Genomic DNA, 56251 nt, shown 5'->3' on the forward strand with positions numbered 1-56251 from the left:
GCAAAAAATCATTGCCCAAATCGCCGCAGAACTGAATGTCAAGCCGCAGCAGGTGGGTGCCGCGGTCGAATTGCTTGATGGCGGAGCCACGGTTCCGTTCGTCGCGCGCTACCGCAAGGAAGTCACGGGCGGACTGGACGACGCCCAGCTGCGCCAGCTCGACGAACGTCTGGGCTACCTGCGCGAGCTGGAGGACCGCCGGGGCGCGGTGCTCAAGGCCATCGACGAGCAGGGCAAGCTGACCGACGCGCTGCGCCTGGCCATTGCCAATGCGCCCACCAAGCAGGAGCTGGAGGACATCTACCTGCCCTTCAAGCAAAAGCGCCGCACCAAGGGACAGATCGCCAAGGAATTCGGCATCGAGCCGCTGGCCGACAAGCTGTTTGCCGACCCCACGCTGGACCCGCACAAGGAGGCCGAGGCCTTCTGCAAGCCGGCCACCACCCTGGACGACGGCAAGCCGGGCCCTGATTTCTCGACCACGTTGGCCGTGCTCGATGGTGTGCGCGACATCCTGTCGGAGCGCTGGGCCGAAGACCCGGCCCTGGTGCAGAAGCTGCGCGAATGGCTGTGGGAAGACGGCCTGCTGCGCTCCAAGAAGGTCGAATCCAAGAACGAGAACGACCCCGAGGTCGCCAAGTTCCGCGACTATTTCGAATACGACGAGCCCATCGGCCGCGTGCCTTCGCACCGCGCGCTGGCGGTGTTCCGCGGCCGCGCGCTGGAAATCCTCGAGGCCAAGCTGGTCCAGCCCGTGGAGCCCGAGCCCGGCCAGCCCAGCCTGGCCGAAGGCAAGATTGCCCTGCACCTGGGCTGGAGCCACGCCAAGCGCGCCAGCGACGACCTGATCCGCAAGTGCGTGGCCTGGACCTGGCGCGTCAAGCTCAGCCTGTCCACCGAGCGCGACCTGTTCTCGCGCCTGCGCGAAGACGCCGAGAAGGTGGCCATCAAGGTCTTTGGCGACAACCTGCGCGACCTGCTGCTGGCCGCCCCTGCGGGGCAGCGCGCCGTCATCGGCCTGGACCCGGGCATCCGCACGGGCGTCAAGGTGGCCGTGGTGGACAGCACGGGCAAGCTGGTGGACACCACCACCATCTACCCGCACGAGCCGCGCCGCGACTGGGACGGCTCGCTGGCCGTGCTGGCCCGCCTGGTCGAAAAGCACCAGATCAACCTGATCGCCATCGGCAACGGCACTGCCAGCCGCGAAACCGACAAGCTGGCCGCCGACCTGATCAAGATCGCCAGCAAGGCCGACCGCCAGATCGAGAAGGTCGTGGTCAGCGAGGCTGGCGCTTCTGTGTATTCCGCCAGCGAGTTCGCCTCGCAGGAAATGCCCGACGTGGACGTGAGCCTGCGCGGCGCCGCCAGCATTGCGCGCCGCCTGCAGGACCCGCTGGCCGAGCTGGTCAAGATCGACCCCAAGAGCATCGGCGTGGGCCAGTACCAGCACGACGTGAACCAGAGCGAGCTGGCGCGCCAGCTCGACGCCGTGGTCGAGGACTGCGTGAACTCCGTGGGCGTGGACCTGAACACGGCCTCGGCGCCGCTGCTGTCGCGCGTCTCGGGCCTGTCGGGCAGCGTGGCCAAGTCCGTGGTGCGCTGGCGCGATGCCAACGGCTCCTTCAGGAGCCGCAAGCAGCTGATGGACGTGGCCGGCCTGGGCGCCAAGACCTTCGAGCAGGCGGCGGGCTTTCTGCGCATCCGCGGCGGCGACAATCCGCTGGACATGACGGGCGTGCACCCGGAAACCTACCCGGTGGTCGAACGCATCATTGCCACCACGGGCAAGAGCGTGGACCAGCTCATGGGCCGCTCCGAAGTGCTCAAGGGCCTGAAGGCCGAGCAGTTCGTGAGCGAGCAGTTCGGTGCCATCACCGTCAAGGACATCCTGGGCGAGCTGGAAAAGCCCGGCCGCGATCCGCGTCCGGACTTCGTCGTGGCCCGTTTCAATGACGGGGTGGAGGACATCAAGGACCTCAAGGAAGGCATGACGCTGGAGGGCACGGTCAGCAACGTGGCCCAGTTCGGCGCCTTCGTGGACCTGGGCGTGCACCAGGACGGCCTGGTCCACGTCAGCCAGATGAGCCACAAGTTCGTCGAGGACGCGCGCGAGGTGGTCAAGACCGGCCAGATCGTCAAGGTCAAGGTGCTGGAGGTCGATGTGGCGCGCAAGCGCATCAGCCTGACCATGAAGCTGGATGCGGCACCGGCGCGGCGCGACGGCCCCCGTGACAACCGCTTCGAGAGCGCAGGCCGCGGCAGCCAGGGCGGGCAGCGCCGTGCGCCCGAGCCGGTGCAGCAATCGGCCATGGCCTCGGCCTTCGCCAAGCTGCAGACCCGCAAGTAGTCCCGCGCACGGCAAGGCAGGAAACGCGATGGCTGCGCATGCACTGGACCTGCAGACGCTGTTGGCACAGGCCCTGGCCCTGCCGGCGCAGCCGCGCATCGTGGCCTTGCTGCTGCGCGAGCTGGTGCCCGAGCAGCCCAGCCTGCGCCGGCTGAGCCAGCTCTTCGCAGCCGATCCTGCGCTGGCCGCCGGGCTGCTGGCCCAGGCCAACGGCCCGGTGTTCGGCATGGCGGGACGTGTCACCGGCATTCCCGAGGCGCTGGCCCTGCTGGCGCCCGCGCAGCTGCGCCAGATCGTGCGGGGCATACCGCTGGGCGTGGGCGCCCATGCCGTGCCGGGCATGGCCATGCCGGCCTTCTGGCGCTACAGCGTGGAAGCCGCCCGCGTGGCGCGCGCGCTGGCCGGCACCGTGCAGGCCAGCCCCACGGCGGCCTATGCCGCAGGGCTGATGCACGGCCTGGGGGAGCTGGCCATGCACATGATCGACCCTGGCCGCGCCGCCACCATCACCGAACTGGTCGGCCCGCTGGACCCGCGTCGCGCCGAGCTGGAAATGCGGCTGTGCGGCTACACATACAGCCATGTCAGTGCGGGCCTGGCCCGCCGCTGGAACCTTCCGCCGCTGCTGGCCGATGCGCTGCAGCACCTGTACGCGCCGCTGGCCCAGCCGGGCTTCGATCCGCTGGCCTGCGTGCTGCACATCGCTGCCTGGCGCGCCCGCTCGCGCGAGGCGCAGTGGGACGAGCGTGCCCTGGCCGTGAGCTTTCCCGGCGAAGTGGGCGTGGCCCTGGGCCTGGACATCGACATGGTCCTGCGCCAGGACCCGGTGGACTGGATGGCCGACACCGGCCTGGACGTGGTGCTGTAGCGCCTCGCTCCTGCCTCAGTGCCTGTGCCAGGGCGCCGGCACCATGTCGAACAGCGGCGTGGGATCGCGCCGGTAGGGCGCGGGGCTGACGGGCGCCATGGGCTGCATGGTCATGGGGTCTATGCGCGCCAGCTGCTGCATCCATCCGATGTCCACGCCGCCGCCCGGTGCGGGGCGCGAGTAGATCAGCTCCAGCATGCGACGCGATGCCACATGGCCGTGGGATGCGGCCTGCTGGTACAGGCGCAGCGCCTCGGTGTAGTTGGCCGGCACGCCGTCGCCGCGATGGTAGCGCTGCGCCTGCTCCCATTGCTGCTGGGCCGTGACGGGCTGGCGCACCTGGATGTCCTGCTCGCTGGGCGCTCCACTCAGCTGCGGCGTGCGCTGCATGGCCTGCGGCCCCTGCGCTGCAGGCGTGGAGCTGCCCTGCGCCGACACCAGCTGGCCTGCGGGCCGCAGGCGCTCGCCCAGCATCTGTGCATTGGTCGCGGCGCTGGATGAGCGCGCCGCTGCCGCGCGGAACTGGCGCAGCGCTGCCTCGGGCTCGTCCTGCGCGAGCAGGGCCAGGCCCCATTCCAATTGGGCGCCGGGGCTGCCGGAGCGCGCTGCGCGCTGCAGCAGTTCCTGGTCGGGCGTGCCTGCCACGGCCAAGGCCTCGCCCACGGGTTCGGCCGTGGACAGCGGTGCCAGGCGCCGCGCCAGCAGCCATTCCAGGTACTGGGCGCGGGCCGGGTCGGTCTTGGCCAGCTGGGCGATCCAGGGTCTTGCGGCCGGTGGGTCGGGCGGCTGGCCGCAGCCGTCCATGGCGCACCAGGCCAGTCCCGCACTGGCCAGTGGATGGCCGGCGCGCTGCGCGCGCTCGAACCATTGCCTGGCCTGCGGCCCGTCCTGCGCCATGGCAATGCCATGCAGTGCCAGCAGGCCCATCACCCATTGCGCCTCGCGCTGCGTGGCCAGGCTCACGCCCTTGCCTTCGGCGCGGCTGCGCAGCTGGGACAGGGCCCGTTGCTGGGCGGTGTCGGAGGTGGATGAGATATTGCTGGTGCCGGGCTGTGCGCTGAACAGGCCGGTGGTTGCCACCCGGATGGGGGCCACCGGCGTGAAGCGTGCGGCAGCCTGCACATGCGCCGGCATGGCGGGCGTCACGCCGGGCGGCAGGACCAGCAGGCCCGCCAGCACGAGCCTGACGGACAACCGCAGCGCAGTTGCGAGCCGCTGCGCACGGGCGGCGCACAGCGGTTCGTGGGCGTGGGACGGCATGGCGTGTGCCTCCGGTGGGTTCGTGGACGGGGCGGTTGTCAGGCGCATCAGCGCTTGGCCTGGGCCGGAACCACTTGCCAGAAGCGGGCCATGCCTGTGTACTGGTCGGCGCCCAGTCCGCTAGCCATGGCCTGGTTGACATCCTCCAGTGTGCGCATGCCCGGGATGGCGATGAAGGCCTTGTTCTGCAGCAGTTGGGGCAGCTTGTCGCTCATGTTCTGCTCGGTGGCAAAGCAGGCCACGCCTTCCTTGCCTGCCGGGCCGGCATTGATCACATAGCCGGGGTTGGGGCTCATCCAGTCGGGCAGGCGCACGGACTGGGCGGCCGTGATCCAGCCCGAGCGGTTCACATCGTTGGGCAAGAGCCTTACCACCTCGCCGTCGGCACCCGCCATGAAGCACGACAGATAAGAGGCGCGCGACACGGTGGCGGACAGGAACAGTTGCTCACCCGTCTCGAAGGAGGTGCGCGTGGGCGTGATGTTCTCCAGCCACAGGTCCAGCTTGCGGTCGGGCGCGGGGGCGCCGTAGCGGTAGTCGCCCGTGGCCACGGCCACGTTCTCGGCGGCGGTGGTGACCGGTGCCGCGCTCTTGGTGTTCCAGCCGATGCGCGTCATGTGTCCATCGGCGCTGACTGCCACGAAGTCTCGCAGTGCGCGCTCGTAGGTGCTGAAGTCCACCACGCCATTGACCACCATGCCGCTGTCGGCCTGGAAGCGCCCTATGGCCTCGCGCCACTGCGGGTTGCCTGCGGTGAAGGCCGGTGCGTCGGGAGGCAGATAGCCCTTGCTGATCAGCGACTGGCGCACCAGCTCCTGGTGGATGCCGGCCCCGCCCTCCTCATACCAATCGCGCAGCTGGCGCTGGAAGTCGGGATGGGTCTGGTCCAGCGTCAGGCACTGCCAGTAGGGCAGGCGTGACCATTTGCCCAGCAGTTCGATCATGCCCAGCTCGACCAGCGTGCGCACGGCCGGGCCCGAGCCCTGGGCATAGTCGCGGCCCACGCTGAACTGCACGCCGTAGGAGCCGATGCGGCCGGCCAGATCCAGACCCTGGCTGCCGTTGCCGATGACGACTTCGTTGGCCGAATCCAGGCCCGGAATGATGGTGCGCGTGCGGAAGTCACCCAGGTGCAGCTCCATGCCCAGCACGGCGCCGCTGCGGTTGGCGCTGTAGCCGGTTTCCAGGCGCGAGGCGCTGGTGCCTATGTCCACGTTGTTGCGCAGCACGTTCTGGTCCATGAAGGACACGGCGCCCGACACATACAGGGCCGGGCGCTGCAGCTGGATCTGGTTGTTGTTGAGCAAGATGGTGGTGAGGTTCTGCACCGTGTCCTGGCGGGCGATGTCCACCTCATAGTCCACGTAGCGGAAGGCGCTGCTGACGCGCGACATCTGGGACAGGGCGGTGACCACCATCTCCTTGGCGGCCACGGCCACGCGGCCCGTGTAGTCGGGCAACTGCTTGCTGGTGATCAGCACCGTGGGCATGTGGCTGTTGCGGAACATCCTGTCCATGCACATCAGCGAATCGGAGAAGCTCGATATGGAGCGCACCGGCCGCACCACCGGGCGGTCGGCCGCATAGACTTTTTCCAGGTATTTGGAATCCTTGCGCGCATCCAGCGGCGCGCAACCCGACAGCAGCACGATGGAGGCTGAAACGGCGCTGGCGACAACCCGCATGCAGCCCTGTCTGCCAGACCATCGCTGGCGCCAAGCCCCTCGGTAGTCCGCGTGGCCGCTGTCTGCCGGCCGGGGCGCGGCATCGTGGCGGGGAAGTCCTGGCGATGGGAGGCTGTTGCGCATGATGGACCTCTGCTGGAAAACGGCGAGCCAGGGCACAGGCGCGCACAGGCGCCGGCGCCGGAAATATGGGACGAGAGTGGCGGGGCGGCCCAGAGCCCGATGGCTGGCCGCCGGCCGCGCTATCGGCAGACGTTGACCAGATCACCCTTGAGAACCACGATCTGGTCCTTGGTGGTCTGTGGCCCGTAGCGATTGAATGCGCTTGCGTTGGTATTGCTGGCAATGTCCTGCGTGCAGGTGCGCTTCATGCCGGCACTGCTCATCGTGGTGGTGGTCACCACGTCGGCATCTGTGGCGACGCCCGGAGCATTGTTCATCGACATGGCTTCATAGCGCGCTATCTTGGCCTTGATGTTGATGGGTATGTCGGTCACGGTTTCCAGCCCCGTCGATGTCGTGGGCTTGGCCGTCGGCAGCCTCAGATAGTCCACGGGCTTGTTCAGTACCACCGGGTCTTCGCCCGGAGCGGCTGCGTGGATGGAGGACGCTCCGAGGGCGAGCCAGGCCAACAGGGCAGCCGAGCAGAGAATGGCGGCGTTATGCATGGTGGGCTCTCCTGGTGCGGAGGGCTGGGTCGGTGCCGGGAAGGCTATGCCGGTTGGCCGGGGGCCGTCCGGCAGTTGCCTTCACCCGGCAGCCAGGCTCAGCGATTGTTGTAGCAGGTCACGCAGCCGTTGTTGCTGGAGATGTTCTGCACTGCGGTGGAGCCGTTGCCGGCATAGTTGACGATGCCAGAGTTCTTGGCCGCCACGACCTGAATCGACAGGTCATTCACGTCGACTTCGCCGTAGTTGGAGGCGAGGTTGTTGACGGCCACGGCGCCCCAGCCATTGGCGACGTTCATGATGCCGGTTCCCGAGGCTGCCACGATCTGCAGAGAGCTGCCGCCGTTGTCGATGGACACATTGCCCGCATTGCTGGCCAGATTCTGGGAGGCCTTGCCGCCACCCGTTGCCATGTTCAGCACCCCGCTTCTGTTCAGCACCGTGACCTGGACGCTGGGTCCGTCGATTTCGATCTTGGAGCTGCTGCTGTAGCGGTTGTCTTGATCTGCCATGGCGGCGGTTGCGATCAGGCACAGGGAAAGAATTGCAAGCGATTTCATGATGGCTCCTTGGAAGGATCGGACTATCAGGAAGAGGTGTGTAAGCACCCGTTTTTCAGACACTTTGCGGAGGTTTCCGGCCTTGTCTCCCTGGACCCCAGCTCGTTGTCTGGACTCCAATGTGCTTGGGGTGCCCCTGCCGTTCCATCTCTTGTACGGGGTAGCCGTGAGCGCTGAGCCACGTGGCGGGTACTTACCCCTCCAAACCTTTGGCTGGCGGGCTGCATCGCGTTAAAGCAGCGGCATTGGGAGGTGAATGAAGTTGGGTAGTTTCAAGGTGTAACGACAGAAAATTTGCAGTTGCAGCTTCGCTTCAGGCCGTTGATCCGGCGGGCATGGGGCCATCCAGACAACCTGGTGTATCGAATTGCATACGCTTGGTTCAGGCGCCGGAGGAAGGCGTTGGACCGGCGGCTGTCATGGGGCCGGATCCAGGGGAGGATGGCGGGCATCGGCAAGGGCATGGCCTGCCAGGCCCGACAGGCCTGCCGGTCAGGTGATCAAGAAAGTACGGACCCGGCTTCTCACACAAATGTGTTAATTTGCAAGCTACGCAATCTTTCACAAACTTCGTCAAAGATTGTGGATATCGGTGGCGATTTCTCTTAATGTGAAAGGCGCGTATGTGATCGGTTGCGTCATATACATGACGTGACATTTGAGGAGAACAGCATGAATCCATCCGACGTTCCCGCCGATGCCCGTCCCCTGATCGCCGATTCCTCGCGCGCCCAGGCCATGCTGGGCACGGGTCTGAGTTCCGCCATGTGGCCAGACTATCTGGCCGGCCAGCCCGACAAGCCCGTGCGCGTGCTGCTGGTCGATGACGATGCCCACATCCGCATGGTCATTGCCCAGGAAATCATGAACGACCCGCGCACCCTGGTCGTGGCCCAGGCCGGAAGTGTCCGAGAGGGTCGCAAGGCCATTCGCCAGCACGAGTTCGACGTAATGCTGGTCGACCTGAACCTGGGCGACGGCGAGGGCTTCGAGCTGCTGGACATGATGAAGACCGTGCGGCCCACGGCCGAGGCCGTCATCATCTCCGTGATGGAAAACGACGAGCAGGTGCTGCGCGCCTTCGAGCTGGGTGCCACGGGCTACCTCGTCAAGAACTCCTGGTTCGGCAACTACCCCCAGGCCGTGCTGCAGGTGGCCAATGGCGGCGCATCCGTCACTCCCAGCCTGGCGCGCAGGTTGCTGCAGCGCTTCGACAAGACCCAGGGCGCCGAGCCCAAGCGCCGCTCGCCCGACGAGGCAGACCGCCTGTCCACCCGCGAGCGCGAGGTGCTGCGCATGGTGGCCAGCGGCTACACCAGCGCCGAGATCGGCTCGCGCCTGATGATCAGCGCCATGACGGTCAACACGCACATCAAGAACATCTACCGCAAGCTGCAGGTGCGCACACGCGCCCAGGCGGTGCGCTTTGCATCGCTGCGCGGCCTGTTCTGATTGGCTGGCGCCGCAGGGGCCCGTGCGGCCCGCCCCGCCGCCGCTTCCCACCGCATGGCCATGAAGGACTCCCTTCGCGCATTGGCAGTCTGCCTGGCACTGGGCCTGCTGCAGATGCTGGCGCTTTGCGCCTGGCTTTGGCAGCAGGGCGACCAGGCTCCGCTGTGGCTTCGCCTGTGCAGCCTGTCCCTGCTGGTCTTGACGGCCTTGCTGTGTGCGATGGGCGCCTCGCGCCTGCGCAGGCTGCTGCTGTGGCGGCGCAGGCGCAGCCCCCGGCCCTCGCGTGAGGTGCAGGCCGAGCGCCGGCGCATTGCCGCCGATCTGCACGACGGCGTGGGCGGCCTTCTGGTGAATGCCATGGCCTTGCTGGAGCCGAGCGAAACCCGGCAGCGCCAGGCGCAGGAGTTGCTGGAGCAGGCCTTGCTGGACCTGCGCCTGCTGGTGGACGCCATGGACGCCGTGGAGGACGCCTTGCCCGTGCGCCTGGCGCGCCTGCGCCACCGGCTGCAGCCCGTGCTGGACCGCCGTGGCATGCAGATCCGCTGGAGCGTGGCCGATCCGCAGTCCGAGCCGGGCCTGCCCGATCTGCCCGATCTTCCTCGAGGCCAGTCGTCCCAGCACCTGCTTGCCATCACCCAGGAGGCCGTGAGCAATGTGCTGCAGCACGCACAGGCCAGCACGCTGTGGCTGGTGCTGCAGCCCCTGGAGCCGGGTATTGCGCGGGCGAACGGCGCCCATCCCGGCGCGCGCCGCGAGCTGCGCTGGGAGTTGCGCGTGGAAGACGACGGCCGCGGCCTGCCGCCGCGTACACCCGATGAGGCGCAGGGCATGGGCCTGGCAGGCATGCACCGCCGTGCCCACGCCATAGGGGCTACGCTGGACCTGGCGCCGCGTGCTGGCGGCGGCACGGTGGTGCGTGTGCGCTGGTGAGCTGGCGCGCTGTGGCAGCGACGGCGGCGGAGTTCCAGCGATTGCGGTGCCCGCTGACAGGGCCGGCCCGCATCGCGCTGTGCAATCCCACGATGGGCGCAAGTGCGGCAGCATCCACGCACGTATCCAAGCCCTGATGCCTGTCCCCCCATGAATCCACATCCCGACCTCACACCAGCGCCTTCCAGAAAACCAGGCGCTGAGAATGCCGCAGCCGATGCGGCCGGCAACGCGGCCGCTGCCGACGCGGCTTTCGCACGCAGCGTGCGTTCGGCCCTGCCGGGCCTGGCACAGCTGGCCGACATGGTGCCTGCGCTGCGCCTGCTCACCGGCCTGCTGGTGGCCAGCATCATCATCGCGGGTCTGTATTTCGGGCAGGGACTGCTGATTCCGCTGGCCCTGGCGCTGCTGTTCGGCTTTTTGCTCGATCCTGCGGTCTCCCGGCTCAGGCGCTGGGGCCTGCCGCGCATGGCGGCGACGCTGCTGGTGGTGGTCATGGCGCTGGCAACGCTGGCCGGAATGGGTACCTATCTGGGCAGCCAGGTGCAGCAGCTCAGCGCCGACCTGCCCACTTACCAGAGCACCATCCGCGACAAGCTGCGCAGCCTGCGCAGGAATGCCAACATGCCCAGCGCCTGGGACGGCGCCCTGCGCACCTATGACACGGTGGAGCGTGAGATCTCCCGCGGCGCCACCACGCCCCGCGTGCAGAAGGTGGAGATCCAGTCGCCCGAGCAAAAGCCCACGGCGCGCATGCTGCAGTGGCTGGGCCGAGTGGCCGAGCCCGTGACCACGGCCGGCATCGTGCTGCTGTTCGTGATCCTCATCCTGCTGGACCGCGATGACCTGCGCGACCGGCTGCTGCGCCTGATGGGCGGCAACCTGCATGTGGCCACCGACGCGCTGGACGAGGCCTCGCAGCGCATAGGCAAGTACCTGCGCATGCAGTTCGTGGTCAACATCACCTATGGACTGCCCATGGCGGCGGGGCTGTGGTTCATCGGCGTGCCGGGCGCCATTCTCTGGGGGGTGCTGGCGGCCATCATGCGGTTCGTTCCCTATGTGGGCGCCATGATCTCTGCCGCCTTCCCGCTGGCGCTGGCCTTTGCGGTGGATCCGGGCTGGCAGATGCTGCTGATGACGCTGGGGCTGATCATGGCGCTGGAGCTGATCAGCAACAACCTCATCGAGCCCTGGCTGTATGGCAGCAGCACGGGCCTGTCCACGCTGTCCATCATTGCGGCCGCGACCTTCTGGACGGCGCTGTGGGGGCCGATAGGGCTGATCCTGTCCACGCCGCTCACGGTCTGCCTGCTGGTGCTGGGCCGCTACATACCGGCGCTGCAGTTCATGGAGGTGCTGCTGGGCAGCTCCCCCGTGCTGGGTCCGGCCCAGCGGCTGTACCAGCGCCTGCTGGCCGACGATGTGGAAGATGCTGTCACGCTGGCGCATGAACTGGTGGACGCAAGGCTGCCGGCGCGGGCCTCGGCGGACGAACGCTCGGCCGCAGTGGCCGGCTTCTATGACGAGGTGGCGATCCCCGCGCTGCGCCTGGCCACCCAGCAGCACCTGGAGTCGGCCACGGCCGAGCACCGGCTGCGCCTGTCCAGCGGCATGGATGCCTTGGTCGAGGAGCTGCGGGAAAGCCATCCCGCGCCCGCAGACCTGTCCTCGCGGGCCCTGCGCATCCATTGCGTGGGCGCGCGCTGGGAGGTCGATGCCCTGGCAGCGGCCATGGTGGCGCACAGCGAGGCGCTGCGCGGCCACGTGGTCAGCTGCTCGGACTGGGCGCTGGCGGCCGATCCGCAATGGCGCCAGCTGGGGCAGGGCGAGGGCGGCGGCCTGCCGCAGGGCCATGCAGGCGCACAGGCCCTTGCCGAGGCGCAATTGCTGGTGCTCTCGGTCTTCAGCGCCCAGCCCCAGACCGTGGCGCGCCAGATCATGCGGCGGGTGCGCCGCCACTGGCCGCATCTGCGCGTGGTGCTGGCGCTGTGGAATGCGCCGGCCGTGGTGTCCGACCCCGAGTTCGCGCGCCGCTGCGGCGCCGCCGCCTGCGTGTCCAGCCTGCGCGAGCTGCAGTTGTGGGTGGACGCCTTGCGCCTGCCCGACGCGGCAGGCCAGGGCCTGGCCGCGCCCATTCCCGATGACGATGAGCAGCGCGTGCGCCAGCTGCGCGACAGCGGCGTGCTCGGGCCCGGCCTGCCGCCGCTGTACCACGAGGCAGCCCAGCAGGCCGCCAATGCCTTCGACGTGAAATGGGCCCAGGTCTCATGGGTCGATGCCGACCGCGTGCACACGCCCGGCAGCCTGCTGGTGGCGGACCAGGGCGACCCCGCATCGGCCGGGATGCCGCGCGGGCAGTCCATCTGCTCGTATGTGGTGCACGGCGGCGAGCCCCTGGTGGTGCACGACGCAGCGCGCGACCCCCGGTTTGCCGGCAACCCCGCACTGCAGGCCATGCGGCTGCGCTTTTACGCAGGCGTGCCGCTCAGGAACCGCCACGGCGCGGTGCTGGGCAGCTTCTGCATCATGGACGACGCACCGCGCGAGGTCTCGCCGGCAGATCTGGAGCTGCTGGCCGTCATGGCCGAGCAGCTGATGCAGACCGTGGAAGTGCGCCGCATGATGGAAAGCGGCGCAGTGCCGGCGCCGGCTCCCGCTCCCGCTCCCGCGTCTGTACCGGCGCCGCCACCCGCCCAGTCACCGGAGCAGTCACCGCCCGGCCACTGAGCCCGCTCACAGCGGCTACGGCGGCTCACAGCGAGGTGGCCAGCATCTGCTCGTAGTCGTCGGCGCTGGCCAGGCGCGGGTTGGTGCCGTGGCAATGGTCCTTGAGCGCCCCGCCGATCACGGCCGCGAACTGGGCGCGCTCCACGCCCATGGCGGCCAGGCCCGTGGGCAGGCCCAGGCGGGCGTTCATGTCGCGTATGGCTTCGGGAATGTCGCTGCCCGAGGCCAGGCCCATGGCGTGGGCCATTCGCTGCAGGCGCTGTTCGGCGCGCACGCTCTCGGCCTCGGCATTGAAGCGCACCACGGCGGGCAGGAACATGGCGTTGAGCGTGCCGTGGTGCAGGCGCGGGTTCACGCCGCCCAGGCTGTGGCTGAGGCTGTGCACGCAGCCCAGGCCCTTCTGGAAGGCCATGGCGCCCTGCATGCTGGCGCTCATCAGCTGGCGGCGTGCCTCGGCGTCCTGGCCATTGCGGGTGGCGCGTTCTATGTGTGCCCAGCCGCGCGTGAGGCCGTCCAGCGCAATGCCGTCGGCAGGCGGATTGAAGGCGGCTGCCATGAAGGTTTCCATGCAGTGGGCGATGGCGTCCATGCCCGTGGCGGCCGTCAGCATGGCGGGCAGGCCGTAGGTCAGTTCCGGATCGCAGATGGCGGCGCGCGGCACCAGGTGCCAGCTGTGAAAGCCCAGCTTGCGGTGGTCGTCCACGATGATGATGGCGCCGCGCGCCACCTCGCTGCCCGTGCCGCTGGTGGTGGGCACGGCAATCAGCGGTGCCACGCGCTCGGTGATGCGCGGCGAGCCGCCCTCGATGGTGGCGTAGTGCGACAGCGGCCCTTCGTGCGTGGCCGCAATCGCCACGCCCTTGGCGCAGTCGATGGCGCTGCCGCCGCCCACGGCGATCAGGCCGTCGCAGCGCTGCTCCTGGTAGATTGCCGCGGCCGCACGCACGGCGGCCTCGGTGGGGTTGGAGGGCGTCTGGTCGAACACTGCGTGCGGCATGTCGCCCAGCCCATCCAGCGCCTTTTGCAGCACGCCGGCCGCCTTGACGCCCTGGTCGGTGACGATCAGCGGCCGCGTGATGCCCACGCGCTCGCACTCCTGGCGCAACAGGCGCACGGCGCCGAAGTCAAACTGGATCTGGGTGACGTAGTTGATGAAAGCCATGGTCGGTGACTCGTTGCGGGCCGCTGCGGCCCGTGGTGGGGATCAGGGGGAGTGCGCCGAATCTAGACCGCGCGTGCTGCACTGCAAACAAAGCAAACCCTGAGAGGGCGCCTGCGCGGTCACGAGGGCGACAGCACGGGCGTGCACTGCCATCGCATGGCTGCCAGGGCCTTGTGCTCGCGGCACAATGCCTGCTGCGCGGCGCCTGCCGTGCCTTGCCGGCCGCGCCGCATTGCCTTGCCAGATGGCTCCGATCGAACCTGTCCCTGAACTTGCTCCTGAACGTGCCCCAGCCCGAATCCCGCCCCCACGCCACGCCGCTGCCGGCGTCCCTGACCCACCAGATGCGCGATGTGCTGCGCCGCATGGAGCGCGCCGCGCGCACGCCCCTGCACCAGCTGGGCGCCGAGGGTGCGCGCGCCGCCTATGAGGCGGGCGCCGGCGTGCTCGAAATTCCCAAGCCCGTCCTGCCGCGTGTCGAGGACCTGCAGATTCCCGCGCGCGATGGCGCCTTGCTGCCCGCTCGGCTCTATGCGCCTGAGGAGCGTGCCCAGGCACCGGCCTCTGGCCTGCCCGTGCTGCTGTACCTGCATGGCGGCGGCTTCACCGTGGGCAGCGTGGCCACGCACGACGTGCTGTGCCGCCAGTTGGCCCACCTCTCGGGCGCCATGGTGGTCTCGCTGGACTACCGGCGCGCGCCCGAGCACAAATTCCCCACGGCCCACAACGACGCCTGGGATGCGCTGCAATGGCTGGCTTCGCAGGGCGCCTTGCTGGGCGCCGACCCTGCACGCCTGGCCGTGGGCGGCGACAGCGCGGGCGGCACGTTGGCCGCAGCCTGCGCCATCCATGCGCGCGATGCAGGCCTGAAGCTGGCCCTGCAACTGCTGATCTACCCGGGCACGACGGCCCACCAGGACACTGACTCGCACCGCCGTTTCGCCCACGGGCTGGTCATTGACGAGCCGGCCATCACCTGGTTCTTTGCCCAGTACCTCAACAGCCCTGCCGACCGCGAGGACTGGCGCTTCGCCCCGCTGCTGGCGCCTGACGTGGACGGCGTGGCCCCGGCCTGGATAGGCCTGGCCGAATGCGACCCGCTGGTGGACGAGGGCGTGGAATACGCCGACAAGCTGCGCATGTCGGGCGTGCCCGTGGATCTGGAGATCTACCGGGGCGTGACCCATGAATTCGTCAAGATGGGCCGCGCCATTGCCGAAGCGCGCCGTGCACATGCCGACATGGCGCGCGCCTTGGCCGACGCCTTCGCGGCCTGAGAGCCAGGGCACCCAAGACACCCAAGACAACAGGAGAGAAAAACCCATGCAACGCCAAGATTTCCGCACGCTGCAACGCATCGAAGTGCGCTGGTCCGAAGTGGACGCCCAGAAGATCGTCTTCAACGCCCACTACCTGATGTACGCCGACGTGGCCGTCACCGACTACTGGCGCCAGCTGGGCATGCCCTATGAGTCATCCTTCGCGGCCCTGGGCGGCGAGCTGTTCGTCAAGAAGGCCACCACCACCTACCACGCATCGGCCACGCTGGGCGACGTGCTGCATGTGGGCATACGCTGTGCCAGGCAGGGCAATACCTCGCTGTTGTTCGAGGCCGGCATCTTCCGGGGCATGGAACTGCTCAACACCGTGGAACTGGTCTATGTGTTCGCCGATGCCACCACGCGCCAGCCGCTGCCCGTGCCGCAGCAGCTGCGCGACGTGCTCACCGCCTATGAGGCAGGCCAGAGCGTGGTGCGCGTGGCATCGGGCAGCTGGAACGACCTGGGCCGCGACGCCGAGCGCCTGCGCCTGGCCGTGTTCGTGCACGAGCAGGGCGTGCCGCGCGAGATCGAGATCGACGAGTTCGACCCCGTGGCCCGCCACGCCGTGGTCTACAACGGCCTGGGCCAGCCCATTGCCACCGGCCGCCTGGTCAGCGACAGCCCCGGCGCGGGCAGGATCGGCCGCATGGCCGTGGACCGCAGCGTGCGCGGCGGCCGCTGGGGCCGCATCGTGCTGGACAGCCTGGTGGAGGCCTCCCGCCAGCGCGGCGACCGCGAAGTCGTGCTGCACGCGCAGCGCCATGCCGAGTCGTTCTACCTGCGCGCGGGCTTCACGCCCGAGGGCGAGCCCTATGAAGAGGCCGGCATTCCTCACATCACCATGAGGAAAGTGCTCACCGCCTGAGCTGCAGGCAGCTCAGGCGGTGCAAGGCCCAAATCTCAAATGTCCTCGCGCAGCGCGTAGGGCAGGGGCTTGAGCTGCAGCGCCACGGCCTGCGCGGCATCGGCGCGCTGGCCCTCGCCCAGGGCGGCGTGGGCCAGCAGGCGCTGCTCAGCCGAGCTGATCTGCATGGAGACAATGGCGTCCCAGCCCCCGCCGGGCGCCGGGGCGGCCTGGACCACGGTGCCGGTGGCCTGCTCCAGATCCTCGGGCGTGAAGACTTCCATGCCGGCTGCCAGCGGCTGCTGGGCATGGGCGATGTAGGCGCGGCGCTTGAGCGTGCCCCGGAACTGGCTGCGGGCCACCACCTCCTGGCCCGGGTAGCAGCCCTTCTTGAAATTCACGCCTTCCACCGATTCGTAGTTGAGCATCTGCGGCACGAAGGCATCGACCACGGGTGCCGACAGCGTGGCGATGCCGCTGGCGACTTCGCTCCAGAGCCAATCGGCCTCACTGAGTGCGGGGCCTTCGGGCAGGGGCGCACCGACAGGGGCCACGCGCAGGGCGCGCGGCTGGCTGGCGGCCGGGTACAGGGCGATCAGGCTGGCGTCGCCGTCATCGGTCTTGGTCCAGGGCACGGCTGCCGGGCCCAGGGCCTGTACGGCGGCATCGCCAGCCAGCCCGTGGAGCGTGAATTCGGCCGTGGCGTCGCTGAGCTTGCACTTGGCGCGCAGCACGAACATGGACAGGCGCTTGAGCGTGGGTGCCAGCAGGCTGCGGTCGCACAGCAGCAGGATCTCGTCCTTGCTGCGCTTGAAGCCGATGAAGCTGGCCAGCATGCGGCCCTTGGCCGTGCAGAACGCCGCCAGACGCGCATGCTGCAGATCCAGCAGCGCGAAATCGTTGGTCAGCTGGCCATGCAGGAATGGGGCGGCGTCTTCGCCGAGGGCGCGTATCACGCCGAGATGGGAAACGGGGGCGATGCCGTTCAGTAAAGGCTGGGTCATGGCTGAATTATGATCAGCCGCTCTATTGCTTGCTTGGACCGAGGTTGTGCGCTTTATCTTTCGCGCTTTGATGATGCTGCTGGTGCTGGCAGCCGTGCTGGCCGGTGCCGGCTGGTGGTGGCTGAACCAGCCCCTGCCGCTGTCCCAGCCCACGCTGGAGCTGGAGGTCGAACCCGGCACCACGCCGCGCGGCGTCGCCCGCGAAGTGGTCAAGGCCGGGGTGCAGACCGATGCGCGGCTGCTGTACGCCTGGTTCCGCGTCTCGGGCCAGGACCGGCAGATCAAGGCCGGCAACTATGAACTGACCACGGGCCTGACCCCCTATGTGCTGCTGCAAAAGCTCGCGCGTGGCGAGGAATCGCTCAAGGCGCTGACCCTGGTCGAGGGCTGGAACTGGCGCCAGGTGCGCGCAGCCCTGGCCCGCGAGGAATTCCTGCGCCAGGAAAGCGCGGGCATGGACGATGCTGCCCTGATGCAGGCCCTGGGCCGTCCCGGGGTGGCGCCGGAGGGCCGCTTCTTCCCCGATACCTATACCTACGCCAAGGGCAGCTCCGACCTGGCCGTGCTGCGCCGGGCCCTGCATGCCATGGACCGGCGCCTGGCCGATGTCTGGGCGCTGCGCTCGGCCGACACGCCACTCAAGAGCCCCGACGAGGCCCTGACCCTGGCCAGCATCGTCGAGAAGGAAACCGGCCGCGCGGCCGACCGTGCCCAGATCGCAGGCGTGTTCACCAACCGCCTGCGCATCGGCATGCTGCTGCAGACCGATCCCACCGTGATCTACGGCCTGGGTGAGAAATTCGACGGCAACCTGCGCCGCCGCGACCTGCAGACCGACACGCCCTGGAACACCTACACCCGCGCGGGCCTGCCGCCCACGCCCATCGCCATGCCCGGCAAGGCCGCCCTCATGGCCGCCGTGCAGCCCAGCCAGACCAAGGCGCTGTATTTCGTGGCGCGCGGAGACGGCACCAGCCATTTCAGTGCCTCGCTGGACGAGCACAACCGCGCCGTCAACCGCTACCAGCGCGGCCAGCAAAAGCCCTGAGATATTCCCCAGGGCTGCTGCGGTTCCCGCGGCGCTTGCGTATCCTCTCTTTCCATATGACCAATGCAACCCCCGCCGGCCTGTTCATCAGCTTCGAAGGCATCGATGGCGCCGGCAAGTCCTCGCACATCGCGTCGCTGGCCCAGGCTTTCCGTGACCAGGGCCGCACGGTGACGCTCACGCGCGAGCCCGGCGGCACGCCGCTGGCCGAAAAGCTGCGCGCGCTGATGCTGCACGACGCCATGGACCCGCTGACCGAGGCGCTGATCGCCTTTGCCGCGCGACGCGACCACCTAGTGCAGGTGATCGAGCCCGCGTTGGCGCGCGGCGAGGTCGTGCTCTGCGACCGCTTCACTGATGCCACCTTTGCCTACCAGGGCGCAGGCCGTGGCTTCGACCTGCAGCCGCTGGCCACGCTGGAGCGCATGGTGCAGACGGGCACCGCCCCCCAGCCCGATCTGCTGCGCGAGCCCCACCTGACGCTCTGGTTCGACCTGCCCGCCGAGGTGGCCGCCGAGCGCCTGGCCTCGGCCCGCGTGCCGGACCGCTTCGAGTCCGAACCCGGCAGCTTCTTCGCCCGCGTGGCCCAGGGCTATGCGTCGCGCGCTGCAGCAGCGCCCCAGCGCTTTGCCCGCATCGACTCCAACGCCAGCCGGCATGCGGTCTGGCAGCAGATCACGCAGGTCATGGTGCGCCGGGGCTGGCTGGCCATCACGGTCGGCGGCCAGGGAGGTGCGGCATGAACGAAGCCCTGCCACAGCCGGCCGAGACCGACACCTCCTGGATTGCCGAACAGCGCACACGCCTGCTCGCACAGCGCGGCCATGCCTGGCTGCTGCAGGGGCCTTCGGGCCTGGGGCAGTACGCGCTGTCGCTGTCACTGGTGCGTGCCTGGCTGTGCGAGTCGCCGTCGCCGCAGGGCGCCTGCGGCCACTGCGGCAGCTGCCATGCCATCGACGTGCGCGCCCATGCCGACCTGTGCGTGCTCATGCCCGAGGTGCAGATGATGGCGCTGGGCTGGCCCCTGCCCGAGAAGGCCCAGGCCGACATCGACGACAAGAAGCGCAAGCCCAGCAAGGAAATCCGTGTCGAGGCCATGCGCGACGCCGTGGAGTTCTGCCAGCGCACCAGCGCGCGCGGGCGCGGCAAGGCCGTGCTGGTCTATCCGGCCGAGCAGATGAATGCCATCACGGCCAATGCGCTGCTCAAGACGCTGGAGGAGCCGCCAGGCGATGCGCGTTTCGTGCTCGCCAGCGAGGCATCGCACCAGCTGCTCCCCACCATTCGCAGCCGCTGCCTGATCCACACCATGGCCTGGCCGGATCAGCAAGAGGCCCTTTCCTGGCTGGACACGCAGGGCGTGCCCCCTGAAGCGGCCGCCGTGGCGCTGCGCGCAGCAGGCGGGCGGCCCGGCGATGCACTGGCATTGGCGCAAAGCGGTGGCGGCAGCGACATGGCGTCGTGGTCACAGCTGCCGCGTGCGCTGGCCAAGGGCGATGTGGCGGCCCTGGCCGCCTACGCGCCGCCCCATGCCGTGGAGGCCTTGCAAAAGATCTGCCACGACCTGATGGCACTGGCCGCAGGCGCCGCGCCGCGCTACTTCACGCCAGCCGACCTGCCTTCGCGGCCGCTGGACATGGGCCTGCTGGCCGAATGGTCGCGAACCCTGGCCCAGGCCGCGCGCACGGCCGACCATCCCTTCAACGCAGGCCTCATGGCAGAAGCCCTGGCCGCAGAGGCGCGGCGCGTGCTCATGTCCGGCCAGCCTGCCCGCCAGCGCCGGGCATGAAGGGCGGGGCACGGGAGAACATGGCCAGGCGCTTTTCGCCACATGAAAGCCCGGCCTGTTAACCTACGGCCCTGGGCCCGGTGCCGATTGCGCCGGCCGCTCACCGAACCAATGTCTGCAAACCATCCATGAGCACCGCACCCTCCACACCCCGTCCCAGCGTGATGCAACTGGCGATCAAGGAAAAGGCCGCGCTGTACGCCGCCTACATTCCCATGTTCGCCGAAGGGGGCGTTTTCGTGCCCACGCAGCGTGAGTACCGTCTTGGCGATGATGTCTACGTGCTGCTGACCCTGCCCGACGAGCCCCAGCGCTATCCCGTGGCCGGTCGCGTGGCGTGGATCACGCCCGCACGCGCCTCGGGCAACCGCACGCAGGGCATAGGCATACAGTTTCCCAAGGACGAGAAATCCGCCGAGCTCAAGGCCAAGATCGAGAACATCCTGGGCGCGGCGCTGAGCTCGGACAAGGCCACGCAGACGGTCTGATGGCTGCACCTGTTTCAGGTGCACCTGCCTGCCACGCATGCCGACAGGGAGGACAGCTCCCGGGTCGGCATGGCTGTTTCTGAACCACGAGATTCCATGTTTACCGATTCCCACTGCCATCTGAACTTCCCCGAGCTGCAAAGCCGCCTGCCCGAGATCCGCGAGGCCATGGCGGCCGCGCGTGTCACCCGCGCGCTGTGCATCTGCACCACGATGGAGGAGTTCGGCGATGTGCACCAGCTGGCGCTGGACCACGACAACTTCTGGGCCACCGTGGGCGTGCACCCCGATACTGAACACATGACCGAGCCCAGCGTGGGCGACCTGGTGGAGCGCGCCGCGCTGGCGCGCGTGGTTGCCATCGGCGAGACGGGCCTGGACTACTACGGCATGGAAGACCGCAAGGGCGGCCGCACCATTGCCGACCTGGAATGGCAGCGCGAGCGCTTTCGCGTGCACATCCGCGCGGCGCGCCAGACGCAAAAGCCCCTGGTCATCCATACCCGCAGTGCCTCGGACGACACGCTGGCCATCCTGCGCGAAGAAGGCGAGGACGGCTCGGCAGGCCAGGCCGGCGGTGTCTTCCACTGCTTCACCGAGACCATGGAGGTCGCGCGCGCGGCGCTGGACCTGGGCTACTACATCTCGATGTCGGGCATCGTCACCTTCAAGAACGCCCAGCACCTGCGCGACGTGGCCGCCTTCGTGCCGGCCGACCGCCTGCTGATCGAGACCGACAGCCCTTATCTGGCGCCCGTTCCCTATCGCGGCAAGACCAACAATCCGTCGTATGTGCCGTACGTGGCCCAGCAGATTGCACAGGTGCGCGGCATTCCGGTCGAGGAGGTGGCCGCCCTGACCAGTGCCAACTTCGATCAGCTTTTCAAGGGGGTTGTCGCATGAGACTGAATGCTGCGGCCGTCGGCCGCGTGGACCGTCGCCGCTGGCTGGCCCGGGCCGGCCGCGCCCTGACGGCCGTGGCTGCAGCCGGTGCCGGGCTGGCGCACGCCAGCCAGTACGACGACTACGTGCGTGCCATCGTCAGCGACAACGAGCGCGCCATGGTCAACCTGATCTTTCGCGGCTTCGATCCCAACACGCGCGACACGCGCGGCCGCCCGGGCCTGGTTGCGGCCCTGCACCAGGGCTCCCTGGGCGTCTTCGACGTGCTGCTCAAGTCCCCCGGCATCAAGGTCAACGAAGCCTCGCAGCAGGGCGAAACGCCGCTGATGATGGCCTGCATCAAGGGCCACCTGGACCTGGCCAAGGAACTCATACGCCGGGGCGCCGATGTCAACCGCCCCGGCTGGACACCGCTGCACTACGCCACCTCGGCCGACCTGCCCCAAACGCTGGACATCATCAAGCTGCTGCTGGACAAAAGCGCCTACATCGACGCCGAATCGCCCAACGGCACCACGCCGCTGATGCTGGCTGCCCAGTACAGCAGCGAAGCCGTGGTGGACCTGCTCATCGCCGAAGGCGCCGACGTCATCCTGCGCAACCAGCGCGGCTTCACCGCCGCCGACTTCGCCAGGCAGGTGGACCGCCAATACATGGTCGACAAACTCACCAAGGCCATCAAGGCCGAACGCAAGACCCAGCCCTCGCGCGGGAGCTGGTAGCCGCCAGCCGCAAGCGAAAGCGGCATGGCCGCCCCCAATCCTGTCCGCTCAGGTGGCGTGGTTCCTGCTCAACCTGGCATACAGCCCGTCGCGCGCCAGCAGTTCGGCATGCGTGCCTTGCTCGGCGATGCGGCCGCGCTCCATCACCACCACACGGTCGGCATGCTCGATGGTGGACAGCCGGTGGGCGATGACCAGGGTCGTGCGGCCCTGCATCAGCCGTGTCAGCGCCTCCTGCACCAGGCGCTCGGATTCGTTGTCCAGTGCCGAGGTGGCCTCGTCCAGAATCAGGACCGGCGCATCCTTGTACAGCGCCCGCGCAATCGCCAGCCGCTGGCGCTGGCCGCCGGACAGCTGGCTGGCGTTGTGGCCCACCACCGTCTGCAGGCCCTGGGGCAGGCCGCGCACGTGCGAGCCCAGGTTGGCGGCGTCCAGCGCCGCCCACAGCAGTGCCTCGTCTTCCACGCCACCCAGCGCCACATTGGCGGCAATGGTGTCGTTGAACATCACCACATCCTGGCTGACCATGGCGAACTGCTGGCGCAGGGCGGCCAGATCCCATTCGGGCAGGGGGGTGCCGTCCAGCAGCAACTGCCCATCCGTGGGCTGCAGAAAGCGCGGCAGCAGGTTCACCAGCGTGGTCTTGCCGGCGCCGGACGGCCCCACCAGGGCCACCACCTCGCCGGGTCGCACGCGCAGATCCACATGGCTCAGGGCGGGCGCCTTGTCCTCGCCAAACTGCACGGACACGTCGCGCAGCTCGATCTCGCCACGCGCCTTGCCGGGCACCTGGGTGCCGCCGGTCTCGTCGCCCGAGCCCTCCAGCAGATGCAGGCCGCGCTCCAGCGCCGCCACGCCGCGCGTGATGGGGTTGGCCACATCGGCCAGGCGGCGAATGGGGGCAATCAGCATCAGCATGGCCGTGATGAAGGCCGCGAAGCTGCCCACCGTCACATCCTGCACATTGGCCGCGGCGGCGCCCGTGCCCCGGCTTTGCCACAGTGCGATGCAGATCACGGCCGACAGGGCAGCAGCGGCCAGCAGTTGGGTCAGCGGTGTCATCGCGGCAGAGGCGATGGTGGCCTTGATGGCCAGCTTGCGCAGTTGCCCGCTCAGGCCGCCAAAGCGCTTTTGCTGGCCCTGCTGCGCGCCATGCAGGCGCACCATGCGGTGGGCCAGCACGTTCTCCTCCACCACATAGGCCAGGGAGTCCGTGGCCTCCTGGCTGATCTTGGTGATGCGGTACAGGCGGCGCGACAGCGTCTTCATGATCCAGGCCACGCCCGGCACCACGGCGGCCACCACCAGCGTCAGCTGCCAGTTCAGATACAGCAGGTAGCCCAGCAGCGCCACCAGGGTGAAGCCATCGCGCGAGATGCCCAGCATGGCCTGCACCAGCAGGGTGGAGCCGGTCTGCACCTCATAGACCACGGTGTTGGACAGCGATGAGGCCGACTGGCGCGAGAACAAGGCCATGTCGGCCGCCAGCAGCCGCTCGAACAGGCGCCTGCGCAGCGCCAGCATGCCCTCGTTGGCAATGCGCGCCAGCGCGTACTGGCCCACGAACTGCGACAGGCCCCGCACCAGGAACACGCCGATGATGGCCAGCGGCACCGACCACAGGGGCAGCGTGCCGTCGGTGAAGCCGCTGTCCAGCAGCGGCTGCAGCAATGCCGGTATCAACGGCTCGGTGACCGCACCCACCAGCGTGGCGGCCACGGCCATCGTCCAGGCCAGGCGCTGACCACCAAAATAGGGGGACAGGCGCTTCAGGCGCTGCGACAGGGTCAGGGTGCTGGCGAGATCATGGGCCGCCGGTGCGGCGGACGGCGCAGGGGCCGGCGGCGGTGAGGATGGTGCGTGCATGAAGCGCGGATTTTACGGCGGGCTTGCCTGGGGCTGCCCCATGGGGAACCGATGCGGCTGGCGGGGATCGACAAAGCCTGGGCCGACAGACCCTACAGTGCACGTTCTTACATCGTGACGCATCCAGTGTGTGTAACATTCGCACCTGTGCAAGTACCGGGGTCTTCCCGTAGATATTGATGAATGCCAATGACTATTGACCGACTCCTTTCTCCTTCCTCCCTGGCGGCCGTGCCGCGCCCTTCGCGCCGAACCCTGCTGGCCGCTCTTGCCTCCACTCCTGCAATTCCCGCGCTGGCCCAGTTCCGCGTCGAAGTGACGGGCGTGGGCCTGACCCAGTTGCCCATCGCCATTGCAGCATTCAAGGGAGAAGGGCAGGCGCCCCAGAAGATCTCGGCCATCATCCAGGCCGACCTGGAGCGCAGCGGTCAGTTCCGCGCCGTGGACACGGCCGGCGTGCAACTCGATGAAACCTCGCGCCCCGATGTCGCCATGTGGCGCCAGAAAAGCGCAGATTCCCTGGCCGTGGGCAGCATCACGCGCCTGGCCGATGGCCGCTACGACGTGCGCTTTCGCCTCTGGGACGTGGTCAAGGGCCAGGACCTGGGCGGCCAGGGCTTTGCCGTCACCACCGGCGACCTGCGCCTGGTGGCCCACCGCATCTCCGACTACATCTACGAGAAACTCACGGGCGAGAAAGGCGTGTTCTCCACACGCATCGCCTACGTGACCAAGGCAGGAAGCAACTACCGCCTGTGGGTGGCCGATGCCGATGGCGAGAACGCGCAGTCCGCCCTGTCCAGCCCGGAACCCATCATCTCGCCCGCCTGGTCGCCCACCGGCACCCAGCTGGCCTATGTGTCCTTCGAGTCGCGCAAGCCCGTGGTCTATGTGCACGATGTGGCCAGCGGCCGCCGTCGCCTGGTCGCCAACTTCCGGGGCTCCAACAGCGCGCCGGCCTGGGCTCCCGATGGCAACTCGCTGGCCGTCACGCTCAGCCGTGATGGTGGTTCGCAGCTGTACCTGATCAGCGCCCAGGGCGGCGAGCCCCGCCGCCTGATGCAAAGCAGCGGCATCGACACCGAGCCGAACTTCTCCAGCGACGGCCGCTCCATCTACTTCGTCAGCGACCGTGGCGGCGCCCCGCAGATCTACAAGGTGCCGGCCTCCGGCGGCAGCGCAGAGCGCGTCACCTTCACCGGCAACTACAACATCTCGCCCAGTGTCAGCCCCGATGGAAAGTGGCTTGCCTACATCTCCCGCGTGGGCGGCGGCTTCAAGCTCCACGTCATGGACCTGGGCACCGGCACCGTGAATGCCATCACCGACACCACGGCGGACGAAAGCCCCAGCTTCGCTCCCAACAGCCGCCTGATCGTCTACGCCACGCTGCAGCAGGGCCGCGAGTCCCTGATGACCACCACGCTGGACGGCAAGATCAAGGCGCGGCTGGCAGGGCAGGGCGGAGACATCCGCGAGCCCGACTGGGGTCCGTTCCAGCGCCAGTGATAGCCCGGCTTCCTCGATTTCTTTTCAGTCAACAAGTCAACTCAGCACGAAGTCCATCCGGACATACGGAGATTTTTCATGATCACCATCAAACGACTTTCCCTGGCACTTGCAGTCACCGCACTCATGGCAGGTTGCAGCTCGGGCGTCAAGCTCGACGAAACCCCGGTCACCGACGCGGGCGCCTCCAGCACGGGCCAGGGCAGCGGTGCCGGCACCGGCAGCACCTCGCAAAGCGGCATCTCGGGCGTGGACCTGACCGGCTCGGCTGCCGACAAGGCAGGTCCCCAGGGCGTCAGCCGCATCGTCTACTTCGACTTCGACAGCTACGTCGTCAAGGCCGACGCCCAGCCCCAGATAGAAGCCCATGCACGCTTCCTGAAGGCGTCTTCTGCACGCAAGGTCCAGATCGAAGGCCACACCGACGAGCGCGGCGGCCGCGAATACAACCTGGCCCTGGGCCAAAAGCGCGCTGAAGCCGTGCGCCGCTCGCTGGGCCTGCTGGGCGTGAGCGACGCGCAGATGGAAGCCGTGAGCTACGGCAAGGAAAAGCCTGCCTCCGAAGGCCATTCCGAAGACGCCTACGCGCAAAACCGCCGCGCTGAACTGTCCTACCGTTGATGAACATGCAGCGCTCCCCGATCCTGCATCGCACCGCGCTGCGCACGCTGCTGGCTGCCGGCCTGATGGCCGGCTACGCCGCCAGCGGCCATGCCGCGCTGTTCGGCGATGACGAGGCGCGCCGCGCCATCCTCGAAATGCGCCAGCGTGTCGACAGCATGCAGCAGTCGCAGCAGCGCATGACCGAGGAAAGCGCGCAAACGCGCCGTGGCCTGCTCGAACTGCAGTCGCAGATCGAGCAGCTCAAGTCCGAGCAAGCCAAGCTGCGCGGCCAGAACGAGCAGCTGCTGCGAGATGTGGCCGAGCTGCAGCGCGGCCAGCGCGACATCGCCAAGGGCGTGGACGAGCGCCTGCGCCAGTTCGAGCCGGTCACGGTGACGGTGGACGGCCAGGAATTCGCGGCCGACCCGGCCGAGAAGCGCGACTTCGAAGCCGCGCTGGCGCAGTTCCGTGCCGGCAGCTTTGCCGAAGCCGGCACGGCATTCTCGTCCTTCCTGAACCAGTGGCCCAAGAGCGGCTACGTGCCCTCGGCACGCTTTTGGCTGGGCAACTCGCAGTACGCCAATCGCAACTACAAGGACGCGATCTCCAACTTCCGCGCGCTGCTGGCGGCAGCTCCCATGCATGGCCGGGCGCCGGAGGCGGCGCTGTCCATCGCCAACTGCCAGATCGAGATGAAGGACACCAAGGGCGCGCGCAAGACGCTGGAAGACCTGATCAAGGCCTATCCCAACGCCGAAGCCACAGCCGCGGCCAAGAACCGTCTTGCCAGCCTCAAGTGATGAGCGATACGGTCTCTTCATCCCCTGCGGGAGAAGACAAGACAGCGCCTGAAGCAGGCGCTGTTTTTTCTGATGCCGACCTGCAGCGCCGCTTCGGCGGCCTGGAGCGCCTGTATGGCGTGCCGGGCGCCGCGCGCATCCGCGCCGCGCACGTCGTCGTGGTGGGCATCGGCGGCGTGGGCTCCTGGACCGCCGAGGCGCTGGCGCGCAGCGGTGTGGGCGAGCTCACACTCATCGACATGGACCATGTCGCCGAGTCCAACATCAACCGCCAGATTCACGCGCTCTCCACCACCGTGGGCCAGGCCAAGATCGAAGCCATGCGCGATCGCATTGCCCAGATCAACCCGGCCTGCCGCGTGCACTGCATCGACGACTTCGTGGATCCGGACAACTGGCTGCGCCTGCTGCCCCAGAACGCGGACGCCGTCATCGACGCCTGTGACCAGGTCAAGGCCAAGACTGCCATGGCCGCCCATGCGCGCGCCACGCGCCAGTGCTTCATTTCGGTCGGAGCGGCCGGCGGCAAGCGCCTGGCGCACAAGGTGGACATCGAAGACCTCAGCGCCACCACGCACGACCCTTTGCTGGCCCAACTGCGCTACCGCCTGCGCCGCGAGCATGGCGCACCCAAGGAAGGCAAGCGCATCGGTATCGCCTGCGTCTTCAGCCGCGAGGCCGTCGCCCCGCCCGATGCCTCTTGCGCCATCGAAGGCGACGGCACGCTCAACTGCCACGGCTACGGCTCGGTGGTAGCCGTCACCGCCACCTTCGGCCAGTGCGCCGCAGGCTGGGTCATCGATCAACTGAGCCGCATCAAGAATTGAGGCGTAAAATTTGGTGCTAGAATCTATGTCTTCGCTGAGCAGCATCTGATGCATGCAAAGCGTGGTTCGGGTCTTTAGCTCAGTCGGTAGAGCAGCGGACTTTTAATCCGTTGGTCGCGAGTTCGAATCTCGCAGGACCCACCAAAGAACACAAGGCCTCGTAGCAATACGAGGCCTTTTTTCTTCGCTATCGAAGAAGTAGCAAGATGGGGCCGAAATTTCCAGGCCGCGTTCCGCAACTCTGGGCGTGTTCCGCAATTCACCGAACGGGCTTCACCTTCTTGCCCACCTTGTGGCGGATGTACTGGGCGGTCATGCGCTCCGTCGTGTGCTCCAGCCGTATCCCGCCGTCGTCATCCAACGTGTTGGCGGCCGTGGCGCGCAGGCCCCGAGGCTGGAACTGCGCCTTGGGAATGCCGGCGGCATCCCGAGCGGCGTCGAAGCGGTCGCGGAGCATGTTCTTGGTCAGGGGCTGCCGGCTTCGTTGAGCTGGCCGAGCAGGATTCAAACAAGCCGAGCATGTGTTGCGCGTGTCTGCGGGACGAGCAGGTTGTGGACCGTCTGGACACCGCGCTACGTCAATCCACTACGGAAATCTTGAGCGCGTACGCCGAAGACTTGCCCTGGCGGGCGGCTGCGCGGTTGAGGAAGACACGCACACGGTAGTCACCGCTGGCGGGCAATGCACCGGTCCATGTGGGGCCGTCTGCCACCTCGCCCCGGTACAGCGCTTCCTCGCTGCCGGGCGGCAGCACGTTGAAGTAGGTGGAGGTGGATTTCGTCTCCATGTGCACGGTCATCTTCTGCCCGGCAACCGCACGCACTATGTAGTCGTGCGCCTGCTCCTTGTTGCCTTGGAGCTTGCCTTGGACAGTCGCGCCCGACGTGCCTTTCTTGAAGGTCACCGCAGTGGACGGAACGTCCGCCTGGGCGATTGCCGGCATCTGTACAAGCGTGATGGCAGCGAAAAATGCAGCTGTGCAAATTCTGGAAAGCATGCTGATCCTTTCTAAGAGGCACTGATCGCCTCGCTTGCATGCAGGCTACCAGATGATTTTCCGCTTGGGCGCACCCGACGGGCGCGGTTTGCAGGAAGAACTCCGATCAGTGCCGAGGCCTGCCCTGACGGGCCCTTCCATCGCGCCGCCCCCGCCGATGACGGTAACGGTCATGGTTGTGATGCCTGCAGGCACCGTGCAAAGTTGGGGGCCGCCAGCGGCCGTTGTTGATTTGGTGTTTCTGCTCGCTTTTTTTTCCCTAGATGCCTAGAAATTGAAACGGTAATGATTCCTGAAACTGCCGCGTGGCATCGCCCGAGAAGGTGTGGTTCTGGTCTGGGCCCAGATCCAGCTTGAGAACCTTGCCGGTTTTCTGGCTGAAGTCGAGTGCCTTGAGGTCTATCCAGAAGGTATTTGGCGTCAACGCTGATTCGAAGAAGTAGAGCTTGCGCTGGTGGTCGAAAACGGTTCTCCAGCGGGTTGACGAGATATTGGGCTCCTCCGGCGTATTCAGGCCGTAGGGCACCGAGGCGTTGCGGATCACGCTGAAGACGCTGGCCAGCGCCTTGTTGGGGTCCTGACTTTTGGGGATGGCGTTGACGTAGAAGGATGCGCGGGCAAATCGATCGGCGGCGCGATTGGTGCCGGGCAGCATGGTGGTGCCGCCCACTTGCTGCCAATAGGTGTTGAGAGCCAACTGCTGATCAAACGTCGGTGAATTGGTCATGACCTGGTATTGCCGGCCGTGATGTATCACCTGCCGGCCATTGATGTACTCGACGATGGCGCTGTCGCCGCTGGCGTCGGACATCGAGAGATGCAGCGTCGTCAGCCGGTTCTCTCCGGGAACGTTGTCGGAGACGATGGTGAAAGGTTCTTTCTCCAGCGCCGCAACGGCTTCCTGGACGGTGGCGAAGTTGTCCAGCACGTATTGCGCCCAGGCTGCAATGGTCAGGCCAGGCTTGCTGCCCGCACCGAAGGCCGGGTATTGGGACTCCACCAGCCAGAGCAGGTTGGCGTTGAGGCCGGCTTCATTGACTCCATCGGTGGTGGAGACGTCATAGCCCGAGGTGATGACGCTTCCGTATTTGGACGTCCAGCGCAACGAGTTGGGGCCTGCCTTGCCTGAGCGCTCCATTCCACGCGGGAGCACCCAGAGATTGCTGACGATGTCGCTTTTCCAATCCATGGAGCGCGCGGTGACGACCTGGCCATTCGCACCAAGAAAGACAAGGCGGGTGCAGGCCCAGGTGCTGGGCAGGGCCGTAAGGCCGGCAATTCCCATCAGCAATGCGCCCACTACGGGGTGAATCTGCAGTCTGCGTTTCTTCATGGCAACTCCTTTGCAGGCAAATGGACTGGCGCAGTGTAGTGCGTCATTCGTACCCAGGTCAGAAATGGCCGCCTTGTGAAAAGGCGGGCCGGCAAACTGGCGGTCATTGGAGATGCCGCGCATGGGCCTGCGCGCATGCGGGTGCAGAGGGCACCGCTGTCAGATGGCGTGGCTGAACATGGGGCTGGCCAGCATCGCCACCGCAAAGGAGATGGCGCAGATTGCAGACCACAGGAAGACGAGGAAGAGGTGGCGCATCGTGCAGCTCTCGGGAGTGTTTAGTGGTTCTTGCCAGTTCAATTGCGGATGCGGTTCAGAATGCGCAGCCCGAGCATTGAAAGGCGTTGCAGCAGAGGCCGTGGCTCCATGCGCAGCAGCAACAGCTGCTGGCCGCCGCGCACGGGAAAGGCTTCCAGCAGGCTGCGGTGGTAGCGGGCATCCGGGTCCGGGTTGAAGCTTTCTGTGGGAACGACTCGATGCATCTTGTATCTCCGTCATGTGATTTCGGAAGCCTTTGGGGAGCGCGGCCTCTGACGGGATCTATTTCAATTGGTTTCGCGGCGTTTCCGTGCGGGTCAAGTTTGTGGCCGCATGTAGGCCGGGTCTGTACGCTGCGTATGTGTTTTGCGCACGCGCTGTGCGGCCTGTCCGCAGGTCTTCACAGGTGTGAGCAGCGCGTCTGCAACGGCTTTGCGGCGGCTGGCAGTCCCTAGAATTCGGGATCCCCATCTCATTTGCCAGGAGTTCCATGTCCTCCGTTCCCACGCTTCAGATCCGGCCCGTTGCACAGGCGGACCATCAGCAATGGCTTCCTCTTTGGCAGGGCTACAACGCCTTTTACGGGCGCGCTGGCGAGACGGCGCTGCCCGATGACATCACGCAGGCGACCTGGGAGCGCTTTCTCAATCCGCTGGAGCCGGTGTTTGCGCTGGTGGCAGAGAGCGAGGGTGAGCTGGTGGGCCTGGCGCACTACCTGTTCCACCGCAGCACGACGCGGCTGGAGCCCGTGTGCTATTTGCAGGATCTGTTTGCCGATGCACGCCGGCGCAAGCAGGGCATAGGCAAGTCGCTCATCCGCGCGGTCTACGAGCAGGCATCCCTGGCGGGAGCGCGCCGTGTCTACTGGCAGACGCAGTCTTCCAACGAAGCGGGCCGTGCGCTGTATGACCAGGTGGCCGAGCATCGTGGCTTCATCGTCTACGGGCACGAACTCCAGGGCAGAGCCTGACGCTTTGTTGTCGGGTTGGCGATCCAGAGAAGAAACCTGTTGAAACAGCGGGTGCGCGCAGCCGATGCAGGTCCGCCGGGGGGGCTTGGCAACCCTAGAATCACGCGTTGTCCTTTCGCTGCTTGCGCTGCACCCCCATGTCCAATCTCATCGTCCACGGCGGCACGCCCTTGCGCGGCCGCGTCGTTCCTTCCGCCAACAAGAATGCCGTGTTGCCGATCCTGTGCGCCACGCTATTGACCGATCAGCCGCTGCGGCTGCATGGCGTGCCGGACATCACCGATGTGCGCAAGATCCTGGACATCTTCCGCACGCTGGGCAGCGAGGTGCAGCTGGACGAAACCACACGCACGCTGCAGTTGCATCATCGCGATACGCGCTTTGATGCATCGTCGCATCGCCTGCCGGAGGAGATGCGCTCTTCCATCATGCTGGTGCCGCCGCTGCTGGCGCGCTTTGGCGTGGCGCGGCTGGAGGACAACGTCAAGGGCTGCACGCTGGGCGTGCGTGAGATCGATCCGCACGTGGACATCTTCCGCTCTTTCGGAGGTGAGGTGGAGCGCGCCAGCGGCTCGCTGCTGATCCACAGCGCACAGCCGCTCAAGGCCGTGCGCCACTGGCTGGACTACGCCTCCGTCACGGCGACAGAGAATTTCGTGCTGTGCGCCGTGGCCGCGCAGGGCGAGTCCATGCTGACCAATGCGGCCTGCGAGCCGCATGTGCAGGAGTTCTGCCGCTTCATGGTGATGATGGGCGCCGACATCGACGGCATCGGCACCTCGCGGCTGACGGTGCGTGGCGGCGCACCGCTGAGCGGCGGCGAGTTCACCTTCGAGGAAGACTTCCACGAGATCACCACCTTTCTCGCGCTGGGCGCGATCACGGGCGGCGATGTGGAGGTGCGCAACAGCACGCCGGACAACTTTCCGCTGATCGACCGCACCTTCGCCAAGTTTGGCGTGCAGGTGGAGCACAAGAACGGCTGGTCACGCGCGCTGCGCTCGGGGCCGCTGAAGGTGCAGACGCCGTTCACCAGCAATGTGCTTACCAAGGTGGAAGCCGCTCCCTGGCCGTACTTTCCGGTGGATCTGCTGCCCATCTTCATTGCGCTGGGCGTGCATGCGCAGGGCAATGCTCTGTTCTGGAACAAGATCTATGACGGCGCGTTGGGCTGGACGGGCGAGCTGTCCAAGTTCGGCGCCCATGTGTTTTCCTCGGACCCGCATCGTGTGGTCACCTTCGGCGGCAATCCGCTGACGCCGGCCGTGGTGGAGAGCCCCTACATCATCCGCGTGGCGATTGCGCTGTTCATGGTCGCCAGCAGCATCGAGGGCCGCTCGGAGATCCGTAACGCCACGCCGATCCGCCGGGCGCATCCGCACTTCGTGGAGAACCTGCGCAGTCTGGGCGCTCGGGTGGAGTGGACCAACGAGGAGTGATGGAAAGCGGCGATGCGCAGGCTGCTAGGCCTGCGGCGCCGCATCCGAGAATCTCTTGGCCGCCCTGAGCAGGTAGCTCACGGCATAGAGGATGGGGTCGTCCGTCTCGTCGTCGTTCACGCGGTCAATGATTTCCAGCAGGCCCTGAAGGTCGGCGGACATCTGTGGCAGCACGCTGCTGGCCAGGGCCTCCACCGGCTGCTCGGCAGCGGCGCGGTCCGCCTTGTGGTGATAGCCGCGCAGCAGGTCGCGGACACCGATCACCATGGCGCGGCTGGATCTTTCCACATGCATTTCCAGCACGCTCAGCGCTGCGCTGATGTGGCATAGCGCGTCTGTTGCCAGGGTCTCCGGGTCGGGCGGGCTGGCGACGGCCTGCGCAGGATGCACGGAGGCTGGCATGTCTGTGTCCGGCATGGTTCTGTCCTTGCGCAATGTGTCCTGGATTCAGGGCTGGTGGTTCGAGGGCGTGGATGTGGGCTTGCACAGCCCCCGGGCGGGTCGTTTCGAGTTTTATGCCAACTTGGAATCATGTCAACTAGGCATGAATCTGAATTTGCATCCGGCAGGTACCATCGCGCAATGCAACGCAAACCCTTTCCCAGCGAAACCCAGGAGCGCTTCATCGTCCGTTTTCCGGATGGCATGCGTGATCGCATCTCGGAAGCGGCAAAGGCCGGCCACCGTTCCATGAATGCAGAAATCGTTGCGCGCATACGGCGCAGCTTCGAATTGGACGAAGCCGGCGATGCCGACCAGGCCGGGGTCGAGCAGGGTGCGGCGGGATTGAGAGAGGAAATTTCGCGCCTGTGCCAGTTGCTGCAAGAGCACAAGGACGCTGCGGCAGGCCTGTTCGAGGCGCACAAGGAAGCGGTGGTGGACGAGGCACTGAAACGCCTGCGCTCCGAAACAGGCATGGCGGCAGGCCGCGCTCCGGGGAAGAGATGAGGCTGTAGGCCTGAGACCACGCTCATCGTTGCCGAGCGCTGGCGGCTGTCCTTGCGGGGCGCGCTTATCGTTGCGTCGGGTCTGCAAGGATCCATCCCTTTTTTAGAAGCTCTTGCAGCAAAGGACGCAGCTATGAACACGGATCAGATCAAGGGCACGCTCAAGGATGCCGCAGGCAAGGTGCAGCAAAAGGCTGGCGAGTTGATCGACAGCCCCGAACAGCAGGCCAAGGGCATTGCCAAGCAGGTCGAAGGCACGGCTCAGAAAAAGCTGGGCGATGTGAAGGAAGCCCTGAAGGATGCGAAAAAGTAATGCGCCCACGCTGCCTTGATGGACGAACAAGCCCGCCACTCCCTGGCGGGCTTTTCTTTTCAGCGAGTTTTGACGGGCGCAAGCCCGAGCAAGGCGTTCCTTGCTTCCTTTATCAGGCGGTCTGGGGCAGCTTGCGGCCGGGGTCCGCGGCCACGTGCACACGGTCACGGCCTGCCTGCTTGGCGGAGTAGAGCAGGGCGTCGGCGCGCGTCAGCGCATCGGTCAGGGCGGTGTTGGCGGCCACGGGGGCGATGCCGAAGCTGATGGTGATCCGCTGGCCGGCTGCCAGCACATAGCCGTCCGCGCTGAGCTGAGCGCGTATGCGCTCGGCCACGCGCTCGGCCTCCTCGGGCGTGGTGCGCATCAGCAGCAGCACGAATTCCTCGCCGCCAAAGCGTGAGACCAGATCGTCGCTGCGCACATGCTGCTGCAAGGTCCTGGCCACGGCCTGCAGAACGCGGTCGCCACAGTCATGGCCCCAGCTGTCGTTGATGCGCTTGAAGTGGTCTATGTCGCCGATCAGCACGGAAACCGGCGCCATGTGCGAATCGGCCAGGCGCAGCTCGGCGGCCTCCTGGAAGGCGCGACGGTTGAGCAGGTTGGTCAGCGAGTCGTGGTTGCGCTCCTGGCGCAGCGCGGTGAAGACATCGCGCACCGTGCAGGCCAGCAGCATCAGGGTGAACAGCAGAGCAAACGACAGCGTGCTGACCAGAGTCACCAGCCAGTAGGTGGAGCGAGCAATCTCATTGAGGTCGGTGCTGCCCAGGGCCAGCACCAGCAGCGGCCGGGCGGCGGTGTAGCCGGCAAACACCACGTAGGACCAGTAGAGCATTCTCTCCAGCCAATCCTGCGGTGGCCGGCGCCGCAGCATGGCGGGCGCCGGCAGCAACTGCAGCAGGCCCAGGCCTGTGTTGAGCCAATGCACGCGCACCCACAGATCGACCTGGATCCGGCTGTAGTAGTACAGCGCGGCCAGAACCACCGCACCTATGAGCAAACCCAGCACGGGATGTGCCGAGACCCCGTAACGCCCCGCCATGCAGCGCGCAAAGCACCAGGTGCCAAACAGGTACATGGCGCCTGTGTACACGGCCCAATGGTGGAGTTGTTCGCGGGGGGCAATGCTCTGCCATGCAAGCGCCAGGGAAACCAGGGCATAGCCGCCGGCAATCCACAGCAGATAGCGCTGGCGACGCTGCACCAGCCAGCACACGGCCAGCGTGCAACTGAGCAGCAAAATGCTCAGCGGCGCAATCAGTACATAGAGGCGATCGGTATCGAGTGACACATCCACAGCGTGTTATGCACTTGCAGGTGCGAAAGACGGCGGCTGGCAGCTTCCAAGCCCAGGCATTCAATGGCGCGGCAGCCGCAAGCGTCATTGCATTTTGCATCCGATGTCACCGGCGCTTGCCACTGCATATGCACTGTTCCGCGTTGTGCACAGCGGGTGATATCGGGTCTGCCCGCGCGCAGCCTCAAGTTCCCGGTATTTCTGACGAAAAAGCAAGTCATCTTTTCCGGATTGATGGGCCATGTCGATATGGCGGGGCTTTTCACCGGAAGACGGCCGGCGCTAGTGCGCGTGGCCTGTTGTTTCACCTTTCCTCTGTTCAGTTTTTCCGACGAGAGTTCTACGAATGAAATTTGATCAATGGAGCGTGTCCGCCAAGCTTTGGGGCACGCTGGGCGGCTTGTTGGCGATGATGCTTGCGGTATCGCTGTGGGCACAGTTTGCGGCGGCCCGCGCCATGGACCAGGGCATGCAGACGCTGTCCGAATATGAGAACCGCATCGGTCTGGCCATTCAATGGAAGGGCGCAACGGAAACCACGGGCGAGCGGGTGCTGGCCAGCAATGCCTCCACCGATGAGGAATTGACGCGCCTGCTCGACGGCCGGGTCAAGGAGGGCTCTGGCCTGATCACCAAGCTGCAGGCCGAGATCGTCAAGGGTGCCAGCGAGGCCGACAAGGCTGCGCTGGAGCGCATCGCCAGCATCCGTGCCGAGGTGCTGGCGCTGAACAAGCGGGCCCGCGAGATCAAGTTGACGGGCGATGCCGCGGCGTTCCGCGAGTTCGTCCAGCAACAGTACCTGGGTGCCATCGGCCGCTATGTGGACTCGCTGGAAGTCTTTGTGCAGCTGCAGCGCAGCCAGCGCGATGCGGCCATGGAGCAGGCCCAGGCCGCGCGCCAACAGGCCAGTGTGCTGGCCTGGATTGTCCAGGGCGTGGTGCTCCTGGCCGGACTGGCGCTGGCCTTCGTGCTGACGCGTGCCATCACGCGTCCGCTGGAGCGAGCCGTGCAACTGACCGATGCCATTGCGCAGGGCGACCTTACCGTGTCGGCCGAGGACAGCCGCAAGGACGAATTCGGTCATCTGCTGCGCTCGGTCTCGGGCATGGCGGCACGGCTGCGTGGCCTGGTGACGGAGGTGCGTGACAGCGTGCACTCGATCTCCACTGCATCCACCGAGATTGCCGCCGGGAATCACAACCTGTCTTCGCGCACCGAGCAGACGGCGTCGAACCTGGAGGAAACGGCCGCCAGCATGGAGCAACTGACCGCGACCGTGGGCCAGGCCGCCGACACCGCGCGCCAGGCCAATCACCTGGCCGGCAGCGCCGCCCAGGCGGCCGAGCGCGGGGGCGCCGTGGTGGGCCATGTGGTGGCCAGCATGGACCGCATCAGCGACAGCGCACGCCGCATCTCCGACATCATCGGCGTGATCGACTCCATTGCTTTCCAGACCAACATCCTCGCGCTCAATGCCGCCGTGGAAGCGGCCCGCGCGGGTGAGCAGGGCCGTGGCTTCGCTGTCGTGGCTGGCGAAGTGCGGGCCCTGGCCCATCGCAGCGCAGAGGCTGCCAAGGAGATCAAGGGGCTGATCAGCACCTCGGTCGATGCCGCGCAGGAAGGCTCTGCCCAGGTCGCCCAGGCCGGCCAGGTGATGGATGACATCGTGGGCAGCGTGCGCAAGGTCTCGGACATGATTGGCGAGATCACGGCGTCTTCCACCGAGCAGCGCGACGGTATTGGCCAGGTCAACCAGGCCGTCAGCCATCTGGACCAGATGACGCAGCAAAACGCGGCCCTGGTGGAGGAGTCCGCAGCGGCAGCGGCCGCACTGAGCGACCAGGCGCAGCGCCTGTCGGGTATGGTGGCCGTGTTCAAGGTTGGCAACGCTGTGCCAGCCCTGCGATAGCGCGTGCAGAAAAAAAGGACCGCCGGGGGCGGTCCTGTTGCAGAGAAAAGCCGTGGCCCTTGCGGGCCTGCCAGGGTAAGTCAGTGAGAGGGGAGGGAGGAGATAGTCTCCCTGGCTCGGCTGGAAAATGGTTCGTGGTGGTGGCGGATTGCTCCAGTGGCCGTTGGGGCCTTGCCGTTGCGTGACGGGATGCCCATGGCTTGCGGGTGCTGCAATGACGTGGGCATCATGATTTTGGAGAGTGCAGGTGTAGGACAGTTCCCTGTGTGATACCTGCTGTTTCCCTTGTTGTGATTGCTTGGGTACCGAAACATGCAGGCACCTCTCGGCTCACACATCAGCACTACATTGAAGAATTTGTAACTTCTGGGCAATAGGGTTAACCCCTTGCTTCTGGCAACAAAAAGCCCGCACTTGGCGGGCTCTGTCGCAGCTTAGTGGCTGCCAGGGGGCGGGCTGCGCCGGACCTCATATGGCGAAGGGAGTGCGGTCCTTGCCTTCAATCCAGCGGGGCTGCTTGCCGCGGCCGGTCCAGGTCGCACCGGTGGCCGGATCGCGGTACTTGGGAACGCCGACCACGCGAAAACCAGCGCCAGTCTTGGCTTTGGACGAGGGAAAGACATCGGCCTCGGTCAATCCGTATTGGTCGATGATGGTGCGCACCTGGGCAATGGCCCCGGACTTTTCGGTCTTGAGCACTTCGGCGATCTGGGCTTCGAGCTGGGCTTTCTGCTGCAGCAGTGTCTTGTAGTCTGTGGTCATGTATATCAATGAATGTTGATCTGCCAATATAAAGGAATCCGGGAGAGCTTTTGGCAAAGTGAGCCTACACTGCCGCGCAACACCCGGATGACGACAGGCGTATTGTCAGAGAGCCTGTTTGAGAACAGGTTCCCATGTTGCCTGAGTCTAGGCGAGTCTGACGCTGATTTTTGTGGCGTATGGAAACCGGGTCATCGCATCTGCCACCGCTGCGCAGGTGCTGGGAAACAGGGCCGTGTAGCAGGCGCCGGCCACTTTGATGATGCATCGCTTCATGTTTCTCTCCCCTTGAATGACAGGTCTGCCTGCTTATCGGCATCTTTGCATCAAGATGAAACATTTTGTATCCTGCTCCCTGCCGATCCTGGTCAGGGGCCTTCATGGATCCATGGCAGTCCAGGAAGGGCAAGAAAAGGCCGCATGGTGCACCCCAAAAATATGAGGGAGGGAAAAACACAGGGTGCGCGGCGCAAACGGCAGGACCCTGGTGCAAGGCCCTGGCGTTTGCGACAAAAAGATCCCGCCTGCAGGGCGGGAAATGTCTGTGTTACAAATTGACACTATAGCATGCATCCGTCCAGGATGTGACGATAACTTGCAAAAACCTGACGACTCAGGCCCCGGTGGCGTTGCGAGCAAAGCGCTGCTTGCTCGAAGGGGGGCAGCGGATCACCTGCAGCCAGGAAGCGTGCAATTGCAAGGGCAAGTACGCACTCTTTGAGCTCTGGCGGCCGGTGTGTCTCGGATAGGCTCGGTGGGCATCCACAGCCCTCGTTTTTGCCTTTACTACGCATCATGTTTCAAACACTTCGTGCCCGCCTGATCCTCATCTGCGTGGCAATCACAGTGGCCGCGCTGTTCGCGCTGTCCATGGCCACCTTCTGGACGGCGCGCGGCAGCACGCTGTCCGGCATCGACGAAAACATCGGCCAGCTCACGCAGGCCCATGCAGCCGCATTGACCGACTGGGTCCAGGACAAGCAGCGCATCACCGGCTCGCTGAAAACGGCGGTGCAACAGCCGGACCCGATTCCTTTCCTGCTGGCAGGCCAGCAGGCCGGCGGCTTCGATGACGCCTACTTCGTGCATGCGGACAAGCGTGCCGTGTTCACCCATTCCATGCCGGAGAACTACGACGGCACCCAGCGCGACTGGTTCAAGCAGGCCGTGCGGGAAGGCCGTCCGGGCGTCACGCCAGCCTACGTGGACGCCAGCACGGGTGAGCTGACGATCAGCTTTGTCGATCCGGTCGGGGCCTCGGGCGCGATCACGGCCGTCGTCGGCACCGATGTGCGGCTGGCGGCCATGTCCAGGAAAGTGGCGGCCATACGCCCCCAGGAAAAGAGCTTCGCCTTTCTGATGGACGGCGAAGGCCGTCTGCTGGCCTACGCCAGGCCCGAGCTGGCGCTCAAGCCCGCTTCGGCGATTGCACCGGAGCTCGATGCGGCCCTGATCAAGCGTCTGGCCGAGCAGGGCGGACGTGCCGACCTGGTGCTCGATGGAGAGCCGCAGATGGTCTACGCCGCCAAGGTGGAGGGCACGCCCTGGACGCTGGCCGTGGTGATCGACCGCGCACAGGCCACGCATTCCGTAAGCGCGCTGCTGCAGGTGGCCGCCTTCATCACCGCGCTTTCCGTGCTGGGAACGGCCGTGCTGTTGACCGTGGTGCTGCGCCGGATGCTCATGCGCCTGGCCGTGGCGCGCGATGCCTTGCAGGACATTGCTTCCGGCGAGGGCGATCTGACCCGCCGCCTCACGGCGGCAGGCCGGGACGAACTGGCGCAGATCGGCCAGTCCTTCAATCAGTTCGTGGACAAGATCGCCACGGTGCTGCTGCGCATTCGCGAATCGTCGGAATCGGTGCGCATGGCGTCGGCCGAGATCGCGGGCGGCAACCAGGACCTGTCGTCACGTACCGAGCAGCAGGCCAGCTCGCTGGAGCAGACGGCAGCCGCCATGGAGCAGATCACGGCAACCGTGCAGCAAAACGCGGCCAATGCTCGCCAAGCCAGCGAGCTGGCCACCAGCGCCTCGCAGATCGCCACGCAGGGCGGTGAGGCCGTGGGCCAGGTGGTGCAGACCATGGGTGGCATCGAGGCGTCGGCACGCAAGATCGAAAGCATCATCGGCGTGATCGACTCCATCGCCTTCCAGACCAATATCCTCGCGCTCAATGCTGCCGTCGAAGCGGCCCGTGCCGGCGAGCAGGGCCGTGGCTTTGCGGTGGTCGCCAGCGAGGTGCGCACGCTGGCCCAGCGCAGCGCCACGGCGGCGCGGGAGATCAAGGCGCTGATCGACGATTCCGTGGGCCAGATCGACACGGGCAGCCGGCTGGTGCGCAATGCGGGCACCACCATCGACCAGGCCGTGGACGGCGTGCGCAAGCTCAGCACGCTGGTGGCCGAGATCAGCAACGCCAGCCAGGAGCAAAGCCGTGGCATTGCCGAGGTGGGTAGCGCCATTGGACAGATGGACCAGGTCACGCAGCAGAACGCCGCCCTGGTGGAAGAGGTCACGGCGGCTGCGCAATCGCTGCAGCAACAGGCCGTGCAGCTGGCCCAGGCCGTGGCGGGCTTCAAGCTCGACGAAGGAAACGGCGCCCGCCGCCTGCGCTGAGCGCGGGCAAAACGCCGAGGCGGCGCCTGGTGTCAGGCCGCCTTGGCGCCCCCGGAATGCTCGCAGGCAAAGGCCGGTGTACCGGCCTCGTCCGGCCGCTCGCCCGCCACGAAATACCGGTCCCGGCCGCTGGCCTTGGCCTGGTACAGCGCCGTGTCGGCCGTGCGCAGCAAGGCGCTCAAACCCAGCGGAGGCTGGGCCATGTTCGTGCAGGCGATGCCAATGCTCAGCGTGGGGCAGATGGTTGCGCCATCGCTTGTCTCGATGCGGATTTCGCGCGTGGCTTCGCACAGCCGCTGGGCCACGGCGCTGGCCGTGGCGCAGTCGGCGCCAGGCAGCAGCACGGCAAATTCCTCGCCGCCCAGGCGGCCTATGAGTTCATGCGGGCGCAGCGCCTGTGACAGGCGGGCCGAGACTTCCTGCAGCACCCGGTCGCCAGCGGCATGGCCGTGGCGGTCGTTGGTGTGCTTGAAGTGGTCCAGGTCCAGCATCAGCATGGCGCCCGACTGGTGCTCGCGCTGCAGGCGTTCCAGCGTGCGCTGAGCGCGCTCCAGAAAGCTGGTGCGTGCCAGCAGGCCGGTCAGCGCATCGTGGTTCACTGCATGGCGCAGTTTGCTGAGCATGTCCTTGAAGGCCATGAGCGTGCAGGCCACGGCCAGCGGGCCTATGGACAGCATGGCCAGGCCCAGGCGGAACGAGAACGTGGTCTCCAGTTCGGAGCTGGGCGAGGTGAGCAGTACATCTGAAAATGTGGCCAGCTTGATGGCACAGCTGGCGAGGTTGAGCAGGGCGACCACGAACAGCCGGTAGCGCATGGCACACAGCAGCATGGCCGGCATGCTCAGGGACAGCGCGCCCGGCCCGCCCAGGTAGATGGCAATGGCCTCGGAGATCACCAGGGCCAACAGCGGCAGCAGGGCCTGCACGATCTGCCTGAACGGCTGGCCACGCCAGGACAGCGGCTCCAGGCTTGCGGGAAAGCTCAACAGAACGGGCAGCAACAGGGTCATGTGCATCAGCTCGCTGCTGAACCACATGGCCATCATGGGCTGCCAGGGCCAATGCATCAGCTGGTGCATGCCCACCGAGCCCAGCACGGCGCCGACCACGCTCACAAGCAGGCTGCACATCACCAGGTGCAGCACCGATGAGGGGGAGCGCATCTGCCGCACCCGCAGCGGCAGGCGCCGCATCATCACCCAGCCGCAGGCCACGGCTGCCAGATCGGCGAAAGTCAGCCACAGGGTCTGGTCAAGCGGGCTGCCCGACAACCATTCGGCCAACGCCATGGCCACGGCGGCCGCCGTCCAGCAGTGTCTATGGCTGTAGGCGGGGCTGCGCAGCATCCAGCCCAGGAGCAGGGCGTTGGACAGCCACAGAGATGACAGATGCCCCGGAGAACGCAGGCCCAGCGCCACGGCCGAGCACAGAAACAGCACCCCGCCCAGCACAAAGCTGTCCCGCCAGGGCGTTGCAGCTTGTGAAATCCACGGATCTCCAGATACGGCGCGATATGACATATGTCTCCCCTGTGGAGACTGAATGGAGGCACCGGACACTGCGCGCGTTCGTCGGGCATGCCGGGCATGCCCTTGTCATGGGGAACGAGCGGTCCGGCGGGCAGCGGGAAATCGGAAAACCCTCCTTTGGCGTGCTGCGGCAAGCCGCGTAACTGCGGGCAGGCCATGCGTCGGAAGCCGACGGATGCGGGGTAACTTGAGTTCACAAAATTTACGCCTGCGGGGCCAATCTAGCGGAAATGCATGTATTTGCAAGTACTGATCCATCATGCGTGCTGCGCCTTCCCAAGCGGCTTGCCGTGTTCCGTCGAGCCCGGCCAGTACGGCCGCAGGCAGGCAGCCCTGCCCGCGGGGCAGCGTCGCCAAAGGAAGGATGGGATGCATGCTAAGTATTTATGCGAGGTCCCAGCCGGGTGACATGCAGCGGCGGAGCATCGGGGTGTGTCGGGGGATTTGTAATTAGTTACTTTTGTTTCTGATAGCCATTACTCTTGCCTGGTGGTGCCATGTGCCGTCGCTGCTGGGCGATGCGGGATGGGGATGCACTCCAGATGCGGCGGTTTCGGATGAAACGAGGATCTTGTTGATGAAAGCGACGATTTGCAGCGCATAGAATTGCCGGATTGGTGGATATATCTGCCGAAATGTTGAACACGTCCGAGCCGCCGCCATAGGCTCTTGCCGTTGACGTCCAGGGAGCTGCATGGAATACCGTCTTGATGAAACCGACCGCCAACTGCTGCGCCTGCTGCAGACCAATGCGCGGGCTTCCACCGCGCATCTGGCCCGGCAGATGAATCTGGCGCGCACGACGGTGGTGGCCCGCATTGCCCGGCTGGAGCAGGAAGGCGTGATCGCCGGATACGGCGTTCGCCTGGGTGCGCGCGTGGAGCAGTCTGCGGTGCGCGCGTACTGCGGCATTCGCGTGCAGCCCAAGACGGCCACTTCAGTAATGCAGGCACTCAACCGTTTCACCGAGGTCGAGGAGGTCTCCGCCGTCAGCGGCCAGTACGACTACATGGTGTTCGTGCGCTGCGAGAGCAACGAAAAGCTCGACGCGCTGCTGGACCGCATAGGCCTGATCGACGGCATACAGCAGACCTATACCTCGGTGGTGCTCAGCCGCAAGATCGACCGGCGCATGACGGCGGCGCTGAGCCAGCTGGCTGAATCTGCCGCCTGAGTCTTCTGCCCGTGCCGGCCGATGGAGAGCCGGGTGGCTGTCCGCATCGACTGTCGGGCATCAGACATTTCCTAGTGAAACTGCCGGGTAGGCAGTGCATTGCCTCGCTCCTATGCTGATGCGGGCCCCGTGGCAGACCGGGGCCTTTGTGTACGCATAACACCAGGAGACAAAGCATGCACCCAGCGCTTCGCAGTGGATGGAAACCCTTGTCATTGATAGCCCTGGCCGCCTTGGCGGCCTGCGGCGGTTCGGGAGACGGCTCCGGCAGCAAGTACAGCGCGGAGATCCGCCGCACGGAGATGGGCATTCCGCACATCAAGGCCAAGGACTGGACGGGCCTGGGCTATGGTGCGGGCTATGCCCAGGCGCAGGACAACCTGTGCACCATGGCCGACTCCTTCCTGACCTACCGCGGGGAGCGTTCGCGCCACTTCGGCGGCGATGCCCAGGCCGTCTATGACAGCACCATCGACCGGCCGCGCAACATCGATTCGGACTTCTTCTTCCGCCATGTCGTCTCCGATGACGCCGTGGCCGCCATGATCCAGGCCCAGCCCGACAAGCTCAAGCAACTGGTCGATGGCTTCGTGGCAGGCTACAACCGCGTGGTGCGCGAGACCCCGGCCGGGGCCAAGACCAATGCGGCCTGCGCGGGCCAGCCTTGGGTGCAGGCCATCACGGCCCAGGACATCTGGCGGCGCATGTATACGGCCAATCTTGCCGGCGGCTACAGCAATTTCGTGGCCCAGATCGCCAATGCCGTGCCACCTGCAGCGGCTGCGGCGGCAACGGCCTCGGCCAAGCCGGCGAAGGGCCGGTCGGCCGCGACGCAGCTGGCCGCGCTCAAGCCGGGCCAGGTGGTGGCGCCATCATTGCAGGTGGGCGGCACCACGGGCATAGGCAGCAACATGTACGGCTTCGGCCAGCAGGCCACGGGCGGCAGCAGCGTGCTGTTCGGCAATCCGCACTGGTACTGGAAGGGGCCGGACCGCTTCTACCAATCGCAGCTCACGATTCCGGGCGAGATCGACGTCAGTGGCGCCAGCTTCCTGGGTATCCCGATGGTGCTGATCGGCTTCAACAACGACGTGGCCTGGAGCCACACCGTGTCCACGGCGCGGCGCTTCGGCCTGTTCATGTACCAGCTGGCCCCCAATGATCCGACCCGCTATGTGCGCGACGGCAAGACCGAGGCCATGCAGGCCAGCAAGATCACCGTGAGCGTGCGCAATGCCTCCGGCGGGCAGGACCAGGTCACGCGCACGCTGTACAAGACCGTGCACGGCCCCGTGGTCAACCTGGGCGCCATGGACCCGGCGCTGGGCTGGACCACGCAGAGCGTGTTCGCCATCCGCGACATCAACGCCTACAACTACCGCACCTTCCGCAACTGGCTGCGCTGGAACCAGGCCAAGTCGCTGGACGAGTTCATCCGCATCCAGAAGGAGGAGTCGGCCATTCCCTGGGTCAACACCGTCGCTGCGGGACGCGGCAACGCCCAGGTCTGGTATGCCGACATAGGCGCCGTGCCCAACGTGCCGCCCGCGCAGTTGCAGGCCTGCGCCACGCCGGCCTCGGCGGCCATCAACGCGGCGCTGCCCCAGGTGCCGGTGCTGGCCGGCGGCAGCAGCCAGTGCGACTGGGGCTCGGATGCGGATTCGGTGCAGGCCGGCGCCATCGGCCCGGCACGCATGCCCAGCCTGCTGCGTGGCGACTACGTGGGCAACATGAACGACAGCTACTGGCTGTCCAATGCCTCGGCACCGCTGACCGGCTATCCGGCCATCTTCGGCTCCACCTCTTCTGCCCAGAGCCTGCGCACGCGCCTGGGCCACACCATGGCGCTGCAGCGGCTGGCGGGCACGGACGGCTATCCGGGCAAGCTGGCCACCAGCGACATCGTTCGCCAGATGGTGCTGGACAGCCGTGTGTACAGCGCGCGTTTCAAGGACGAGGCATTGGCCCAGGTCTGTCCAGGCCCCGTGTCCTCGGCGGGTGAAACGGTGGACGTATCGGCTGCCTGCACGGCGCTGCAGGCCTGGGACGGCACGGGCACGGCGGCATCCAGGGGCTCCCATGTCTGGGACGAGTTCTGGAAGCGCGTGGCCAGCCAGATCAAATCGGCCGACCTGTATGCCGTGCCCTTCGATGCGGCCGACCCCGTCAACACGCCGCGCGGCATCAAGCCCACGGCCAAGGCGGCGCTGCAAAAGGCGTTCGCCGAAGCAGTGAAGGCCGTGCAGGCCAGCGGCTTTGCCATGGATGCGGCGCGTGGCACCGTGCTGTTCTCGCAGCGTGGCGGAGAGAAGACGGCGCTGTATGGCGGATGCGGCGAGGTGGGCTACTTCACCATCACCTGCTCGGAAAACAAGATAGAGCAGGGCGGCTACAGCATGGACGGGCAGCCGCACGGCAACAGCTACATGCAGGTGGTGAGCTTCCCGGCGGCCGGAGTGGAGGCCCATACCTTCCTGACCTTCTCGCTGTCCGACGATCCTGCCTCGGCCCACTATGCGGACTACACCAAGGCCTACGGTGCGCGCCAGTGGCTCAAGCTGCCGTTCACCGACAGCGCCATCCAGGCCAGCCCGGCCTACAAGACGCAGACCGTGAGCGAGTGACATCCGCTGTCCGGCGTGATGCAGTGCCCGCCTGAAGGGGCTGCATCCGGCATGCAATGCAAACGGGGGCCCAGGCCCCCGTTTCGCTTGACTGGTTGCCTGGCTCAGTCCACCACGACGCGGGCCTGGCCCGCTTCCATGCGGCCGACGATGGCTGCATCGCCAAAGCCCTGTTCGGCAAACAGCGCAAGCACCTGGTCCGCCACATCGGGCGTGCACGATACGAGCAGGCCGCCCGAGGTCTGCGGATCGGTCAGCAGCGCGCGCTGGGCATCGGTGATGCCGGCGCCCAGCACCACCTGTGTGCCATACGAGGCCCAGTTGCGGCCCGAGGCGCCCGTAATGACGCCCTGCTCGGCAAAGCCCTGCACCGTGGGCAGCACGGGCAGGCTGCGGCTGTCGATGCGTGCCGTCAGGCCCGCGCCGCGTGCCATTTCCAGGCCGTGGCCCAGCAGGCCGAAGCCCGTCACATCGGTCAGCGCGTGCACGCCGTCCATCTTGCCCAGCGCCGTGCCGGGGCGGTTGAGCAGGGTGGTTGCTTCCACCATGGCGCGGTAGCCGGCCTCGTCCAACAGGTTCTTCTTGAGTGCGGCCGACAGAATGCCCACGCCCAGCGGCTTGCCCAGGATCAGCACATCGCCGGCCTTGGCGTCGGCGTTGCGTTTCATCTGGCGCGGGTTGACGATGCCGATGCCCACTAGGCCGTAGATGGGCTCGACCGAGTCGATGGAGTGGCCGCCGGCCAGTGGAATGCCGGCATCGCGGCAGACCGACTCGCCGCCTTCCAGGATCTTGGCAATGGTGTCGTGCGGCAGCACATTGATGGGCATGCCCACGATGGCCAGGGCCATCAGCGGCTGGCCGCCCATGGCGTAGATGTCGGACAGCGCATTCGTTGCGGCGATGCGGCCGAAGTCATACGGATCGTCCACGATGGGCATGAAGAAATCCGTGGTCGCCACGATGGCCTGCTCGTCGTTGATGCGGTAGACGGCGGCGTCGTCAGCGGTCTCCGTGCCCACCAGCAGGTCCGGGAAGAACTGCTTGGGCAGCGCGCTCTTGCCGATCAGCTCCGCCAGCAGGCCCGGCGCGATCTTGCAGCCGCAGCCGCCGCCATGGGACAGCGAGGTGAGTCGGGGGGCTTGGGAGGTGTCTGTGGTCATGGAGCAATCCGGCGATCGGCGGCGATCGCAGTAGTGGGAAAGAGTGCCTGCCGCCAGCGCGGCGGCGCGCCATATTATGGGCGGGCACGGCGGGCGGCCATGGTACAAGCGGGCATGTCCAAGTCTTTCGCTCATGACCGCGCATCCGTGGACTGCGATCCCGAGACGGTGGTCGGCGTGGAGCAGCGCGGCTTCAACGCCTGGCCGGCCCAGCGCACCGTGCTCTGCGGGGACTGGCTGCTGCGCGCCGCGCAGGGCCATACCAAGCGGGCCAACTCCGCCAATGCCCATCAGCCCGGCGCCCGCCTTGGCGCCTTGCTGGCGCAGATCGAAGCCTTCTACCAACGCCAGGGCCTGCCGCCCGTCTTCCGCCTCTCGCCCCTGGCCAGCCCCGAGGCCGATGCCCAGCTGGCGCAGGCCGGCTACCTGCTGGCCGATCCTTCGCTCGTGATGCGCGCAGCCTTGGCGGACATGGCGCAGCCGGCGGACGAAAAAGGCTGGACCCTCGCCATGGATGCCCGGCCCGGTGCGGCCTGGCTGCAAGGCTTTGCCGAGGCCGGCGCCGTGCCGCCCCGGCACAGGCAGGCGCATCACCACATGCTGCAGTCCATTGCCTGGCCCGCCGCCTTTGCCACGCTGCGCGTCGGGGGCGAGGTGGCCGGGTTCGGCCTGGCCGTGCTGGAGCGCGGCTGCGTGGGCCTGTATGACATCGTCATCGCACCTGCAATGCGCGGGCGGGGGCTGGGCCGTGCGCTGGTGTGCGGCCTGCTGCACTGGGGACGGACGCAGGGGGCGCAATGGGCCGAGCTGCAGGTGCGGGCTCCCAACCGGGTGGCACGCGGGCTGTATGAAAGCCTGGGCTTTCATCCGCTCTACGCCTATCACTACCGCCTGCCTGCCGCGGCACCTTGATGTGCCGCAGCGACTAAGAAAGGATGATGACCCAGCGCGACACTCCGGGTGCTCCGAGGCGGGCGATATGTGAAAAAATGCTTCGATGCGCCGTCGTGGTGCAATGCATGGATTTCCCGTTCAAGGAGCCTTGGTTGGCTGTTCGCATAAATCGCTCACAGCGCTCGCAGCGCTCACTTCTCCCATCCCGCAGGTGGTGCATGGGTGGCAGGATCAAGGGCCTGCCGCCAGCCTGGGCCTGGGTGGCCGTGTGCCTGCTGGCGCTGCAAACGGGTTGGGTGGGGCTGGTGGGGCAGGCGCATGCCGAACCATCGGCCGACGAGCATGAGCTGGGCGTGACACGCACGGTCTTAGGCATCCTGGGCTACACGCGCTGGCCCACGGAAAGCGCGGTGCTGCGGCTGTGCGTGGTGGGCTCCACCGAATATGCCGATAACCTGCTCAATGGTGCCCCGCAGACAGTGGGCAGCCAGCGGCTGGAAGTCCGGCGCGTCGTGCTTTCCGATGCGCGCATCCTGGCCGAATGCGAAGGCATCTATGCCGGCCAGCTCGATGAAGCGGCCTGGCGCAAGCTCATGGAGCAACTGGCCGGACGGCCGCTGCTGACCATCAGCGAGCGGGGCGAGCTGTGCCGCATCGGCGCCATGTTCTGCCTGCGCCGCCGTGGCGAGGGCGCGGGCTTCGAGGTCAGCCTCGACTCCGTGGCACGCAGCGGCCTGCGCGTCAATCCCAAGGTGCTGCAGCTTGCGCGCCACAGGACGTTGCCATGAAGTTGTTCCTGTCCGGCAGCGCCTCCCTGCGCAACGTGATCCGCCGCGCGCACATGCGCATGGCGGCGGTGGCCATTGCGCTTGCGGGCGCGCTGCTGCTCATCGTCGGCGTGGCCACCCTGCGTCTTTACCTGTCCAACAACCTGCATCTGGTGGCACGTTCGCTGGCCTATACGGTCGAGGCATCGCTGGTCTTCGGTGACCGTGACGAGGCTGCCCGCGTGCTGGACCAATTGCTGCGCGGCGAAGGCGTGGCCCATGCCGAGGTTTTCGATGCCGAGCAGCGCCCGTTCGTGCAGTGGTCGGGCCATGGCGGCTCGGCGCTGTCCAGCGTGGGTGAACTGCTGGCCATAGGCATAGGCCTGCCGCGCGCCGAGGCCGATGTGCGCCAGGATGGCCGCCTGGTCGGGAGCGTGCAGCTGTCCAGCGATGGCGTGGGCCTGGTCCGCTTTCTGGGCGCAGGCTTCATCGTGCTGGTGCTGTGCGTGGGCGTGAGCGGCTATGTGGGGCTGCGCCAATCGCGCCGCATGCTGCGCGACATTGCCGAACCGCTGCAGCAGTTGGCGCGCGTGGCGCACGCCGTGCGCCATGACCGCTCCATGGACCAGCGCGTGCCGCTGGCGCGCATTGCCGAACTGCGCGAGTTGGGAGACAACTTCAATGCCCTGCTGGCCGAGCTGCAGACACGCCACGAGCGGCTGCAGCAGCAAAACTCGGCCCTGGAGCGCCAAGCTTCGCGAGACAGCCTCACGGGGCTGGCCAACCGCCTGCATTTCGAGCAGCGCCTGCAGCAGGCGCTGGACAATGCGGCCGAAACCGGGCAGAAGCTGGCCGTGCTGTTTCTGGACAACGACCGCTTCAAGCAGGTCAACGACGCGTACGGCCATGCTGTGGGCGATGTGCTGCTCAAGGCCGTAGGCGCAAGACTGCGCTCGCAGGTGCGCGAGAGCGATCTGGTCGCGCGGCTGGGTGGCGATGAGTTCGCCATCCTGCTCTATCCCGTGGGCGGAGGCGGCGATGCGCAGATGGTGCGGGACAAGATAGAGGCCGCCATGCATGAGCCTTTGGTGGTCAGCGAAGGCGTGGTGCTGCAGCCTTCGGTCAGTGCGGGCGTGGCCCTTTTTCCCAAGCATGGCCAGAGCATGGAGACGCTGATGCGCCATGCCGACCAGGCCATGTACCAGGCCAAGGCCATGCGCCAGGCCGAACGAGTCACAGGAGGATGACATGTTGAAACGACGGAGCTGGACCCGGATGTGCGGCGCAGGTGCGGCCGCTGTGCTGGCCCTTGCGCTGGCGGGCTGCAAGGCGGCGCCCGAGGCGCCGCCTACGCCGCAGGGCCTGACCGAGCAGCAGCAGCAAGTGCTGCGCAGCCAGGGCTTTGCACAGGCGGAGCAGGGCTGGGAGCTGCAGATGTCGGGCAAGCTGCTGTTCGGCTTTGACTCGGCCGAAGTCGGCGCCCAGGCGCGCACCAAGGTGCTGGAACTGGGGCGGGCGCTCAAGGGCGTGGGCATAGAGCGGCTGCGCGTGGAAGGCCATACGGACGATCGCGGCAGCGATGCCTACAACATGCGCCTGTCGCTGCGCCGCGCAGAGGCCGTGGCCGATGTGCTGGCCGAAGCCGGCCTGGCGCGCCAGGATATCGAGGTCAAGGGCCTGGGCCGCGCCATGCCCGTGGTGCCCAGCGATGCGGCGGAGAACCGCCGCGTGGCCATCGTCGTGCCCTTGCAATAGCCGTAACCTGGCTGGAATCAGAGTCGGGGGATTGGCGGAAAGCAGCAGGAGTCGAACCTACCCAGGAGCGGCTGACGCCCCTGACCGGGTTTGAAGCCCGGGCGCACCACCGGGTGCGTATGCTTTCCTTCTGGATTGAAGCTCCCCCTGAGCGGCTTACGCCGCTTCCCCCCGTTGCACGGCGCCTCTCTACCCGCTTCGCGGGGGAGGGGGACGACACCCTTGCTGCGGGGCGGCCCTTGCTCGGTGTCTCTCGCCCTGGGCCGCGCCGGTTGCTGGCGCCGTGGCGAAGCAAAGCTGGCCATTGTAGCGGCCCCTTGCCTCAAATTCTTGCTGTGGCGCCAGTGGTCCACTGCACATCGGGGCGCAGCAGGTGGGCGTCGCGCAGGCGGCGGGTGTAGCCGATGCGGTCGAAGAATTCGAGGATCTGGATGGCGCGCTTGCGGCCCAGGCCTGTGGCATCGCGAAAGGCGTGGGCCTGGATTTCGCCGTTGGGGGTGGCGGCGGCCAGTTCGCGCACCAGGGCGGCGAGTTCGTCCGTGCGGGCGGCGGAGTAGAACAGGTCCTTGGTCACCTGAAACAGCAGTCCCTGGCGCGCGAGCTTGCGCAGCAGCTGGCGCACGGTTTCCTCGCCGATGGCGTTGTCGCGTGCCAGGTCGCGCACCCAGGGCGGGTCGTAGCGGCCGGCTTCGATGGCCGGCAGCAGTTTCTGGGCGATCTGTGTTTCGCTGTCCGACAGTTGCACGCTGTGGCCGGGCAGGTGCAGCCAGGCGCCGCTGGCGGCCAGGCTGCCATCCTGCAGCAGCGTTTGCAGCAGGCCTTTCCACAGCGCGTCATGTCCTGCATGGACCAGGCCGGACAGTGCCATGCGGCGCAGGCGTGCCGCGTTCACACCGGGCTCGTCGGGGTTTTTTTCGTGAAAGCGCGCCATGCTGTCCAGCACCTGGCCGCGCAGCTGCGTCCAGCGTGCGTCACCCAGCAACAGCGTGTCGCCCTCGGCCAGTGGAAGTCGGTGCAGCCGGTGCCCGACGTTGTCCGTGGCCACGGATGCGCGGCCCGTCAGGCGCATGAGCTGCGACGTGGCAATGCCGTGCGCCGCGCCTTGCACCAGCGCGCTGGCGTCCCCGGTGGCAATCAGCGATTCCAGCGCCTGCAGATAGGCCGTGCGCTCGGGGCTGCGGCGCTTGCGTGCGGGAGCAAAGGGGTCGATGACGCTGCCGCCCGCAATCGTGCGGCTGGCCTGGGCATTGCGCACGATGAGCCGGTCGCCGGGTTGGGCATGTACGGGCATGTCCAGCACCAGTTGGACGATGGCCTGCTCGCCGGGACCCAGCGGCTGGTCCTGCAGCAGGGCCACGTGGGCCGTGCAGCGCGCCGTACCGATGTGCACATGCACAGGCGTCCATTGGGCCAGTGATGGCGCATCGGCCAGCAGTTGCAGGCGCACGTCGATCCGGTCGCTGGCCTGCAGCAGCCGTGCGTCGGCGATCCAGTCGCCGCGCGTGATGGCTTCCTTGGCAATGCCCGACAGGTTGAGCGCGCAGCGCTGTCCGGCCAGGCCCTGTTCGCTGGCCTGGTTCTGGGCATGCAGGCTGCGCACGCGCACCTCGGTGCCCGAGGCCGAGTGCACCAGCGTGTCGCCGACTTTCACCTGCCCGCCGAACACGGTGCCCGTGACCACGGTGCCCTGGCCGGGCAGCGTGAAGCTGCGGTCCACGGCCAGGCGGAACAGTCCATCGCTGGCCCGCGCGGGAATGGACTGGGCACGCGCCATGAGGTGCTCGCGCAGCTGCGCCACGCCCGCGTCACCGGGCTGGGCGGCGGCGGTGGGAAAGACCGGGGCGCCGGCCAGCGCCGTGGGCGCCAGCAGGGACTCGATCTCGGCACGCACCTGCTGCAGGCGCTCGGGCGTGGCGCGGTCGGCCTTGGTCAGGGCCACGGTGGCTTCGCGCACGCCCAGCAGCTGCAGGATGTCCAGGTGCTCGCGCGTCTGCGGCATGACGCTGTCGTCGGCCGCCACCACCAGCAGGGCGTGGTCTATGCCCACGGCGCCTGCGGCCATGGTGTGCACGAATTTTTCGTGGCCGGGCACGTCGATGATGCCCAGTACCTCGCCATTGGGCAGCGGCGTGTAGGCATAGCCCAGCTCGATGGAGATGCCGCGCGCCCTCTCTTCCTTGAGGCGGTCGGTGTCCACGCCCGTGAGCGCGCGCACCAGGGTGGTCTTGCCGTGGTCGATGTGGCCGGCGGTGCCGATGATCATGCGTTCGTCCTCAGGCGATGTGCAGCAGCGGCAGCTGTTCGGTGAAGGCCGGCTCGTCGGCTGCCTCCAGGCAGCGCAGGTCCAGCCACAGCGCGTCGTCATGCAGCCGGCCGATGACGGGGCGGGGCAGGCCGCGCAGGCCCGCTTCAAGCCGGGTGAGCTGGCGGCCGGCCTGGCGACCGTCGGCCGGATGCAGGCGCAGGCCCCAGCTGGGCAGGTTCTCCACGGGCAGGGCGCCGCTGCCGATCTGGCTGTTCATCTCGGCGGTTTCCACCACATAGCGGCTGCCCAGCGCCTGCTGCACCAGCGGCTGCAGCGCCTGCGCGCGGGCCTGCATGTCGGCCTGGGGGCGCGTGAACAGGCGCAGCGTGGTCAGGCGCTCGGCCAGCTTTTCGGGGTGCAGGTACAGGCGCAGCGTGGGCTCCAGCGCGGCCAGGGTGAGCTTGCTCACGCGCAGCGCACGCTTGAGCGGGTGTTTCTTGATGCGGGCGATCAGGTCCTTGCGGCCCACGATCAGGCCGGCCTGCGGACCGCCCAGCAGCTTGTCGCCACTGAAGGTGACGATGTCGGCGCCCGACTCGATGGTCTCGCGCACCGTGACCTCGTAGGGCAGGCCCCATTCGCGCAGGTCGACCAGGGTGCCGCTGCCCAGGTCCACCACCATCTGCAGGCCGTGCGCGTGGGCAATGGATGCCACCTCGGCGTCGCTCACGGCCTTGGTGAAGCCGGTGATGGCGTAGTTGCTGCAATGCACCTTCATGAGCAGGCCGGTGTGTTCGCCGACAGCGCCTTCGTAGTCGCGCGCATGGGTACGGTTGGTGGTGCCCACCTCGACCAGGGTGGCGCCCGCGCGCGTCATCACGTCGGGGATGCGGAAGGCCCCGCCGATCTCCACCAGCTCGCCGCGCGAGACGATGACCTCGCGCCCGGCCGCCAGCGTGGCCAGGGTCAGCAGCACGGCGGCGGCGTTGTTGTTGACCACGGTGCAGGCCTCGGCGCCCGTGAGTTCGCAGACCAGGGATTCGATCAGGTCGTCGCGGTCGCCACGGCCGCCGTCCTCCAGGTCGTACTCCAGGTTGGCCGGCGCCGTCATGGCGGCCACCACGGCGTCCACGGCCTCCTGCGGCAGCAGGGCGCGGCCCAGGTTGGTGTGCAGCACCGTGCCCGTGAGGTTGAAGACCGTGCGCAGACGGGGTGCAAAGCGCCGCGCCAGGCGAAGGCCGGCCGCCTGGATTACCTCAGTGATGCCGGGCGCGCCTGCATCGGGCTCGCCGGACCGCAGCCGCTCCTGCGCATCGGCCCGCATCTGTGCCAGTGTCTCGCGCACAGCCTGGGTGCAGGCATCGAGGCCGTGGCGCTCGCGCAGCGCGAGCATGTCGGCGCTCAGCAGCACCTTGTCCACGGCAGGCAGGCGCAGCGCGGACGGGGTGGAGGAAGCGGCAGAGGTGGCGGCGGTATCGGTCATGGTGTGCGAAAGAGTCAGGCAGCAGGCGTGGCTGGGTCGATCAGCGCGTCGCCGGCCTCGTCCTGCTCCTCGGCAAAGGCCACGTAGAGCAGGGGATTGGCGCTGGCGCGCTGAAAGCGCGTCTCCTCGCCCATCAGCAGGTCCAGCATCAGCGAGGCCAGGTCGTCGGCCAGGGGCTCGGCCATCGGGTCCTTTTCCTGGTTGACCACCTTGCGGTAGCTGCCGCATTCCTCGCAGGTCTCGGCCAGCACGGTATCGCCGGCGCCATCGATGCCCTGGTACTCGACGCCCTTGGTCGACTCGCAGTGGGAGCACTTGACGCGCACCATGTGCCACTCCGTGCAGCAGGTGCCGCAGTGCAGGTAGCGATGGCCTGCGGCCTTGCCGCCAATGCGCAACACGCTGGCCACGGGCTCGCTGGCGCAGACGGGACAGATCGAGGCGGGATCGGTATAGGGCACGTCGCGTGCGTTCAGGCCGCTGGCGCGCGTGGCAAACACCACCTGCAGCGCAGCCATCACAAAGGGCGCCATGCCCACGTGGCGGGCCGCCACTTCCTTTTGCAGCAGCCGCTGCGCGATCTCGTCACGCCCGGCCGTGTCCAGCGCGCGCAACTCCTGCAGCAGCGGCTGCAGCGGCGCAGGCAGGCCGTCGGCGCCCGACAGGGCATCGAGCATGCGGTCCAGCACGCCATGCCAGGCGGCATCGATATGGTCGGCGGCAGGCAGCAGCGGCATGGAATGCTCCTGCGCCCGCGCGATCAGCGCCGCATCGGGCTCGGCCAGCGTCAGCTGCCCGGCCGCCTTGGCCTGCGCGTCCACGATCTGCGCCACAAACCGCAGGTAGTCGGCAATCGGATTGCCCTCGGCCAGCTGCCGCAGCCGCGCCGCCCGCTCGACGAACAGCGCCGGCAACTGCGGCAGCAGCACGCGCGGAAAACTGGTGTGGTCCAGCGACTCGATATCGCCGGGTTGAAGAATGCGTTGCATTGGAATGAATCCCAAAAAAACAGCCGCCCGGATCGCTGGGCGGCTGGGTGCTCAGGCTGATGCCTAGTATGACGCCATGTCTGTGAAAACTGGCGCGGCCCAAGGCGAGGGGCACCGAGGAAGGGCCGTCCCGCACCGAGGGTGCCGTCCCCCTCCCTCGCGCAGCGAGTAGAGAGGGGGAAGCGGCGTAAGCCGCTCAGGGGGTGTCAGTCATTATCACCGGTCATCTTGCGATACCACCCCCGGTGGTGCTGCTTGGCCCAGGCCCGTGTCACCGTGCCGTACAGCATGGCGCGGATGGTGCCCCGGGTCCAGATGGCCGCGTACACGTGCATGATGATCAGGCCGATCATCCACACGCCCGCGATGGCGTGCACCACCGAGGCGGCGCGCACCACGTTGACGGGCAGCGTCCACCAGGCGCGCCACATGAGCGCGCCGGTCACGGTGATCGCCAGCATGCCGATGACCAGGCCCCAGAACAGCAGCTTCTGGCCGCCGTTGTACTTGCCCTGCTCGGGCATGTCGTGGTCGTCGCCGTCGATCATCTTGTTGACGTTCTTGAGCCACTCGATGTCGCGCGGCTCGACCACGTTCAGGCGCCAGAAGCGCAGCGCCATGATGATGAAGAACAGCGCCATCACCACCCCGATGTAGGGGTGCAGGATGCGTGTCCACGGCCCGCCGCCGAACAGCTGCGTGAGCGGGAAGAAGGCCGGGTGGAAGAACGCCAGGCCCGACAGCGCCAGCAGGATGAAGCAGATGCCGACCACCCAGTGGTTGGCACGCTCCGATGCGTTGTAGCGCACCAGGTCACGTGGGTTGCGTTTCATCGGCGGGCCTCCTTTTCAGCGGCTTCCTGGTCCTTGCGGTCCATTTCGTCTTCCAGTTCCTTGGACACGTCGTTCGGGCCCTTGGTGATGTAGTGGAACAGGCTGCCGACGGCAGCTGCGCCCAGCGCGGCCATGGCCAATGGCTTGGCCACGCCCTTCCACAGGGACACCATGGGGCTGATCTTCGGGTCGTCGGGCAGGCCCTTGTACAGCGAAGGCTTGTCCGCGTGATGCAGCACGTACATCACATGGGTGCCGCCCACGCCCTGCGGGTCATAGAGGCCGGCCTCGGCATAGCCGCGCCGCTTGAGGTCGCCGATGCGGTGCTCGGCCTGGTCCTTCATCGCCTCCTTGGTGCCGAACATGATGGCGCCGGTGGGGCAGGTCTTGACACAGGCAGGCTCCCGGCCGACGGCCACGCGGTCCGAGCACAGCGTGCACTTGTAGGCCTTGTGGTCCTTCTTGGAGATGCGCGGAATGTTGAACGGGCAGCCCGTGACGCAGTAGCCGCAGCCCACGCACTGGTCCTGCTGGAAGTCCACGATGCCGTTGCTGTACTGCACGAT

At 67.0% G+C, this 56251-nt stretch carries 50 protein-coding genes and 2 tRNA genes (2 of these 52 running past the window's edge); 30 read left to right on the plus strand and 22 right to left on the minus strand.

Annotated features, from left to right (window positions below; genetic code table 11):
• Both AC5I49_RS02880 and AC5I49_RS02885 read left to right on the plus strand, forming a co-directional pair.
• On the plus strand, positions 1-2350 hold the 3' portion of the coding sequence (locus tag AC5I49_RS02880) for a Tex family protein (protein ID WP_016446804.1). Its footprint begins 2 nt before the window's first position; only the last 2350 of its 2352 coding nucleotides appear in the window; its start codon straddles the left edge of the window (only 1 of its three bases is visible, at position 1); it ends in the stop codon at positions 2348-2350.
• Positions 2351-2378: 28 nt separating this feature from the next.
• A complete protein-coding gene (locus AC5I49_RS02885) occupies positions 2379-3218 on the plus strand; it encodes an HDOD domain-containing protein (protein ID WP_016446805.1) in 840 nt (279 codons plus the stop codon).
• A gap of 15 nt (positions 3219-3233) precedes the next feature.
• Here the strand turns inward: AC5I49_RS02885 and AC5I49_RS02890 are convergent, their stop codons facing one another.
• The 4 genes from AC5I49_RS02890 to AC5I49_RS02905 all read right to left on the minus strand — a co-directional run bounded on the left by AC5I49_RS02890 (position 3234) and on the right by AC5I49_RS02905 (position 7391).
• Complete coding sequence (locus AC5I49_RS02890) at positions 3234-4478, minus strand: SEL1-like repeat protein (RefSeq protein WP_016446806.1); 1245 nt, start codon at positions 4476-4478, stop codon at positions 3234-3236.
• Between the two features lie 47 nt (positions 4479-4525).
• Positions 4526-6163: a DUF4384 domain-containing protein gene (locus AC5I49_RS02895; protein ID WP_016446807.1), complete on the minus strand. Its 1638-nt coding sequence runs from the start codon at positions 6161-6163 to the stop codon at positions 4526-4528.
• A gap of 242 nt (positions 6164-6405) precedes the next feature.
• Positions 6406-6831 (minus strand): hypothetical protein, encoded by a 426-nt coding sequence (locus tag AC5I49_RS02900; protein WP_016446808.1) that lies wholly within the window; start codon positions 6829-6831, stop codon positions 6406-6408.
• 98 nt (positions 6832-6929) lie between these two features.
• Positions 6930-7391, minus strand: a complete 462-nt coding sequence (locus tag AC5I49_RS02905; protein WP_016446809.1) for a hypothetical protein — start codon at positions 7389-7391, stop codon at positions 6930-6932.
• A 672-nt stretch (positions 7392-8063) separates the two neighbouring features.
• Between AC5I49_RS02905 and AC5I49_RS02910 the strand changes: the two genes are divergently transcribed.
• The 3 genes from AC5I49_RS02910 to AC5I49_RS02920 all read left to right on the plus strand — a co-directional run bounded on the left by AC5I49_RS02910 (position 8064) and on the right by AC5I49_RS02920 (position 12503).
• Positions 8064-8843 (plus strand): LuxR C-terminal-related transcriptional regulator, encoded by a 780-nt coding sequence (locus AC5I49_RS02910; protein ID WP_016446810.1) that lies wholly within the window; start codon positions 8064-8066, stop codon positions 8841-8843.
• Between the two features lie 60 nt (positions 8844-8903).
• Entirely contained in the window at positions 8904-9773 is an 870-nt protein-coding gene (locus tag AC5I49_RS02915; RefSeq protein WP_227740768.1) for a sensor histidine kinase, read from the plus strand.
• 150 nt (positions 9774-9923) lie between these two features.
• Positions 9924-12503: an AI-2E family transporter gene (locus AC5I49_RS02920; RefSeq protein ID WP_464180872.1), complete on the plus strand. Its 2580-nt coding sequence runs from the start codon at positions 9924-9926 to the stop codon at positions 12501-12503.
• A gap of 25 nt (positions 12504-12528) precedes the next feature.
• Here AC5I49_RS02920 and gbd read toward each other — a convergent pair whose 3' ends face one another.
• Positions 12529-13665, minus strand: coding sequence for a 4-hydroxybutyrate dehydrogenase (gene gbd, locus AC5I49_RS02925; protein WP_016446813.1), 1137 nt, complete (start codon positions 13663-13665; stop codon positions 12529-12531).
• A gap of 272 nt (positions 13666-13937) precedes the next feature.
• Between gbd and AC5I49_RS02930 the strand changes: the two genes are divergently transcribed.
• Both AC5I49_RS02930 and AC5I49_RS02935 read left to right on the plus strand, forming a co-directional pair.
• Entirely contained in the window at positions 13938-14942 is a 1005-nt protein-coding gene (locus AC5I49_RS02930) for an alpha/beta hydrolase (RefSeq protein ID WP_034349036.1), read from the plus strand.
• A 46-nt stretch (positions 14943-14988) separates the two neighbouring features.
• Positions 14989-15852 carry a YbgC/FadM family acyl-CoA thioesterase gene (locus AC5I49_RS02935; protein WP_013802704.1) on the plus strand — a complete coding sequence of 288 codons (864 nt, stop codon included), beginning with the start codon at positions 14989-14991 and terminating at the stop codon, positions 15850-15852.
• A 35-nt stretch (positions 15853-15887) separates the two neighbouring features.
• Here AC5I49_RS02935 and ygfZ read toward each other — a convergent pair whose 3' ends face one another.
• Positions 15888-16835 carry a CAF17-like 4Fe-4S cluster assembly/insertion protein YgfZ gene (gene ygfZ, locus AC5I49_RS02940; protein ID WP_288896151.1) on the minus strand — a complete coding sequence of 316 codons (948 nt, stop codon included), beginning with the start codon at positions 16833-16835 and terminating at the stop codon, positions 15888-15890.
• Between the two features lie 46 nt (positions 16836-16881).
• Between ygfZ and mltG the strand changes: the two genes are divergently transcribed.
• The 6 genes from mltG to AC5I49_RS02970 all read left to right on the plus strand — a co-directional run bounded on the left by mltG (position 16882) and on the right by AC5I49_RS02970 (position 21785).
• On the plus strand, positions 16882-17883 hold the full coding sequence (mltG, locus tag AC5I49_RS02945) for an endolytic transglycosylase MltG (RefSeq protein WP_016446816.1): 1002 nt from the start codon (positions 16882-16884) through the stop codon (positions 17881-17883).
• A gap of 56 nt (positions 17884-17939) precedes the next feature.
• Positions 17940-18626, plus strand: coding sequence for a dTMP kinase (tmk, locus tag AC5I49_RS02950; RefSeq protein WP_495788817.1), 687 nt, complete (start codon positions 17940-17942; stop codon positions 18624-18626).
• A complete protein-coding gene (locus AC5I49_RS02955; RefSeq protein ID WP_016446818.1) occupies positions 18623-19672 on the plus strand; it encodes a DNA polymerase III subunit delta' in 1050 nt (349 codons plus the stop codon). The genes tmk and AC5I49_RS02955 overlap by 4 nt, the downstream gene beginning before the upstream one ends.
• A 128-nt stretch (positions 19673-19800) precedes the next feature.
• Entirely contained in the window at positions 19801-20160 is a 360-nt protein-coding gene (locus AC5I49_RS02960; protein WP_016446819.1) for a PilZ domain-containing protein, read from the plus strand.
• Positions 20161-20256: 96 nt separating this feature from the next.
• A complete protein-coding gene (locus AC5I49_RS02965; protein ID WP_016446820.1) occupies positions 20257-21063 on the plus strand; it encodes a TatD family hydrolase in 807 nt (268 codons plus the stop codon).
• A complete protein-coding gene (locus AC5I49_RS02970; protein ID WP_016446821.1) occupies positions 21060-21785 on the plus strand; it encodes an ankyrin repeat domain-containing protein in 726 nt (241 codons plus the stop codon). The genes AC5I49_RS02965 and AC5I49_RS02970 overlap by 4 nt, the downstream gene beginning before the upstream one ends.
• Positions 21786-21833: 48 nt before the next feature.
• On the opposite strand, the gene msbA is transcribed toward AC5I49_RS02970, so the two are convergent.
• Positions 21834-23651: a lipid A export permease/ATP-binding protein MsbA gene (gene msbA / locus AC5I49_RS02975; RefSeq protein ID WP_016452860.1), complete on the minus strand. Its 1818-nt coding sequence runs from the start codon at positions 23649-23651 to the stop codon at positions 21834-21836.
• 189 nt (positions 23652-23840) lie between these two features.
• Between msbA and tolB the strand changes: the two genes are divergently transcribed.
• The 5 genes from tolB (at position 23841) to AC5I49_RS03000 (ending at position 27534) form a co-directional block, all read left to right on the plus strand.
• Entirely contained in the window at positions 23841-25160 is a 1320-nt protein-coding gene (tolB, locus tag AC5I49_RS02980; protein ID WP_016446823.1) for a Tol-Pal system beta propeller repeat protein TolB, read from the plus strand.
• A gap of 78 nt (positions 25161-25238) precedes the next feature.
• Positions 25239-25781, plus strand: coding sequence for a peptidoglycan-associated lipoprotein Pal (gene pal / locus AC5I49_RS02985; protein ID WP_016446824.1), 543 nt, complete (start codon positions 25239-25241; stop codon positions 25779-25781).
• Positions 25781-26563, plus strand: coding sequence for a tol-pal system protein YbgF (ybgF, locus tag AC5I49_RS02990; protein ID WP_046987598.1), 783 nt, complete (start codon positions 25781-25783; stop codon positions 26561-26563). Before pal ends, ybgF begins: the two co-directional genes overlap by 1 nt.
• Entirely contained in the window at positions 26563-27390 is an 828-nt protein-coding gene (locus tag AC5I49_RS02995; RefSeq protein ID WP_495788818.1) for a tRNA threonylcarbamoyladenosine dehydratase, read from the plus strand. The genes ybgF and AC5I49_RS02995 overlap by 1 nt, the downstream gene beginning before the upstream one ends.
• A 68-nt stretch (positions 27391-27458) precedes the next feature.
• Positions 27459-27534 (plus strand) — tRNA-Lys (locus tag AC5I49_RS03000).
• Between the two features lie 115 nt (positions 27535-27649).
• Here AC5I49_RS03000 and AC5I49_RS03005 read toward each other — a convergent pair.
• From AC5I49_RS03005 to AC5I49_RS03020, 4 genes are all read right to left on the minus strand, one after another.
• Positions 27650-27847, minus strand: coding sequence for a site-specific integrase (locus tag AC5I49_RS03005; protein ID WP_016454860.1), 198 nt, complete (start codon positions 27845-27847; stop codon positions 27650-27652).
• 121 nt (positions 27848-27968) lie between these two features.
• Entirely contained in the window at positions 27969-28388 is a 420-nt protein-coding gene (locus AC5I49_RS03010; protein ID WP_016454859.1) for a hypothetical protein, read from the minus strand.
• A 259-nt stretch (positions 28389-28647) separates the two neighbouring features.
• On the minus strand, positions 28648-29721 hold the full coding sequence (locus AC5I49_RS03015; protein ID WP_016446829.1) for a linear amide C-N hydrolase: 1074 nt from the start codon (positions 29719-29721) through the stop codon (positions 28648-28650).
• Positions 29722-30017: 296 nt separating this feature from the next.
• Positions 30018-30203 carry a hypothetical protein gene (locus AC5I49_RS03020; protein WP_016446831.1) on the minus strand — a complete coding sequence of 62 codons (186 nt, stop codon included), beginning with the start codon at positions 30201-30203 and terminating at the stop codon, positions 30018-30020.
• 266 nt (positions 30204-30469) lie between these two features.
• Between AC5I49_RS03020 and AC5I49_RS03025 the strand changes: the two genes are divergently transcribed.
• Together AC5I49_RS03025 and AC5I49_RS03030 are read left to right on the plus strand one after the other, a co-directional pair.
• Entirely contained in the window at positions 30470-30949 is a 480-nt protein-coding gene (locus AC5I49_RS03025) for a GNAT family N-acetyltransferase (protein WP_016454858.1), read from the plus strand.
• Positions 30950-31086: 137 nt separating this feature from the next.
• Positions 31087-32388: a UDP-N-acetylglucosamine 1-carboxyvinyltransferase gene (locus AC5I49_RS03030; RefSeq protein WP_016454857.1), complete on the plus strand. Its 1302-nt coding sequence runs from the start codon at positions 31087-31089 to the stop codon at positions 32386-32388.
• Positions 32389-32412: 24 nt separating this feature from the next.
• On the opposite strand, the gene AC5I49_RS03035 is transcribed toward AC5I49_RS03030, so the two are convergent.
• The gene (locus AC5I49_RS03035) at positions 32413-32805 is read right to left on the minus strand and encodes a hypothetical protein (protein ID WP_046985518.1); all 393 of its coding nucleotides are present in this window, start codon (positions 32803-32805) and stop codon (positions 32413-32415) included.
• Positions 32806-32970: 165 nt separating this feature from the next.
• Here AC5I49_RS03035 and AC5I49_RS03040 point away from each other — a divergent pair, with 165 nt between their 5' ends.
• Positions 32971-33336: an Arc family DNA-binding protein gene (locus tag AC5I49_RS03040; RefSeq protein ID WP_016446835.1), complete on the plus strand. Its 366-nt coding sequence runs from the start codon at positions 32971-32973 to the stop codon at positions 33334-33336.
• A gap of 132 nt (positions 33337-33468) precedes the next feature.
• Complete coding sequence (locus AC5I49_RS03045; RefSeq protein ID WP_016446836.1) at positions 33469-33648, plus strand: CsbD family protein; 180 nt, start codon at positions 33469-33471, stop codon at positions 33646-33648.
• Positions 33649-33760: 112 nt separating this feature from the next.
• Here the strand turns inward: AC5I49_RS03045 and AC5I49_RS03050 are convergent, their stop codons facing one another.
• On the minus strand, positions 33761-34936 hold the full coding sequence (locus AC5I49_RS03050; RefSeq protein ID WP_239009385.1) for a GGDEF domain-containing protein: 1176 nt from the start codon (positions 34934-34936) through the stop codon (positions 33761-33763).
• A 352-nt stretch (positions 34937-35288) separates the two neighbouring features.
• Between AC5I49_RS03050 and AC5I49_RS03055 the strand changes: the two genes are divergently transcribed.
• Positions 35289-36851 carry a methyl-accepting chemotaxis protein gene (locus AC5I49_RS03055; protein WP_016446838.1) on the plus strand — a complete coding sequence of 521 codons (1563 nt, stop codon included), beginning with the start codon at positions 35289-35291 and terminating at the stop codon, positions 36849-36851.
• 468 nt (positions 36852-37319) lie between these two features.
• On the opposite strand, the gene AC5I49_RS03060 is transcribed toward AC5I49_RS03055, so the two are convergent.
• The gene (locus AC5I49_RS03060; protein WP_016446839.1) at positions 37320-37613 is read right to left on the minus strand and encodes an H-NS histone family protein; all 294 of its coding nucleotides are present in this window, start codon (positions 37611-37613) and stop codon (positions 37320-37322) included.
• Positions 37614-38408: 795 nt separating this feature from the next.
• Here AC5I49_RS03060 and AC5I49_RS03065 point away from each other — a divergent pair.
• Entirely contained in the window at positions 38409-40229 is a 1821-nt protein-coding gene (locus AC5I49_RS03065; protein WP_047218174.1) for a methyl-accepting chemotaxis protein, read from the plus strand.
• A gap of 32 nt (positions 40230-40261) precedes the next feature.
• Here AC5I49_RS03065 and AC5I49_RS03070 read toward each other — a convergent pair whose 3' ends face one another.
• Positions 40262-41749, minus strand: a complete 1488-nt coding sequence (locus AC5I49_RS03070) for a GGDEF domain-containing protein (RefSeq protein WP_133072355.1) — start codon at positions 41747-41749, stop codon at positions 40262-40264.
• A 703-nt stretch (positions 41750-42452) separates the two neighbouring features.
• On the opposite strand from AC5I49_RS03070, the gene AC5I49_RS03075 reads away from it, so the two are divergent.
• Positions 42453-42932 carry an Lrp/AsnC family transcriptional regulator gene (locus AC5I49_RS03075; RefSeq protein ID WP_016446843.1) on the plus strand — a complete coding sequence of 160 codons (480 nt, stop codon included), beginning with the start codon at positions 42453-42455 and terminating at the stop codon, positions 42930-42932.
• A 176-nt stretch (positions 42933-43108) separates the two neighbouring features.
• A complete protein-coding gene (locus AC5I49_RS03080) occupies positions 43109-45556 on the plus strand; it encodes a penicillin acylase family protein (RefSeq protein WP_495788819.1) in 2448 nt (815 codons plus the stop codon).
• A 104-nt stretch (positions 45557-45660) separates the two neighbouring features.
• On the opposite strand, the gene selD is transcribed toward AC5I49_RS03080, so the two are convergent.
• Positions 45661-46719 (minus strand): selenide, water dikinase SelD, encoded by a 1059-nt coding sequence (gene selD, locus AC5I49_RS03085; protein WP_495788820.1) that lies wholly within the window; start codon positions 46717-46719, stop codon positions 45661-45663.
• A gap of 99 nt (positions 46720-46818) precedes the next feature.
• Here selD and AC5I49_RS03090 point away from each other — a divergent pair, with 99 nt between their 5' ends.
• The 4 genes from AC5I49_RS03090 to yfiB all read left to right on the plus strand — a co-directional run bounded on the left by AC5I49_RS03090 (position 46819) and on the right by yfiB (position 50135).
• Positions 46819-47631, plus strand: coding sequence for a GNAT family N-acetyltransferase (locus AC5I49_RS03090; RefSeq protein WP_047218171.1), 813 nt, complete (start codon positions 46819-46821; stop codon positions 47629-47631).
• A gap of 200 nt (positions 47632-47831) precedes the next feature.
• A complete protein-coding gene (yfiR, locus tag AC5I49_RS03095; protein ID WP_495788821.1) occupies positions 47832-48401 on the plus strand; it encodes a regulatory sequestration protein YfiR in 570 nt (189 codons plus the stop codon).
• A complete protein-coding gene (dgcN, locus tag AC5I49_RS03100; RefSeq protein WP_016446848.1) occupies positions 48398-49627 on the plus strand; it encodes a diguanylate cyclase DgcN/YfiN in 1230 nt (409 codons plus the stop codon). Before yfiR ends, dgcN begins: the two co-directional genes overlap by 4 nt.
• 1 nt (position 49628) lies before the next feature.
• Positions 49629-50135 carry an outer membrane lipoprotein YfiB gene (gene yfiB, locus AC5I49_RS03105; RefSeq protein WP_016446849.1) on the plus strand — a complete coding sequence of 169 codons (507 nt, stop codon included), beginning with the start codon at positions 49629-49631 and terminating at the stop codon, positions 50133-50135.
• Between the two features lie 32 nt (positions 50136-50167).
• Here the strand turns inward: yfiB and AC5I49_RS03110 are convergent.
• The 6 genes from AC5I49_RS03110 to fdxH all read right to left on the minus strand — a co-directional run.
• Positions 50168-50263: transfer RNA gene (locus tag AC5I49_RS03110), tRNA-Sec, on the minus strand.
• 194 nt (positions 50264-50457) lie between these two features.
• Positions 50458-52398 carry a selenocysteine-specific translation elongation factor gene (gene selB / locus AC5I49_RS03115; protein WP_495788822.1) on the minus strand — a complete coding sequence of 647 codons (1941 nt, stop codon included), beginning with the start codon at positions 52396-52398 and terminating at the stop codon, positions 50458-50460.
• Between the two features lie 10 nt (positions 52399-52408).
• On the minus strand, positions 52409-53863 hold the full coding sequence (gene selA / locus AC5I49_RS03120; protein WP_047218169.1) for an L-seryl-tRNA(Sec) selenium transferase: 1455 nt from the start codon (positions 53861-53863) through the stop codon (positions 52409-52411).
• A 14-nt stretch (positions 53864-53877) separates the two neighbouring features.
• Positions 53878-54852 (minus strand): formate dehydrogenase accessory protein FdhE, encoded by a 975-nt coding sequence (fdhE, locus tag AC5I49_RS03125; protein WP_017407791.1) that lies wholly within the window; start codon positions 54850-54852, stop codon positions 53878-53880.
• Positions 54853-55058: 206 nt separating this feature from the next.
• Positions 55059-55685, minus strand: coding sequence for a formate dehydrogenase subunit gamma (locus tag AC5I49_RS03130; protein WP_012205324.1), 627 nt, complete (start codon positions 55683-55685; stop codon positions 55059-55061).
• Positions 55682-56251 carry the 3' portion of a formate dehydrogenase subunit beta gene (gene fdxH, locus AC5I49_RS03135; RefSeq protein ID WP_012205325.1) on the minus strand. It continues 360 nt past the right edge of the window, so 570 of the gene's 930 nt are visible here — the last part of the coding sequence; its start codon lies off the right edge, out of view; the stop codon is at positions 55682-55684. The genes AC5I49_RS03130 and fdxH overlap by 4 nt, the downstream gene beginning before the upstream one ends.

This window comes from Delftia sp., from assembly GCF_059499305.1.

Coding starts and splice junctions, on each gene's coding strand:
- yfiR (WP_495788821.1), top strand. CDS start 47,832: ATGGGTGGCAGGATCAAGGGCCTGCCGCCAGCCTGGGCCTGGGTGGCC.
- gbd (WP_016446813.1), bottom strand. CDS start 13,665: ATGGCTTTCATCAACTACGTCACCCAGATCCAGTTTGACTTCGGCGCC.
- AC5I49_RS03020 (WP_016446831.1), bottom strand. CDS start 30,203: ATGCATCGAGTCGTTCCCACAGAAAGCTTCAACCCGGACCCGGATGCC.
- msbA (WP_016452860.1), bottom strand. CDS start 23,651: ATGCACGCACCATCCTCACCGCCGCCGGCCCCTGCGCCGTCCGCCGCA.
- AC5I49_RS02905 (WP_016446809.1), bottom strand. CDS start 7,391: ATGAAATCGCTTGCAATTCTTTCCCTGTGCCTGATCGCAACCGCCGCC.
- pal (WP_016446824.1), top strand. CDS start 25,239: ATGATCACCATCAAACGACTTTCCCTGGCACTTGCAGTCACCGCACTC.
- tmk (WP_495788817.1), top strand. CDS start 17,940: ATGACCAATGCAACCCCCGCCGGCCTGTTCATCAGCTTCGAAGGCATC.
- dgcN (WP_016446848.1), top strand. CDS start 48,398: ATGAAGTTGTTCCTGTCCGGCAGCGCCTCCCTGCGCAACGTGATCCGC.
- selD (WP_495788820.1), bottom strand. CDS start 46,719: ATGACCACAGACACCTCCCAAGCCCCCCGACTCACCTCGCTGTCCCAT.
- ygfZ (WP_288896151.1), bottom strand. CDS start 16,835: ATGACCCAGCCTTTACTGAACGGCATCGCCCCCGTTTCCCATCTCGGC.
- AC5I49_RS03005 (WP_016454860.1), bottom strand. CDS start 27,847: ATGCTCCGCGACCGCTTCGACGCCGCTCGGGATGCCGCCGGCATTCCC.
- AC5I49_RS03010 (WP_016454859.1), bottom strand. CDS start 28,388: ATGCTTTCCAGAATTTGCACAGCTGCATTTTTCGCTGCCATCACGCTT.
- AC5I49_RS03060 (WP_016446839.1), bottom strand. CDS start 37,613: ATGACCACAGACTACAAGACACTGCTGCAGCAGAAAGCCCAGCTCGAA.
- AC5I49_RS02920 (WP_464180872.1), top strand. CDS start 9,924: ATGAATCCACATCCCGACCTCACACCAGCGCCTTCCAGAAAACCAGGC.
- AC5I49_RS03065 (WP_047218174.1), top strand. CDS start 38,409: ATGTTTCAAACACTTCGTGCCCGCCTGATCCTCATCTGCGTGGCAATC.
- AC5I49_RS03035 (WP_046985518.1), bottom strand. CDS start 32,805: ATGCCGGACACAGACATGCCAGCCTCCGTGCATCCTGCGCAGGCCGTC.
- AC5I49_RS03130 (WP_012205324.1), bottom strand. CDS start 55,685: ATGAAACGCAACCCACGTGACCTGGTGCGCTACAACGCATCGGAGCGT.
- AC5I49_RS03080 (WP_495788819.1), top strand. CDS start 43,109: ATGCACCCAGCGCTTCGCAGTGGATGGAAACCCTTGTCATTGATAGCC.
- AC5I49_RS02900 (WP_016446808.1), bottom strand. CDS start 6,831: ATGCATAACGCCGCCATTCTCTGCTCGGCTGCCCTGTTGGCCTGGCTC.
- fdhE (WP_017407791.1), bottom strand. CDS start 54,852: ATGCAACGCATTCTTCAACCCGGCGATATCGAGTCGCTGGACCACACC.
- AC5I49_RS03075 (WP_016446843.1), top strand. CDS start 42,453: ATGGAATACCGTCTTGATGAAACCGACCGCCAACTGCTGCGCCTGCTG.
- AC5I49_RS02915 (WP_227740768.1), top strand. CDS start 8,904: ATGAAGGACTCCCTTCGCGCATTGGCAGTCTGCCTGGCACTGGGCCTG.
- AC5I49_RS03070 (WP_133072355.1), bottom strand. CDS start 41,749: ATGTCATATCGCGCCGTATCTGGAGATCCGTGGATTTCACAAGCTGCA.
- yfiB (WP_016446849.1), top strand. CDS start 49,629: ATGTTGAAACGACGGAGCTGGACCCGGATGTGCGGCGCAGGTGCGGCC.
- AC5I49_RS02890 (WP_016446806.1), bottom strand. CDS start 4,478: ATGCCGTCCCACGCCCACGAACCGCTGTGCGCCGCCCGTGCGCAGCGG.
- selA (WP_047218169.1), bottom strand. CDS start 53,863: ATGACCGATACCGCCGCCACCTCTGCCGCTTCCTCCACCCCGTCCGCG.
- AC5I49_RS03015 (WP_016446829.1), bottom strand. CDS start 29,721: ATGAAGAAACGCAGACTGCAGATTCACCCCGTAGTGGGCGCATTGCTG.
- AC5I49_RS03090 (WP_047218171.1), top strand. CDS start 46,819: ATGGTACAAGCGGGCATGTCCAAGTCTTTCGCTCATGACCGCGCATCC.
- AC5I49_RS02895 (WP_016446807.1), bottom strand. CDS start 6,163: ATGCGGGTTGTCGCCAGCGCCGTTTCAGCCTCCATCGTGCTGCTGTCG.
- AC5I49_RS02955 (WP_016446818.1), top strand. CDS start 18,623: ATGAACGAAGCCCTGCCACAGCCGGCCGAGACCGACACCTCCTGGATT.
- AC5I49_RS02965 (WP_016446820.1), top strand. CDS start 20,257: ATGTTTACCGATTCCCACTGCCATCTGAACTTCCCCGAGCTGCAAAGC.
- AC5I49_RS02935 (WP_013802704.1), top strand. CDS start 14,989: ATGCAACGCCAAGATTTCCGCACGCTGCAACGCATCGAAGTGCGCTGG.
- AC5I49_RS03045 (WP_016446836.1), top strand. CDS start 33,469: ATGAACACGGATCAGATCAAGGGCACGCTCAAGGATGCCGCAGGCAAG.
- AC5I49_RS03055 (WP_016446838.1), top strand. CDS start 35,289: ATGAAATTTGATCAATGGAGCGTGTCCGCCAAGCTTTGGGGCACGCTG.
- tolB (WP_016446823.1), top strand. CDS start 23,841: ATGACTATTGACCGACTCCTTTCTCCTTCCTCCCTGGCGGCCGTGCCG.
- AC5I49_RS02910 (WP_016446810.1), top strand. CDS start 8,064: ATGAATCCATCCGACGTTCCCGCCGATGCCCGTCCCCTGATCGCCGAT.
- AC5I49_RS03040 (WP_016446835.1), top strand. CDS start 32,971: ATGCAACGCAAACCCTTTCCCAGCGAAACCCAGGAGCGCTTCATCGTC.
- AC5I49_RS02960 (WP_016446819.1), top strand. CDS start 19,801: ATGAGCACCGCACCCTCCACACCCCGTCCCAGCGTGATGCAACTGGCG.
- ybgF (WP_046987598.1), top strand. CDS start 25,781: ATGAACATGCAGCGCTCCCCGATCCTGCATCGCACCGCGCTGCGCACG.
- AC5I49_RS02995 (WP_495788818.1), top strand. CDS start 26,563: ATGAGCGATACGGTCTCTTCATCCCCTGCGGGAGAAGACAAGACAGCG.
- AC5I49_RS03025 (WP_016454858.1), top strand. CDS start 30,470: ATGTCCTCCGTTCCCACGCTTCAGATCCGGCCCGTTGCACAGGCGGAC.
- selB (WP_495788822.1), bottom strand. CDS start 52,398: ATGATCATCGGCACCGCCGGCCACATCGACCACGGCAAGACCACCCTG.
- AC5I49_RS03030 (WP_016454857.1), top strand. CDS start 31,087: ATGTCCAATCTCATCGTCCACGGCGGCACGCCCTTGCGCGGCCGCGTC.
- AC5I49_RS02970 (WP_016446821.1), top strand. CDS start 21,060: ATGAGACTGAATGCTGCGGCCGTCGGCCGCGTGGACCGTCGCCGCTGG.
- AC5I49_RS02885 (WP_016446805.1), top strand. CDS start 2,379: ATGGCTGCGCATGCACTGGACCTGCAGACGCTGTTGGCACAGGCCCTG.